The 57671-nt window shown below is 23.0% G+C and carries 47 protein-coding genes, 1 tRNA gene and 1 pseudogene; 12 read left to right on the forward strand and 37 right to left on the reverse strand.

Annotation, left to right across the window (positions count from 1 at the left end):
- The 4 genes and pseudogenes from T403_RS04475 to tsaD form a co-directional block, all read left to right on the forward strand.
- Positions 1 to 702 (forward strand): annotated as a pseudogene (locus tag T403_RS04475) (S8 family serine peptidase); the annotation flags it as partial.
- Entirely contained in the window at positions 689 to 1447 is a 759-nt protein-coding gene (locus T403_RS0101470; RefSeq protein WP_033161054.1) for a hypothetical protein, read from the forward strand. The pseudogene T403_RS04475 and the gene T403_RS0101470, both read left to right, overlap by 14 nt.
- A gap of 63 nt (positions 1448 to 1510) precedes the next feature.
- Positions 1511 to 2287 (forward strand): hypothetical protein, encoded by a 777-nt coding sequence (locus tag T403_RS0101475; protein ID WP_033161055.1) that lies wholly within the window; start codon positions 1511 to 1513, stop codon positions 2285 to 2287.
- 86 nt (positions 2288 to 2373) lie between these two features.
- Entirely contained in the window at positions 2374 to 3312 is a 939-nt protein-coding gene (gene tsaD, locus T403_RS0101480) for a tRNA (adenosine(37)-N6)-threonylcarbamoyltransferase complex transferase subunit TsaD (protein WP_033161056.1), read from the forward strand.
- Positions 3313 to 3349: 37 nt separating this feature from the next.
- Here tsaD and tsaB read toward each other — a convergent pair whose 3' ends face one another.
- From tsaB to proS, 3 genes are read right to left on the reverse strand one after another with little or no spacing between them, the layout of a single operon-like run.
- Positions 3350 to 3907 (reverse strand): tRNA (adenosine(37)-N6)-threonylcarbamoyltransferase complex dimerization subunit type 1 TsaB, encoded by a 558-nt coding sequence (gene tsaB, locus T403_RS0101485; protein ID WP_033161057.1) that lies wholly within the window; start codon positions 3905 to 3907, stop codon positions 3350 to 3352.
- A 3-nt stretch (positions 3908 to 3910) separates the two neighbouring features.
- On the reverse strand, positions 3911 to 4309 hold the full coding sequence (tsaE, locus tag T403_RS0101490; RefSeq protein ID WP_033161058.1) for a tRNA (adenosine(37)-N6)-threonylcarbamoyltransferase complex ATPase subunit type 1 TsaE: 399 nt from the start codon (positions 4307 to 4309) through the stop codon (positions 3911 to 3913).
- Positions 4310 to 4317: 8 nt separating this feature from the next.
- Positions 4318 to 5748, reverse strand: coding sequence for a proline--tRNA ligase (gene proS, locus T403_RS0101495; RefSeq protein WP_033161059.1), 1431 nt, complete (start codon positions 5746 to 5748; stop codon positions 4318 to 4320).
- Between the two features lie 215 nt (positions 5749 to 5963).
- On the opposite strand from proS, the gene gyrA reads away from it, so the two are divergent.
- The gene (gene gyrA, locus T403_RS0101500) at positions 5964 to 8585 is read left to right on the forward strand and encodes a DNA gyrase subunit A (RefSeq protein ID WP_033161060.1); all 2622 of its coding nucleotides are present in this window, start codon (positions 5964 to 5966) and stop codon (positions 8583 to 8585) included.
- 65 nt (positions 8586 to 8650) lie between these two features.
- On the opposite strand, the gene T403_RS0101505 is transcribed toward gyrA, so the two are convergent.
- On the reverse strand, positions 8651 to 9637 hold the full coding sequence (locus tag T403_RS0101505) for an MsnO8 family LLM class oxidoreductase (RefSeq protein WP_033161061.1): 987 nt from the start codon (positions 9635 to 9637) through the stop codon (positions 8651 to 8653).
- 369 nt (positions 9638 to 10006) lie between these two features.
- On the opposite strand from T403_RS0101505, the gene T403_RS0101510 reads away from it, so the two are divergent.
- The 4 genes from T403_RS0101510 to T403_RS0101525 all read left to right on the forward strand — a co-directional run bounded on the left by T403_RS0101510 (position 10007) and on the right by T403_RS0101525 (position 14269).
- Positions 10007 to 12217 carry a bifunctional metallophosphatase/5'-nucleotidase gene (locus tag T403_RS0101510; protein ID WP_033161062.1) on the forward strand — a complete coding sequence of 737 codons (2211 nt, stop codon included), beginning with the start codon at positions 10007 to 10009 and terminating at the stop codon, positions 12215 to 12217.
- 109 nt (positions 12218 to 12326) lie between these two features.
- Positions 12327 to 12524: a hypothetical protein gene (locus T403_RS0101515; RefSeq protein WP_033161063.1), complete on the forward strand. Its 198-nt coding sequence runs from the start codon at positions 12327 to 12329 to the stop codon at positions 12522 to 12524.
- A gap of 341 nt (positions 12525 to 12865) precedes the next feature.
- Positions 12866 to 13102, forward strand: coding sequence for a hypothetical protein (locus T403_RS0101520; protein WP_156933536.1), 237 nt, complete (start codon positions 12866 to 12868; stop codon positions 13100 to 13102).
- A 249-nt stretch (positions 13103 to 13351) separates the two neighbouring features.
- Positions 13352 to 14269 carry a hypothetical protein gene (locus T403_RS0101525; protein WP_033161065.1) on the forward strand — a complete coding sequence of 306 codons (918 nt, stop codon included), beginning with the start codon at positions 13352 to 13354 and terminating at the stop codon, positions 14267 to 14269.
- Positions 14270 to 14719: 450 nt separating this feature from the next.
- On the opposite strand, the gene T403_RS0101530 is transcribed toward T403_RS0101525, so the two are convergent.
- The 18 genes from T403_RS0101530 to T403_RS0101620 form a co-directional block, all read right to left on the reverse strand.
- Positions 14720 to 15475, reverse strand: a complete 756-nt coding sequence (locus T403_RS0101530; RefSeq protein ID WP_033161066.1) for a hypothetical protein — start codon at positions 15473 to 15475, stop codon at positions 14720 to 14722.
- The gene (locus T403_RS0101535) at positions 15462 to 15761 is read right to left on the reverse strand and encodes a hypothetical protein (RefSeq protein ID WP_051619046.1); all 300 of its coding nucleotides are present in this window, start codon (positions 15759 to 15761) and stop codon (positions 15462 to 15464) included. Before T403_RS0101535 ends, T403_RS0101530 begins: the two co-directional genes overlap by 14 nt.
- A gap of 55 nt (positions 15762 to 15816) precedes the next feature.
- A complete protein-coding gene (locus T403_RS0101540; protein WP_033161067.1) occupies positions 15817 to 16170 on the reverse strand; it encodes a hypothetical protein in 354 nt (117 codons plus the stop codon).
- A gap of 289 nt (positions 16171 to 16459) precedes the next feature.
- Positions 16460 to 18355: a dihydrolipoyl dehydrogenase gene (gene lpdA, locus T403_RS0101550; protein ID WP_033161069.1), complete on the reverse strand. Its 1896-nt coding sequence runs from the start codon at positions 18353 to 18355 to the stop codon at positions 16460 to 16462.
- Between the two features lie 4 nt (positions 18356 to 18359).
- Positions 18360 to 19313, reverse strand: a complete 954-nt coding sequence (locus T403_RS0101555) for a 2-oxo acid dehydrogenase subunit E2 (protein ID WP_033161070.1) — start codon at positions 19311 to 19313, stop codon at positions 18360 to 18362.
- 91 nt (positions 19314 to 19404) lie between these two features.
- Entirely contained in the window at positions 19405 to 20403 is a 999-nt protein-coding gene (locus T403_RS0101560) for an alpha-ketoacid dehydrogenase subunit beta (RefSeq protein ID WP_084273833.1), read from the reverse strand.
- The gene (pdhA, locus tag T403_RS0101565; protein ID WP_033161072.1) at positions 20403 to 21515 is read right to left on the reverse strand and encodes a pyruvate dehydrogenase (acetyl-transferring) E1 component subunit alpha; all 1113 of its coding nucleotides are present in this window, start codon (positions 21513 to 21515) and stop codon (positions 20403 to 20405) included. Before pdhA ends, T403_RS0101560 begins: the two co-directional genes overlap by 1 nt.
- A gap of 142 nt (positions 21516 to 21657) precedes the next feature.
- Positions 21658 to 22086: a hypothetical protein gene (locus tag T403_RS0101570; RefSeq protein ID WP_033161073.1), complete on the reverse strand. Its 429-nt coding sequence runs from the start codon at positions 22084 to 22086 to the stop codon at positions 21658 to 21660.
- The gene (locus T403_RS0101575) at positions 22070 to 24445 is read right to left on the reverse strand and encodes an ATP-binding cassette domain-containing protein (protein ID WP_033161074.1); all 2376 of its coding nucleotides are present in this window, start codon (positions 24443 to 24445) and stop codon (positions 22070 to 22072) included. The genes T403_RS0101570 and T403_RS0101575 overlap by 17 nt, the downstream gene beginning before the upstream one ends.
- Positions 24438 to 25481, reverse strand: coding sequence for an ABC transporter ATP-binding protein (locus T403_RS0101580; RefSeq protein ID WP_156933537.1), 1044 nt, complete (start codon positions 25479 to 25481; stop codon positions 24438 to 24440). The genes T403_RS0101575 and T403_RS0101580 overlap by 8 nt, the downstream gene beginning before the upstream one ends.
- A 1-nt stretch (position 25482) precedes the next feature.
- Complete coding sequence (locus tag T403_RS0101585; RefSeq protein ID WP_033161076.1) at positions 25483 to 26643, reverse strand: ABC transporter permease; 1161 nt, start codon at positions 26641 to 26643, stop codon at positions 25483 to 25485.
- Entirely contained in the window at positions 26636 to 27805 is a 1170-nt protein-coding gene (locus tag T403_RS0101590; protein WP_051619048.1) for an ABC transporter permease, read from the reverse strand. Before T403_RS0101590 ends, T403_RS0101585 begins: the two co-directional genes overlap by 8 nt.
- A 194-nt stretch (positions 27806 to 27999) precedes the next feature.
- Positions 28000 to 30774, reverse strand: a complete 2775-nt coding sequence (locus T403_RS0101595) for an OppA family ABC transporter substrate-binding lipoprotein (RefSeq protein WP_033161077.1) — start codon at positions 30772 to 30774, stop codon at positions 28000 to 28002.
- Positions 30775 to 30805: 31 nt separating this feature from the next.
- A complete protein-coding gene (gene parC, locus T403_RS0101600) occupies positions 30806 to 33391 on the reverse strand; it encodes a DNA topoisomerase IV subunit A (protein ID WP_084273839.1) in 2586 nt (861 codons plus the stop codon).
- Complete coding sequence (gene parE, locus T403_RS0101605) at positions 33381 to 35339, reverse strand: DNA topoisomerase IV subunit B (RefSeq protein ID WP_033161079.1); 1959 nt, start codon at positions 35337 to 35339, stop codon at positions 33381 to 33383. The genes parC and parE overlap by 11 nt, the downstream gene beginning before the upstream one ends.
- A 241-nt stretch (positions 35340 to 35580) precedes the next feature.
- Positions 35581 to 36852: an ABC transporter permease subunit gene (locus T403_RS0101610; protein ID WP_051619050.1), complete on the reverse strand. Its 1272-nt coding sequence runs from the start codon at positions 36850 to 36852 to the stop codon at positions 35581 to 35583.
- Complete coding sequence (locus T403_RS0101615; RefSeq protein WP_033161080.1) at positions 36845 to 38392, reverse strand: sugar ABC transporter ATP-binding protein; 1548 nt, start codon at positions 38390 to 38392, stop codon at positions 36845 to 36847. The genes T403_RS0101610 and T403_RS0101615 overlap by 8 nt, the downstream gene beginning before the upstream one ends.
- Positions 38393 to 38456: 64 nt before the next feature.
- A complete protein-coding gene (locus T403_RS0101620; RefSeq protein WP_033161081.1) occupies positions 38457 to 39665 on the reverse strand; it encodes a substrate-binding domain-containing protein in 1209 nt (402 codons plus the stop codon).
- A 752-nt stretch (positions 39666 to 40417) separates the two neighbouring features.
- Here T403_RS0101620 and T403_RS0101625 point away from each other — a divergent pair.
- The gene (locus T403_RS0101625) at positions 40418 to 41989 is read left to right on the forward strand and encodes a hypothetical protein (protein WP_033161082.1); all 1572 of its coding nucleotides are present in this window, start codon (positions 40418 to 40420) and stop codon (positions 41987 to 41989) included.
- 506 nt (positions 41990 to 42495) lie between these two features.
- Positions 42496 to 44049: a hypothetical protein gene (locus tag T403_RS0101630; RefSeq protein WP_033161083.1), complete on the forward strand. Its 1554-nt coding sequence runs from the start codon at positions 42496 to 42498 to the stop codon at positions 44047 to 44049.
- A gap of 121 nt (positions 44050 to 44170) precedes the next feature.
- On the opposite strand, the gene nusG is transcribed toward T403_RS0101630, so the two are convergent.
- From nusG to T403_RS04355, 9 genes are read right to left on the reverse strand one after another with little or no spacing between them, the layout of a single operon-like run.
- The gene (nusG, locus tag T403_RS0101635) at positions 44171 to 44752 is read right to left on the reverse strand and encodes a transcription termination/antitermination protein NusG (RefSeq protein ID WP_033161084.1); all 582 of its coding nucleotides are present in this window, start codon (positions 44750 to 44752) and stop codon (positions 44171 to 44173) included.
- Between the two features lie 3 nt (positions 44753 to 44755).
- Entirely contained in the window at positions 44756 to 44947 is a 192-nt protein-coding gene (gene secE, locus T403_RS0101640) for a preprotein translocase subunit SecE (protein WP_033161085.1), read from the reverse strand.
- The gene (gene rpmG, locus T403_RS04350; RefSeq protein WP_084273836.1) at positions 44947 to 45090 is read right to left on the reverse strand and encodes a 50S ribosomal protein L33; all 144 of its coding nucleotides are present in this window, start codon (positions 45088 to 45090) and stop codon (positions 44947 to 44949) included. Before rpmG ends, secE begins: the two co-directional genes overlap by 1 nt.
- Positions 45091 to 45122: 32 nt before the next feature.
- Positions 45123 to 45650, reverse strand: a complete 528-nt coding sequence (locus tag T403_RS0101645) for a hypothetical protein (protein WP_033161086.1) — start codon at positions 45648 to 45650, stop codon at positions 45123 to 45125.
- A gap of 21 nt (positions 45651 to 45671) precedes the next feature.
- Positions 45672 to 46349 (reverse strand): 23S rRNA (guanosine(2251)-2'-O)-methyltransferase RlmB, encoded by a 678-nt coding sequence (gene rlmB / locus T403_RS0101650; RefSeq protein WP_033161087.1) that lies wholly within the window; start codon positions 46347 to 46349, stop codon positions 45672 to 45674.
- Between the two features lie 48 nt (positions 46350 to 46397).
- Complete coding sequence (locus T403_RS0101655; protein WP_033161088.1) at positions 46398 to 47603, reverse strand: class I tRNA ligase family protein; 1206 nt, start codon at positions 47601 to 47603, stop codon at positions 46398 to 46400.
- Between the two features lie 9 nt (positions 47604 to 47612).
- On the reverse strand, positions 47613 to 48314 hold the full coding sequence (locus T403_RS04230; protein WP_051619052.1) for a YgjP-like metallopeptidase domain-containing protein: 702 nt from the start codon (positions 48312 to 48314) through the stop codon (positions 47613 to 47615).
- Positions 48295 to 48987 (reverse strand): nuclease-related domain-containing protein, encoded by a 693-nt coding sequence (locus T403_RS0101665; protein WP_033161089.1) that lies wholly within the window; start codon positions 48985 to 48987, stop codon positions 48295 to 48297. Before T403_RS0101665 ends, T403_RS04230 begins: the two co-directional genes overlap by 20 nt.
- Positions 48988 to 49040: 53 nt before the next feature.
- Positions 49041 to 51671, reverse strand: a complete 2631-nt coding sequence (locus T403_RS04355) for a DUF31 family putative serine protease (RefSeq protein ID WP_169734596.1) — start codon at positions 51669 to 51671, stop codon at positions 49041 to 49043.
- A 41-nt stretch (positions 51672 to 51712) separates the two neighbouring features.
- Here T403_RS04355 and T403_RS0101675 point away from each other — a divergent pair.
- Positions 51713 to 51796: transfer RNA gene (locus T403_RS0101675), tRNA-Leu, on the forward strand.
- 44 nt (positions 51797 to 51840) lie between these two features.
- On the opposite strand, the gene greA is transcribed toward T403_RS0101675, so the two are convergent.
- The 6 genes from greA to mnmA are packed head-to-tail and all read right to left on the reverse strand — an operon-like array spanning position 51841 to position 57582.
- Entirely contained in the window at positions 51841 to 52332 is a 492-nt protein-coding gene (gene greA / locus T403_RS0101680; RefSeq protein WP_033161091.1) for a transcription elongation factor GreA, read from the reverse strand.
- Positions 52333 to 52378: 46 nt separating this feature from the next.
- Positions 52379 to 53035, reverse strand: coding sequence for a BC85_0335 family putative methyltransferase (locus tag T403_RS0101685; protein ID WP_033161092.1), 657 nt, complete (start codon positions 53033 to 53035; stop codon positions 52379 to 52381).
- 1 nt (position 53036) lies between these two features.
- Positions 53037 to 53432: a hypothetical protein gene (locus T403_RS0101690; RefSeq protein WP_033161093.1), complete on the reverse strand. Its 396-nt coding sequence runs from the start codon at positions 53430 to 53432 to the stop codon at positions 53037 to 53039.
- Entirely contained in the window at positions 53410 to 53847 is a 438-nt protein-coding gene (gene ruvX, locus T403_RS0101695; RefSeq protein WP_033161103.1) for a Holliday junction resolvase RuvX, read from the reverse strand. The genes T403_RS0101690 and ruvX overlap by 23 nt, the downstream gene beginning before the upstream one ends.
- 2 nt (positions 53848 to 53849) lie before the next feature.
- Positions 53850 to 56480, reverse strand: a complete 2631-nt coding sequence (gene alaS / locus T403_RS0101700; RefSeq protein ID WP_033161094.1) for an alanine--tRNA ligase — start codon at positions 56478 to 56480, stop codon at positions 53850 to 53852.
- Complete coding sequence (gene mnmA / locus T403_RS0101705; RefSeq protein WP_033161095.1) at positions 56473 to 57582, reverse strand: tRNA 2-thiouridine(34) synthase MnmA; 1110 nt, start codon at positions 57580 to 57582, stop codon at positions 56473 to 56475. The genes alaS and mnmA overlap by 8 nt, the downstream gene beginning before the upstream one ends.
- Positions 57583 to 57671: the final 89 nt, after the last annotated feature.

The raw sequence follows: 57671 nt of genomic DNA on the forward strand, positions 1-57671 counted from the left end.
GCTATAAACGCATTATTAAAAGAAAAACCATGAATAAATGTAAAAGAATCCAGAGTTTCTGCTATTAAAGCTATATTAGCTGCCTCTGCTAAAACAAAAAAAGATGATAGCAATTATAAACCTAATGGATTAAACTCAGTTTATGGTTCGGGTTTGATTGATTATAAAAAAATGAAAATTGCTGCAGATAATTTAAAAATTATTAGTGCAGGAAGAGAAAAACAAGGTGAATATGTTTTCGAAAGTAATAATTTATATTTAACTAGAGGTGAAAATATAAAAATTGCTTCTGCTTGAATGAATAATGGTGGAATTTTAAAAAACAAAGAAAATAGACCTATTCTTAGTTATAATTGATGAGATTTTTTAAATCCAATTGGACTTCTTCCTAAAACAATAGGAAAAATTCCTGGAGAAATAAAATGAAATCTTGAACACAATAATGAAGAATGATTAAAAAAAGATGAAGCTGAAAAAAGACAAAATAATAAATTTTTTATAGATTTTGATTTATATTTAGAAAAATGAAATGGCTATTTATGAGAAACAGTTAAATCAGTAACAGTTGTAAATAGTAATATTGAAGTGATAGATTATGATATTAATGAATCTGGAAAATATAGAATAAGAGTTAAAAAATATTCAAACATTTTTGAAAATTCAATAAATGATGTTTTAGCGGTGACATATGTTAAAAATTAAACTTAAAAAATTATTTTGCTATATTGGAGCGGTTTTAAGCTTAGGAAACTTTTGAACTTTAACTAGTTGTTCATATTTAATCGGAATTAAAGATAATAATACAGATGAAAGTACTCAAAATATTAGAGATTTATTGAAAAAATATAAAAAAGAAAATAATAAAAACTTTTTTTTAAATGAAAAACAAATTGATAAATTAAATGATGAAGCTGAAAAAATAATTTCAAAACATTATAATAAATGAAATATAACTAACAAAGGTTTTTATGGACCTTTATATATAGAAAATGGAAATGAAAAAAGAATAGAACTAATAAATAAACAAAATAAAATTTTTATTTCTTTAAAAGATGTTGAAACTATAATTGAAAAAAAACAAATAATTATAAAAAATGAAAAAGAATATAAAAAATATTTTCCAAATTATAAATTTAATAATAATTTAACTGAATTTTTTAAAACACATAACGTAATTGCGTTTTATTTATTAAGAGCTGATGTTTTATTTAATAGTATTAATCATATTTATCCAAAAAAAACAGGTGATAAAATCGAAATTTTTCGTTTTAACTTAAAGGATATTAATCTTCACACTCCCATAACCGCTAATATAGGTCAAGATTATATTTATTTTTTTCCTTATGAAAAAAAATATGAAATTGATTTTAAAAATAATGAACTTAAAACTTTAGAATCAATAGAATATTTGTATAAAATTAATGAAGAAAATGAACAACAAAATTAAATAATATATAATATTTAAATTTAAATTTTGGTAATAAAAACAAATAGAATCTAGGAGTTACTTATGTTAAAAATTAAACTTAAAAAAATGTTTTGCTATGCTGGAGCTATTTTAAGTTTAGGCGCACTTTGATCTTTAACTAGTTGTTCTTATATAGTAAAAAAAATATCAAATTTTCCTTCTGAAAATAAAATTTTGTATCCAAGTGATCGCAATTTAAATGAACTTTTAGAAAAATATAAAAAAGAAAATAATAAAAACTTTTTTTTAAATGAAAAACAAATTAAAGAATTAAATCGTAAAGCACGAAAAATAATTTCTAAACATTATGAAATATGAGATATAACTAATGAAAAATTATACGGGCCTAAATATTATTTATTAACTAATGAAATAAAAAACGAGCTAATCAACAAAAAGCAAGAATTCATTTCTCATGAAACAGTTGAAGATATTATTGACCAAAAACAAATAATTATTAAGAATTATAAAGAATATAAAAAATATTTTCCTAATTATAAATTAAATGATTATTTAATTAATTTTTTTAAAACACATAATTTAATTGCATTTCATTTATCTGAAGCGAATACTTTTTTTAATCATATTAATCACATTTATCCTAAAATGACAAATAATAAAATAGAAATCTGACGTTTTAATCTAATAGATGTTAATCGTTTTACTCCAATACGTGCAGATATAGATAATGATTATATTTTTTTCTTCCCTTATGAAAAAAAATATGAAATTGAATTTAAAAATAACCAGCTTAAAACTTTGGAATCAATGGAATTTTTATTTAAAATTAATGAAGAAAATGAAGAATTTTTAAAATAAATAACAATAAAAAAGAAAATCACTAGAAATAAATTAAAATTTTATTTTTGTTATAATTTATTAAAAATTTATTTTCAAAGGAGAATATGGTAATTTTAGGAATTGAATCGAGCCACGATGATACATCTATAGCTATATTAAAAGATAATAAAATTATAAAAAATATAATTTTAAGTCAAATTGAAATTCATAAAAAATATGGGGGAACAGTTCCTGAAATCGCTTCTCGTGAACATGTTCATAATATTGCTTTTATTTTTGAACAAATAAAAGCATATATTGAACTATCTGAAATTGATTATATTGCTTATACTAATAAACCTGGATTAATAGGAGCATTGCAAATTGGTTATTTATTTGCTAAAGCTATTGCTATAACTTTGGAAAAACCTTTATTACCTATAAATCACCTTATGGGACATTTTTTTTCCGTTGCTATAGATAATGAAATAATTTATCCTGCATTAGGTTTACTTGTCTCTGGAGGACATTCACAAATAATATTGGCGAAAAATAGTCAAAATATTGAAATAATAGGTGAAACTCAAGATGATGCCATTGGTGAAGTTTATGATAAATTAGCTAGAAAATTAAATTTAGGATTTCCTGGCGGACCAATAATTGATCAAATTTATCATTCACTAGATGATAAATTTGAAAGTAACATTAAATTGACAACTCCTAAAATTATTAATGAATTTGATTTTAGTTTTAGCGGTATTAAAACACAAGTTATTAATTTAATTAACAATTATCAAAATAAAAAAATAGAATTACCTATTAACGATATTGTTTTTAGTTTTCAGAAAACAATTGTTAATTATTTACTTAATATTTTTAAAAAAGCTCTTTTAAAATATAATGTAAAATCGATAACACTCTCTGGCGGTGTTTCTGCTAATAAATATTTAAGAAAAAAATTTCTATCTCTTCATACTAATGCTTTAGTTCCTAATTTTGAATATTGTACAGATAATGGAGCTATGATAGCTAAAGCAGCTCAAATAATTTATAAATTAAAATAAAAAAAACTAAATAACTAATTTAATTATTTAGTTTTTTTTATTTTAACTGTTGTCCAATATTTGTTTTTTTAATATACAAAGGTTTAATATTTAAAACGTTTTTTTCCAATTTAAAAACATTATTTTCAACTAAATTTTGAAAATTATTTAATAAATTTTGAAAATTAAAATTATTTTCAGTTTTTTTATTTATTATTTTAATTTCTGAATGAAGTTTACCATTTTTAGCAAATGCTTGGTAGCTTGTGTTACCTTTTGCATCAATTAAATATTCTTTTTTTTCTTGATTATCAAAAGATAATAAATTAAATGTGTTGGTGGAATAAATTTTAGCATTTGTTATTTGAACAATAGTTCTGATAAAAACTAGTCCAATTCTCACACCTGTAAAACTACCCGGGCCTAAATTTAGATAAAAATTTTTGATGTTAAATGCTTTTAATTTATTTGAATTTAATAATTCTAAAAATAAATCAGCTAAAATTTCCGCTTTTTGTTTAAGATTTTTTTTGATAATAAAGTCTATTAATTTAAATTCCTCATCAAATAATGCAATTATTAAATCTTCATTACAGCTATCGAAAAAAATATTCATAAATTAATTTAAATTTGTTATTTTATAAATTCTTTCATCAAAATTATCGCTAAAAAATATTTCTATTTTTAATTTTTTAGCATAATTATTAAATGAAATATTTTCCGCTCATTCTACGATAACTTTTTTATTATCAAAATAATCTTCAAATTCTTCAAGTGTTCCTTTTAACTTATAAGCATCAATATGAACTAAATTACTATAAATTTTCATTAAATTAAAAGTTGGTGAATTAACAGTTTCATTAATATTTAATCTTTCTGCTATTTTTTTAACTAACGTTGTTTTACCAGCGCCAAGTTCACCTGATAATAATAAAAATTGTCAATCTATTTCCATTATTTGATCAACAATTTTTGATATTTGATTTATATTACATTTAAACTCTAATGTTTTAAACATTTTGAATTTTAATATGATTTTGCAAAAATAACAAATCTTTTAGTTGGTTTTTTAGTAATAATACAAATACCTTCTTCAGCTTTATCAGAAAATTTAGATGTAACACATCTGCTAGTAGCCCCTGTTTCTTCTTGAATTCTTATTTCTTCTGCTTCATCACCATTAAATGGGGCTAATACAAAACGATTTTCTTTTATTTTTTCTTTAAATTCCTCATAGTTATCAACTTTTACTATGTTTTGTTCTAATCTTTTTTTAGCATTTAAATATAAATCATTTTGAATAACATCCAAAAGATAAATTACCATTTTTTTAACTTCATTGATATTAACTTTAATTTTTTCGTGTGTATCACGTCTTACTAATGTAACTTCATTGTTTTCAATATCTTTAGGTCCTATGTCAATTCTTAAAGGAACTCCTCTTATTTCAGAACGCGCTGATTTAAAACCAGGTTGGTTATCACTTTTATCTATTCTTACTCTAAAATTTTTAGATAATTTTTTATAAATTTCCGAACTTGCTTTTTTAATTTTAGGTGATTTATCACTGAAAAATTCTAAAATATCAATTTGAACTGGGGCTATTTTAGGCGGAATAATAATACCATAATCATCTCCGTGTGTCATAATTAAAGCCCCTATAACTCTAGTTGATAAACCAAAAGATGTTTGATATGCATATTCATCTTTATTTTCATTATTTTTAAAACTTATTTTAAAACTTTTGGAAAAGTTTTGACCTAAATAATGAGAAGTTGCTGATTGTAAAGCTTTACCATCTTTCATCATAGCTTCTAATGTATAAGTTGAAAAAGCACCAGCAAATTTTTCCTTATTAGTTTTTTTACCTAATATTGTTGGAATAGCTAAATATTTTTTAAAAAACTTTTGATAAATTCAAATCATGTTATTAGCGAATTTTCTAGCTTCAAGCGCATTATCATGAATAGTATGCCCTTCATGTCATAAAAATTCTGTATTTCTTAAAAAAGGATTTGTTGTTTTTTCTCATCTCATTACAGAAGTTCATTGATTATATAAAATTGGTAAATCCTTATAAGAATTTATACTTCTTTTAAATAAATCAGCAAATAAAACTTCGCTAGTAGGTCTTATATATAATTTATTTTGTAATTTTTTTTCACCTACTTGGGTTACAGTAACAAGTTCAGGAGCAAAACCTTTAATGTGATCTTTTTCAATTTGAATAAAAAAATCAGGAATTAAAGTTGGTAAATAAACATTTTGAATCCCCTTTTTTTTGAATTGTCCATTTAAAATAGTTTGAATATTTTCTCAAATTTCATAAGCAGAGGGTTTATAAATTATTGTTCCTTTAACTGGGCCATATTCAATTAGTTCACCATTTTTAATTACATCAACATACCATTTAGCAAAATTTTCATTAATTGGCGTTATTTTATCTAATTTTTTCATATTATTAATTTTAACATTATTTTTTAATTTTCTTAAATTTCTTGTTTTTTCTAAAATAAAAAATTATTTTTTTAAAAAAACAAGAAAAATTTATTTTTTACAATTTTTTTTACCGAAAATAGCCATTTATCAAAGAATTTTTGTAGTTTTTTAGTATAATTTTTAATATTATATTTTACTATGTAATTTATTATATAGTTTAGATTGAGGTTTTTATGATTTTTGATGATGATAAAGTTGAAAAAAAAGAAAATGAAATAAAAGAAGATGAGCTTTTTTATAATGATGAAGATGAAATAAAAACTGTTTTTAGTTCAAAAAATAAAGATGAAATTGAACAAGAAGCTGAAGAAGAAGCTCCACAAGAAAAAGAAGAATATAAAGTAAGATCACAAATATTAGAAAACGAGACTCAAGGAATAATTCCAAAAGATATTTCTAATGAAATGAGAAATTCATTTTTAGAATATGCAATGTCAGTTATTGTCTCAAGAGCACTTCCTGATGCTAGAGATGGACTTAAACCTGTTCACAGAAGAATTTTATATGGAATGAGCGAATTAGGGATAACAAGCTCAGTAGCTCATAAAAAATCAGCCAGAATTGTTGGAGATGTTTTAGGTAAATATCATCCACATGGTGATGCTTCAGTTTATGATGCTATGGTTAGAATGGCGCAAGATTTTTCATTAAGATATCCTTTGATTGATGGTCATGGTAATTTTGGTTCTATCGATGGTGATGAAGCCGCTGCAATGCGTTATACAGAAGCTAGAATGTCTAAAATAGCAATGTTAATGATTGAAGGTATTAAGAAAAATACTGTTGATTTTGTTGAAAATTATGATGCTTCTGAAATTGAGCCTACCATTTTACCAGCTAAATTTCCTAATTTATTAGTTTCAGGAGTTTCAGGGATAGCTGTTGGTATGGCTACTACTATAGCGCCACATAATTTAAGTGAAGTTATTAACGCTGTTATTGCTTTAGCTAAAAATAGCGAAATAACTACGCATGAGTTAATGAAACACATTAAAGGGCCAGATTTCCCTACAGGAGCAACAATTTTAGGAAAAAGCGGAATTATTAAAGCTTATGAAACAGGAAAAGGAAGTTTTTATTTAAGAGCTAAAACTAGAATTGAACAATTAAAAAGTGGAAAAAGCAAAATTATTGTTTATGAAATTCCTTATGAAGTTAAAAAGCCAATTTTAATTGAAAAAATCGCGCAATTAATTAAAGAAAAGAAACTTGAAGGAATAAGCGACATAAGAGATGAAACATCAAGAGAAGGAATAAGGGTTATAATTGAAATTAAAAAAGGCTTTATTCCTGAAGTTGTTTTAAATAATTTATACAAATTAACTTCTTTACAAATAAGTTATTCATTAAATATGATTGCTCTTGTTAAAAATGTTCCTAAATTATTAAATTTAAAACAAATTTTAGAAGTATATTTAGAACACCAAATCGATGTATTTACTAGAAGATTACAATTTGATTTAAATAAAGCACAAGAAAGAATTCATGTCTTAGAAGGACTTAAAATTGCAATCGAAAATATTGATGAAGTTATTAGAATTATTAGAAGTTCACATTCTGATGCTCAAGCACAAGAAAGATTAGCTCAAAAATTTAATTTAAGTCAAATTCAAACAAAAGCTATTATCGATATGAGATTAAGCAGACTTACAAATCTTGCTATTGAAAAATTAATTAGCGAAATGCAAGAGCTATATACAAAAATCAAAGAGCTTACTGAAATATTAGAATCTAAAGAAAAATTAATTAATTTAATTATTGAAGAATTAGAAGAAATAAAAACTAATTTTGGTGATGAAAGAAGAACTGAAATTAACGATTATGAAATGGGTGAAATCCAAGATGAAGATTTAATCCCTTCAGAACAAGTAGTTTTAACTTTAACTAATAATGGCTATGTAAAAAGAATTAATTTGGAAGAATATAGAATTCAAAATCGTGGTGGAGTTGGTTCAAATACTGCAACTACATATCAAGATGATAACCTTCATTCATTATTAATAACTAATACTCATACTGATTTATTAATATTTAGTTCCAAAGCTAAAGTTTATAAAATAAGAACATATAAAATCCCTGAACAATCTAAACAATCAAAAGGTATTCCTTTTATTAATTTAATTAATATTGAAAAAGATGAAAAAGTTGTTTCAATGTTTTCGATTAATGAATATAACGCGAATCAATCACTAATTACTGTAACTAAAAAAGGAATTATTAAAAAAACATTATTAGAACATTACGCTTCAATTAATTCGAAAGGAAAAATTGCTCTTAAATTAATAGAAGATGATGAATTAATTAAAGTTTTTGTCGCTAATGAAAATGATGAAATTTTAATAGCGGCTTCCAATAATAGAGTTGTAAGATTTGAAAATAATTCACTAAGAAATCTTTCAAGAAACTCAGCTGGAGTTAAAACAATAAAAATTAGTGATAATGAACAAGTAATTGGAGCTAATTCTTCTTCAGAAGGTAAATATATTTTAGCACTGGGTTCATTAGGATTTGGTAAACTTACTTCAATTGAAGATTATAGAAAAACTTCAAGAAATGCTAAAGGTGTTATTACTATTAATGGCAAAAAAGCTGGCGAACTTGTTTACTTTGCAGCTGTTAATGGAGATGAAGATATTTTAATTTTAACTAAAAAAGGAATTGCTTTAAGACTTAACTTATCACAAATTTCAGAAAGCTCTAGAAACACTAAAGGTGTTAAAATGATAACTTTAAAAAATGGTGATAAAATTAAATCAATAGCTGTAATTCCAGTTAAAGAAGAACCTGAAAAATAATATTAAAAAAATGAAATAGATTTATTTTCTCTATTTCATTTTTTTAATAATTTCATTTATTAAATTTATAGTTCAAAAACTTTATTTATTGATTTTAAATTTTTTACTCTTTCATTATAACCAGAAATAAGTTGACAAGCTACAAAATGATTGATATTATATTTTTGAGCAATTTTCAATATTTTTTCTTTTACTTGTGTTTCTGTTCCGTAAATAGTTTTATTTAAATTATCAATAACTCTTGTTTTTTCTTCATCATTTTCATAGTGATAATTTTTAATTTCGTTTAAAGTTGGAAAATGTAAAAATTCATTAAATTCATTTTTCCCTAAAATAAAATGACTAAATACATTAGCTAAGTTTTTTGCTTGATTTTCACTTTTTTTAATAATTATATTTATAGCGAATAATATATTTGCTTTTTCGTTATATTTTGCTTTTCAAATTTCATTATATTTTTTTAATGCATTTTCAAAAATTTCTCAATTATGATTTAGAAAAAATCCATATATAATTTTTAGTTTATTTTCTGCTGCAAAAATCGCTCCTTCTACAGAACTTACAAGCATATACATATCAGGGCTTTTGTTAGAAAATGGGATAGTTTTAACTTCATTTATAAATTTATTTTCTTTATCTCTAACATACAGCAATAATTGCTTAAATTTATTATGATAATCTACGATTGTATTCATTGATTTTTGAACCTTTTCAGTTCCTGGATTTGAACCCATAGCAAATTTAAATCTATTTTCATGTAATGAATTTAAAGTAAAAATATCTTCCGCGATTTTATATGATGAATGATGACAAAGTAAAAATCCTGCACTACCTATTTTAATTTTTTTTGTTTTATTAGCTACTTCCAACATAGCAAATGCTGGATTACTAAGCGCAAAAGCATTAACACTATGATGTTCGGAAAATCAAATACTTTCAAAATTGTATTTTTCGGCTATTTTAGCTATTTTTGAAATATTTTGAAGAGCAAATTCAGAATTTGAATTTTTATCAATAATTCCATATTCCATTAAACTAAATTTTAGTTTCATATTTTTTTCTCCTTTTTATTTACTAAAAAAATTTTAAATAAAAAGTTTAAATTTTAATATTAAAAAGTTTTTTTATTTTATTAAACTAAAATTTTTAATTTAAAAAAAATGAAAATTAATCTTTGTATAAGTAGAAAAGTTTTTTATATTTTGCTATATTTTACTCTCTTAAAACTCGCTAATTTTTTTCTAATTTTAGCATAAAATTATTTTTAAGAAAGTAAAAAAAATATTTTATTATTTTTAATATGCAAAAAATGTTTTTTTTTTTTTTTTTACAAGAAAAAAGAATATTTTTTTAATTGTTAAATTAAAATAACGAAAATAAACTTAATAATTATTTTATTAGTGAAAGGATGTACTGAATAAATGAAAAAATTAAAAAAACTTTCTTTTTTACTTTTAGGTTCTGCAGTTACCGCTTCTGCATTAACCGTAGTCGCTTGTTCTTCAAATAAAGTATTTTCTTATAATGAATTATCTGAAAAATTATTTAATGATAAAGCTGAAACATTAAGAAATGAATATTTTGATATTTTGAAAAAATACAACGAAAGTATTGAAACATTTGGAAAAGAATTTGATAAAAATCTTGAAGAATTAGAAAAATATCAAGATGAATTAAAAAAACTTGTGGATACGCAAGAGAAAACTAAAAAGGCTAAATCTAAAAATACAGAAGCTGATCAAAAAATCAAAGAATTTGAAACAAAATATAATACTATAGAAACAAATCTTTTAGAAGAATTAAGAAAACTAAATTATATTGTTAAACCTTATGAAAAAAGATTGAATAATTTATTATCTCAATTAAGAGTTGTAGAAGAAAATAATAGATATAAAACTATAAGACTTTTTCATACTAATGATGAACATGGTAGATTATTAACAGATTTTGGGAGATTTAATAAATATAGCGGAATGGAAGGTATTAATAACTTTTTATCAAATAAAGAGTTTGATTTACTATTATCTAGCGGTGATTTAATTCAAGGTCTACCTTTAAATGATTCAGATAAAGGTGAAACTATTTCTAAAGTTGCAAAAGCAATTTATTATGATTCTGTTGCTGTTGGAAATCATGAATTTGATTTTGATTTACCTCAAATTTTAAAATTAAATGGTGCAAATAGTAAAAAAGAATTTGATAATTCATTAGAAAATGAAGGTGGAACTCCATTTATTTCAGCTAATATTTATTATAATGAAAATGCTGGAGCAGATAAAAACGGTAAAAGAGTATTTAAACCTTATAAAATAAAAACATTAGAAAATGGACTTAGAGTTGCTATTATTGGAATTACAACTCCAGATACTGTTTATACTTCACACCCAGATCATTCAAAAAATGTTGAATTTAAAGATCCTAAAGAATCAGTTGAAAATGCAATTAAAGAATTAGAAGAAAAAGAAAAAGATGTTACTTTCTACATTGCAAGCGTTCATTTAGGAACACAAAGAAATAAAGCTGAATGATCTTCCGAAGCATTACTTGGAGTTAAAAAACTTGCTTTAATTCTTGATGGTCACTCTCACACTTACGTTCCTTTAGGGATAGGAGATGATTTAAAATTACAAGAAAAGAAAAATTTAACTCAAACTGAATCATATACTAAATTTTTAGGTGATATATCATTAGTATGAGATAATCAAGAGAAAAAAATTGTAAAAATTCATCAATCTTTAAGAGATATTAATCAAGTAGTTCATAGCCAAAATAAATATGTAGATTTATTAATTAAAAAACTAAAAGATAAATTTGATAAAGAAAATGATGTTGTTGTTATCCAAAATTTAGAAAAAGATTTTGCGCATATTGGTAAAACCAAAATTCCTGGAAGTGAAATAGAATTTAATACAGGTAGAGTTATGGCAACTGAATTAGGGGTGTTAGCTTCTGATGCTTTAGGTTATGCCTTTAATAAAGTTTATGAATCAAATAAAATGAGTGAAAATTTTAAAGATATGGCGCCTTCATTAGATAACACAATAGTTTTATCTAATGCTGGAGGACTAAGAGCTAACTTATCAAAAGGAAAAGTAACTAAAGCAGATTTATTAGCTATAAGCCCATATGGAAATAGAATTAAAGCTGCTAAAGTTAAAGGTTCTGTAATAATTAAAGCATTTGAAAATTCAGCTTCTAAAGGAACTGAAGGGGCATTCGCTCAATGATCATCTAATGTTTCATATAAAATGACAGTTACAAAAGTAACTGAGCCAAATGCAAATAGCGGGTTACCATTTAAATATACATTAGATGAAGCAAGTATAAAAATAAATGATAAAGCAATTGATAAAGAAAAATATTATTACTTAGTATCTAATGATTTTGTATTTGTTGGTGGTGATAATTATAAAATGTTAGATCTTCAAAAAGCTGATGTAAATAATGTAAAAGAAGTTTATGAAGGTGGATTATTAATTGAAGAAATAATAAAATTCATTAATGATATGTCTTCTGATCAAAAAGAAACAAATAAAGCTAAATTATTTGGTAAATTAATTAGTGAATATAAATTAGATGAAATTAAGAAAAAACAAATTGTTGAATTACCAACTGAAACAAATCAAAAATAATTTTTAAAAAAATAAGTACAAATACAAAGTTTGTACTTTTATTTTATATTTTTTTAATATAATTATTTTTTATTAGTAAGATAATTTATATAAATTAAAAGAGGAAAAAATGAAAAAAATAAAAATATTACATTTATTAAATGTCACACTTGCATCAAGTTTTATTTTTTATTCTTGTAATCAAAAAACAAATAATAATGATAATAATGGTAATGGGAATCCAAATAAAAATAACGATAATGCTAATTTTAAAAAAATTAATTTAAATATAAAAAATTTTTCAGATTTAAAAGGATTATTAATATAGAAATTAAACATAGATTAAAAGATAGAATTAATGCTCCCCAAAGCGAAATTGATCAATATATTCAAGCTGTTAATGGTTTTATAGGAGAAAATTTAAATAAATTTAAATATTTTGTTGATTTTTTAACTTTTTTAAGTAAATATAAATCAACTGGTGGAGTTCATGGAGGGGTTGAAAAAATCGAAATACAATTAATCTATTGAATATTAGGTAATTCTAAAGAAAATCCAAAAATCAAAGGTTGAGTTAAAGATATTGAAAATGAAGTTATAGACTTTTCTAATATATTAGAAAATGATAATTTTAAAACATTGTACAAAAATTTAAAAAATCATTTATTTATGGAACCTGAAAATGGATCAACAACTTCTAGTTATTCAGCAAGAGCTCTTGATAGTATTTATAATTTTTTTAATTTTATTAATACATTAACACTAACAAGTAATGTTGAAAAATTAAATATTTTAAAAACTAAAATCAGTTCATATTTTAATAACTTTATTGAAATAACTGAAAAAATAGATCCAGATCCAAGCCCTGTAGGAGCGCTAACTTTTGAATTTAATGATTATTTTTAAAAAACACCGTAATTTATGGTGTTTTTTAAAAATTTGAATAATAAAATTTTAAAATATAGATATAAAATACATTATCTTTTTTAATAAATTACAATTATTAATTATATTTTATTTTTTAATTTATAAAAAATAATTAATAGAAATAATTGGTAAATAATTAATTTTTTAATCAAATTTAATCATTTTAATTTTTTTCTTACAAAAAAAAAAAAAAAACATATTATGTAGAAAAAAAATTAAAGAGGTAAAATGAAAAAAAATAAATTATTATTCCCAATATTAGCATTAAGTTCTGTCGCTTTAGCGACAACAGTTGTAGCTTGTTCGAAAAATAATGATGATAGTAAAGATAATGATAATAAAGATGATGATAATAAAGACCAAAGTAAAACAATCGATATAAGCAAATTTGATAGAATTATTAGATTTTCTAGAAAATCTACTAAAGATAAATCTACACTTTTTTTTAATAATACTTGAAATAAATTTAAGTTGAGGAAAAATTATACAATTGTTTTAAAAGAAAAAAACGATGAGACTAAAACTAAAACATCTATATCAGATTATAAAAAAATTAGCGACACTATTGGTTATGGATTAACATTTGATTTTAAAGATGAAAATGCTCTTGAAGAAAAAGTTTATATTATTAGTTCAATAAAAGAAGAAAATAATGAAATTGAATTAATTGATCAAATTAATTTAACAACTGAAGAAAAAGAATTATCTATTCCTTTTGGCGCTAACAAAAATGCTAATAAAGTTTTAAAAAACTTCAATGTTGGTACCTTTAATAAAAATAACTTTAAAAAAAATAATTTACCAATTTTTGTTAATGGATTAAATGAAAAATATAGCAAAGAAGCAAAAGTTAAATATGAATTAATTATATCTAAAGGAAATGATTCACACACTAAACAAGCAAGTTTTTATGAAAATAAAAATAAAAATAAAATATTAAGATTTGATTTTGAAGCTTCAATTATTGAAGATGATGATGCTACATGGGAAATTAAATCATTTAAAAAATTAAAAGACGCAGAAGTCGCCAATGATCAAGAAATTGATATTTTAGCTGAAATAACTGACGAAAAATTAAAAAAAATTGTGATAAAAGGTAAAAATTCTTCTTCCAAAAAACCAAGTACTAAAAAAACTAATTCTTAGAAAAAAATAGTAATAAAAGCAAGATAGTTAAATAAAATTCTATCTTGTTTTTGTTTATTTTTTATAAAATTCAAAATTGTGAGGTATATAAATTATTTACTTTATTTAAATAGTGTTTTAAACAATATACTTTAATACTTATAAATTTATTAATTAGTAAAATGTTTCAGATAAAAACTATTAAAACACAATATTTTATTTTTAATTTCAGAATTAAATTATTAAAAAATGGAAAAATTACTACATTTAAAAAATTTATTTTAAAAACAAGATAATATTCAAAGCTATTATCTTGTTTTTAAAAATTTAATTTTGGTATTTTTATTTTTATGAAAGGTTTTAACAAAATAAAACTAGTAATAAAAAATATTAATAATGCTTTAAATTTTTAATAATGTTCTTTAATAATTATATAAAAGAATTTTTAATAATTATTAAAATTAAATTTTATTAATTCCCATAGTCTTTTTCAATTTTTTCTAAAAATTCAATTTTTTGTTCAAGAGTTAAATTACTTAGATTACTTGCATCAACATTGATTTTATATTTTTTATCGTATGCAAAAAATATTATATCTGATGTTGGTACTTGAGCTGGTTCAATCCCTGAAATGAAACTAAAATGAAATAATTTAACATTAATTTCATTATTTTTTTCATTTATCGTTCTATAAAATCGATTTTTTAGTAATCTATAATTATATTTTTTTCCTCATTTATCATAAAAAACCAAAATATTAAATTTTTGAAAAAATTTATTAATATCTAAATTTTTGAAATTTTCTTTGAAATAAAAATTTTTATCAAAATATTTTAAAAATTCATTTTTATTTTCAACGGTGAAAAATTTATTTTCTTGAATTTTATCTAAAAATTCTTGTTTGAATTTTAAATTTTTATTATCCAGAATTTGATTTTTATAAAGTTCAGCGCTATCTCAAATAAATAAATCTATTTGTTCTTTTTTATAATATTTTTCAAATAAAGAATCTAAGTTTTCTTTTACTTTTTCATATCTTTCAATGTTTTTATAATATCATTTTTTATCTTCTTTTAATTCATTAAAATGTAAAAGTTCTCCACTTTTGAATTTACGATATTTTTTATTTTCATCTATTTTTTGATGACTACATGAAATAAATGAAAATAATGGTATTAAGGTTAAAATTAAACATAAAGCTTTAAAAAATTTTTTAATTTTTAACATAAGTTACCGCCAAAATATCATCAATTAAATTTGTTATATTATTACCATATTTTTTAACACTTATTCTATATTCCCCAGATTTGTTAACATTAAAATCTATAACTTCAACATTGCTATTAACTACAGTTATATTTTTAACAACTTTTCACTCACTTCCATTTCATTTTTCTAATGCTAAATCATAATCAGTGAAAAATTTATTATTTTGTCTTTCTTTATTTCCTTTAATATTTAATCTTTCTTCATTTAAATGAGTTGCTTCTCATTTTTCAATTTCTTCTTTCAAATCTTTATCATTTTCTTTTGAAAATCAGTTGGATGGATTTATTCATCATCATCAATTATTTTGTTTTTTTTTCTTCTTTCGGTTTTGCTTCTATATTTTTTAAAATTCCTGCACTAGATGTTCACGCTGAAGCGATTTTAATTTTTTCATTTTTATTTAAATAAATGACATCACTTATAAATGCATAAGTATTTGTGTTTTCACTGCTAATTTTAATAGGTGTTATATAATTCGATTCACCAACTAAAATTTCTTTTTTTCTAATAATTATTTTAGATAAATTTTTATCTTTTTTTGTATCATTGCTTATGTAGTTTGTATTATTTAGGCTAAATGATAGTGTTGTAACACTCAAACCCATTAATAAAATAAAAAGATTAATTAATTTATTTTTAAATTTTCTTTTCATTTTTAAATTTTACTATATTAAAAAATAATTAATATTAATTAATAATAAAAACTTAAAAAGTTGTAAAAAAGTATTATTAATATTTTGATTTTTAAAATTCTTTTATGTGACAAAATCTTTTTATTTATACTCATAAAAATTTAACATTAATTTTAAATATTTATTTAAAAATGATTAACAATGGTAAAAATACATTAAAAAAATTGATTTTTTTTATAGAATTTTTAGTAATTAAAAAAGATATAAAAAAAAGCAAGTTACTAACTTGCTTTTTTATAAATAAATAATTTTATTTTTTAAGTTTTTCTAATTGATGAACAGCACTTCTAGCAGCTTCTCATAATACTTCACTAAATGTTGGATGAGGATGAACTGCTGATGCTATTTCGTAAATTGAAATTTCATTTTCCATAGCAAGAACTACTTCAGAAATTAAATCAGTTGCTGTTCCACCAATAATGTGGCAACCAATAATTTCTCCATATTCTTTATCAATAATGAATTTAGCAAATCCTTTAGATTCATTAGCTGCTAGTGCTTTACCAATAAATGCAAATTGGTGCTTTACACTAATAAAATCTAATTTAGCATCTTTTGCTTGTTGTTCAGTAAGTCCTAATGTGGCAATCTCAGGACTTGTATAAATACAAGCTGGTACAGTTTTAGGATTATATTTAACTTGTTTTTTAAGAATGTTGGAAACTGCTATAATAGCATGACGATAGGCAACATGTGCTAGCATTGCTTGCCCTACAACATCACCAATTCCATATACTCCTTCAACGTTGGATTCACAAAATTCATCAACAACTAATTCTTTTCTAGAACCTAGTTTAATTCCAACTTCTTCTAAATTTAAAGAATTAGGTACTCTTCCAACAGAAACTAAAGTAACATCAGATTTAATTCCGTGCTCTTTACCATCTTTTTCATAGAAAAGAATATCATTTTCAAATTTAGTTGTATTAGCATTAGTTATAACTTCAACATTTAATTCTTTTAAATCGTTAGAAACTTGTTTAATAACATCACTATCCAACATTGCTAAAACAGAAGGTAAATTTTGAATAATTGTTACTTTAGTTCCAGCACTTGCAAAAATTTGAGCAAATTCAACTCCAATAACCCCTCCACCAACAATAGTTAATGAATTAGGTCTATAGTTAAGATTAATTGCTTGTTTTGAACTAATTAATTTACCAGAAGCATAACCTTGTTCAAATCCTGGGAGATTTAAAAGACGATCACTTGATCCTGTAGCAATAATAATATTTTTAGCTCTATAAACTTTTGAATCAACCTCGATTTCGTGAGCTCCTACAAATTTAGCGTTTCCAAAAATAGTTTTAACTTTATTCATTCGCATTAAAGCTTGAATTCCACTTGTAAGTTGATTTACAACTTTATTTTTACGCTCATGCATTTTAGTTCAATCAATTTTAAAATCAGCTTTTCCAATTATTCCAAAGCTTTCTGCGCTTTGTACATAGTGCATAACTTCAGCAGTTTTTAGTAATGCTTTAGTTGGAATACATCCAACATTTAAACAAACTCCACCTCAAAATTCTTTTTCAACAATTAAAGTTTTAAGCCCTGCTTTTCCAGCTTCTTCAGCAGCTAGATAACCACCAGGACCTGATCCTACTACAATTACATCGAATTCTTCACTTACTGGTTTATTATAAATTTTCCCTGTTTCTTTTCCTGGTTTTGTAGCACTAGCACTTGGACTTTGTTCAGTTTGTTGCATTTTAGCTGCTCTACGAGCTGCTAAACGATTTGGCGCTTTTTTCTCAGTATTTGCTTGTGGCTTGCTTACAAATGCTGAAAGATCGAAAAGTTCATTAGATACTTTAACCTCACCAACAACAGAAGCTCCTGCTTCTTCTGCTGGTTCTTCTTTGGCCTCTTCTTTAACTTGTGTTGAACTTGGCTCTTCAACATCACCACTTCCATCATCAATATGATAGATTTCTTGACCAACATGAATAGTATCTCCGACCGCCATTAATACTTTAACAATTTTTCCAGTTGCTGGAGAAGGGATATCAGAAGTTACTTTATCAGTTTCAACTGAAAAAAGTGAATCTCCTTCTTTTACTTCATCACCTTCTTTTTTATATATTTCAGCTACTACACCTTCGTGTAGTCCTTCACCTATATCGGCAAATTTAAACTTATGCATAAAATTATAATACTCCTAAAACTTCAGGTTTTTCTAATAATTCTTTAATTCTGTAAATGAATCTTCCAGCATCAGCTCCATCAATTCATCTATGATCAGCTGATATTGTAATGTTCATAACTTTTCCAGGTTTAATTTCACCTGTTTTAGTAACAATTGCTTTATCAACAATTGCACCAACACCAGCAATCGCTAATTCTGGATAGTTAATAACAGGAGTTCCAAAAAGCGCTCCTACTGAACCATAGTTTGTAATTGTAAATGAACCTTGTTGCATTTCGGCAGGTTTAATTGTTTTGTTTCTTGCAGCTAAAGCAAGGCGATTAATTTCAAGTGCTAAAGAAGTCATAGATAATGTGTGTGCATCTTTTACAACAGGCACCATCAATCCAGCTTCAGTATCAACAGCAATTCCTAAATTAATAGTTGAAGGATAAACTAATTCATTAGCTGCTTCATCATATTTTGCAGCCATAATTGGAAATTCTTTTAATGCTAATAAAATTGCTTTGGCAATAAAAGGTAAAAAGGTTAATTTTACCCCAGCAGATTTTTGCACATCTTCTAAAATTTCTTTTCTTAAATTTCATAATCTTGTTACATCAATTTCATTAACTAAACTAAAGTAAGCAACATTATCTCTTGAATTAATCATAGCTTTAGCAATTGCTTTTCTAATTGGTGCAATTTTAACTCTTTTAGCTTCAAATGCTGAACTTGAAACAGTTGCTTGAGAACAAGATGATTGGTTTGGACAACTAGAAACTTCAGTGGCTTGTGATGATGTTTGTTGTGTTGATTCACTAACTTGATTACTTACAGGGTTTTGACTAAATGCTAGAACATCTTCTTTTGTTATTCTATTATTTGGTCCAGAACCCTTAGTAATTAAACTAATATCAATTCCAAGTTTTTTAGCCATTGCTTTAGCAATGGGTGTAATCAATGGTTTTGTCATTTTTTCCCTTTCTGTTTATTTTAAATATTAATTAAAAACATTAAAAATTTTATATTATTTATTTATTTTTTTATTAAAAAAATTATTAAAATTATTCTCAATCAACAACTTCGATAATTTTTGCTACAACTTTATCAGCTGTAATAGCATGGTAATTTTCACCACGAGCTAATGGAACTGTAATGTCATATCCAGTTAATCTAGCTAAAGGAGCTAAAGCTGAATCGAATGCTTTTTCATTAACTCTTGTAATAATTTCTGATGAAACAGAGAATGATTTAACAGCTTCATGAACTACTAATAATCTTCCTGTTTTCTTAAATGATTCAACAATTGTTTCTGTATCAATTGGTTTAATTGTTCTTAAGTCAATTAATTCAACACTAATATCTGGACGTTTTTCTTTTAATTCTTTAAGAGCAGCTAAACATTCGTGAACTTGTGCACCATAAGTTACAACAGTAATTGATTCTCCTGGAACTAAAATATTAGCTTTTCCAATTGGCACTTCATAAATTCCTTCTGGAATTTCTTGCTTAAATGAACGATAGATTTTTTTAGGTTCTAAGAAAACAACCGGATCTGGATCGTTAATAGCAGCAATTAATAATCCTTTTGTATCATAAGGAGTAGAAGGCATAACCACTTTTAATCCTGGAACATGAGCAAACATAGCTTCGATTGCTTCGGAGTGGTGTTCTAAAGCTCTAACACCTCCAGCCATAGGCATTCTTAATACTAAAGGAATAGTAACTCTTGATCTAGTTCTATTTCTATATCTAGCAGCGTGTGTCATTAATTGTTGGAACGCTGGATAAGCAAATCCTTGGAATTGCATTTCAACAACTGGTTTTAGTCCATTAATAGCAGCACCAATTGCAACCCCCATAATACCTGCTTCAGCAATAGGAGAGTCAAATACTCTTTCTACACCATGTTTTTTTTGTAAACCTTCAGTAGATCTAAAAACTCCCCCTTCAAAACCTGCATCTTCTCCTCAAAGAACAACAGTTTTGTCTTTTTCCATCATTAAATCAAGAGCATTTGTAACTGCACCGATATTATTTAAAGCAATTTTTTTATCTGACATTATTTAGCCTCCTTTGATTTAAAGTATGCAACAGCTTCTTGCTTTTGTTCTTCTAATTCTTCTGGAAGTGTTTCATATGTATGATCAAATATTTCTTCAATTGAAACATTTAATTCTTTTAATGATTCATTATATTGTTCTTTAACATATTCAAGAGCTTCTTCTCACATTTTTGTTTTTTCTTCTTCGGTTAAGTATTTGTGATCAAAGAGATATTTTTCAAATCTGTGGAATGGTTCTCATTTTTCATTTTCTTTTTCCACTTCTTCAGTTCTATAAATTCTTGGATTATCTGAAGTTGTATGTGGACCTTGTCTTCAAGTTATAAATTCTACTAAAACAGGACCATTACCAGCTCTAGCGAATTCAACTGCTTCTTTCATTACTACATATGAAGCAAAAAAGTCGTTTCCATCAACTCTAATCCCTGGAATACCTGCTGCATGTGCTTTTGCAGCAATAGTTTCAGAACCTGTTTCTAAGTGATCAGGTGTTGAAATTGATCATTGGTTATTGTTTACGCAAAATACTGTTGGTCATTTTCAAATTGAAGCAAAGTTCATAGCTTCATAAAATTCACCTTCAGCTGTCCCACCATTACCAATAAATGAAACAGAAACAGCTTTATCTCCTCTTAATTTTGAAGCATAAGCAATACCTGCTGCATGTGAAGTTTGTGTTCCTATTGGAATATTAATTGGTAATAAATTAATTCCTTCAGGAACTACATTACCTCTTTCATTACCATTTCAGTATAATAATTGATTTTTCATAGGCATTCCCATGTATAACATAGTTGCATTTGATCTAAATGCAGGAACAAATCAATCTTGTTTTTGTAATACCATAGCAGATGCTACTTGTAGAGCTTCTTCTCCAAAGTTAGGTGCAAATGTTAACATTCTTCCTTGTCTTTGAAGTTGTGTCATATAAGTATCTTGTTGTCTTGATAAAACCATTGTTTTATAAGCTTTGATTAATTCATCTTTTGATAATTTTGGATCAAATGATTTATCAACTGATTTAATTCAGTTTCCATCAATATCAACAAAACGAATTAAATCTTTTTTTGTCAACATTACATGATTTGGTTTAACAAATTTAAATTCCATAAATTCTCCTTTTTTTTAAAAAAATATAAACATTATTTACATAATATTCAAAATAAGAAATATAAAAAAGTATAATAAGGTGTAAATAATGCTTACATTCTTATTATACAAAATTATTCATTTAAAAACTTAAAAAAACTAACTAAAATTCGAAAGGAGCGGAAATTATAAATAAAATTAAAAATATAAGCAAATCAATTAAAATATTTAAGTTTGTTTTTTGCTTTTTATTTTGATAATAATTTTCAAATTGATCATTTAAATTTAAGTTATTTACTTGCTTATTTCTAGTTTCTTTATTTAATTTATTTATTTGATTTTTTAATCCAAAGGTTTCGAATAAACCCCCTCTTAAAACCAAAGTAAATGCTAATTTTACTATGCTCAAACCTGAAATAATTATTGCTGAACGATGTCATTTTAATGTATTAAATGAAAATGTTAATAAAAAAAATAATATTAAAAAAATAACTAATCAAAAAATTATAAAAATATAATCATATTTCGTTATCTTTTTAATAATATATTTTTTTCAAAATTTCTTTAGATTAAAACTATTCTGTTTTTTCATTTAATCAATTACTTAATTGTTCAGTTGTCCCAAGTACATAATGTGATTCTGAATTTTTTACTTTTTGATAAATAACTGGACTTTTACTTTGAGCTTGTTCAATTAAATATTGGTTTTCAAAATTAAATGCCTTAAATGGGATATTAGCATTAGAAATCTTTGGTATAGAATTAAATAAATTAATAGTATAAGGATGTAAAGGGTTAGAATAAATTTCTTCAGTTTTCCCTTGCTCTACAACTTTACCTAAGTGCATAATTAAAATTTTATCAGCTACATATTCGATCATTGATAAATCATGAGCAATAAAAATCATTGATATTTTCTTTTTAGCCACTATTTCTTTTAATAAATTAACAATTTGTGCTTGAATTGAAATATCAAGTGAAGCAATTGGTTCATCAGCGATAATAATTTTTGGCTCACTAATAAGTGCTCTTGCTATAACAATTCTTTGTCTTTGTCCTCCTGAGAATTCATGTGGATAACGATAGACAAATTGTCTTAAAAGTCCCACTTCTTCTAAAATGTTAAAAATACTTTCACTATATAAGATTTTTTTAATATAGTATTTAGTTTTAAAACTTTTTTTACTATTATTGTGAATTCTTAATAAGTATAAAATTCTATAATATAGTGAATTAATTTCTTTCATTTCTTGGTTGAATCTAGCAAAGTTTTCTTTTTGTTCATCAATTTTTTGTTGATAATGTTTAATTGTTATTGAAATAGTATTTTTATCTTTGTTTTCACTAATTAATTTATTTTTTAATCAATTTAAAAATGAATTATACGTTTTATAAAAGTGAAAATCTAATTCTTTTTGTTTTTCTTTAATTTTTAATGAATATGCTTCTTTTTTAGCGATTAATTCTTTAATTTCTTTTAATCAAGAGTTAAATTGTAATAAATATTTATCTAGTTCTTGATTAAAAACGCATTGAGCTTTTTGATATTTTTTCTCTGCCAATTGATAATAAAGTAAATTTATTTTTTCATTAAATATAGGTTTTTGAATTACTTTTGATAAATTATCAATTTTGTTTTTTAAATTTTCTTTATCATTTTTTAAATTTTCTTTATTTTCTAAAGCTTTTTCAAAAAATTCACTTAAATCTAAATTATTATATTCATCATAAATTTTTAATTTCACATCTTTTGATGATAAAGAGATTAAATTATCATCATTTTCAATTCTAACAAGCTTGCTAGAATATTTTTGTAAAACATCATCATTAAATTTAAAAATATAATTTATCAATTGATCAATTTCAGTAATTGATAAATATTCTAAATTTTTAAAAGCATAATTTTTGTTTTTATTAAAATATTTTTGTTTTAAAATATTTTGACTTTTTTTATTAACTAAATGTTTTTTATAAAAAATTGTGTAATTTAAAAAATCATGTTGTAAATCAGCTTGATATTTATTTAAATCAGCTTCATTTTTAAATTGATTTATAAAGTTTTTTAAATATTTTTTTGCATTATATTTATTTTCTTTTTCTTGTTTAATTAGCTCATTATAATCATTTTTTAATTCAATTAAAACTTGATTTTTATTGTAATTTTCTAAAGTATTATGTAATAAATCTTTACGATATTTTAATTCTTTTTTTGTTTCTAATAAATCTTTTTCATCAAATGAAAATTTCTTTTCACGATAAGCTTTTTGCTTTTCAAAATAAAAATTCATTAATAAAGATGAGTTTTTATATAAAGCATTAATTGTATTTGATTCATAAAAACTTCTTTGAGTTGCATAAAGATAAAAGGAATTAAAAACTTCTTCGTATGAATTTGTTTCATAATAAATTTTATCGAAATTAATTTTTCTAAATTTAAATCTTCAGTCAGAAAAATAATTATTAGCTTGAGTGTGAATAATATTTAAATTATCTAATTTAATTTTATGATATTTTTTGATAAATTCATATTTAAAATTATTAGTTACATCTTCTCAATCAGTAAATATATCTGCTAATTTTGAATCGATAATTTTATTAACTTTTAAAGGCTCTTTTAAAATTGAATAAATATTTTTTTGTGGATTTAATGATGCATGAGGATCTTGAAAAATCATTTGAACATTTTGTCTTAAAAAACGATTTTTTTTCTTTGAAATTGTTTTACCTGTAATAATTTCATCATTTACAATAATTTGTCCATTATTATCTTCAATTAATCTAATTAATGTTCTACCTACAGTTGTTTTACCTGAACCAGATTCTCCAATTAATCCTATAATTTCTTGTTCGTGAAGATCGAAAGATAAATCATCAATCGCTTTAGTGATTGAATTTTTATTATGGAAATATTTTTTTAAGTTTTTAACACTTAAAACAACTTTTTTATTCATTTTTTAAAAATACCTCCTTAAAAATTTTTAATCTTTTTTGAACTTCATAAGGAATTTCAACTTTTGGAGCATCTGGGTGTAATAATCATGTTGCTGCTCAATGATTATTTTCAATATGAATTAAAGGTGGCTCTTTAATTAAATCAATTTCAAGAACAAAATCATTACGCGGTGCAAAAGGATCGCCAACTGGTAAATTAGTTAAATCTGGAGGAGTTCCTTTAATATTTAATAATTTTTCTTCTTTATTTTCTGGAATAGCAGCTATTAAGGCTCAAGTATAAGGATGTTTGGGATTTGTAAAAATATCTTCTCTAGTTCCTTTTTCAATAACTTTTCCAGCATATAAAACATAAATATAATCACAAAATTTAGCGATAACAGAAATATTATGACTAATAAAAATAATAGAAATATTAGTTTTTTTTCTAATTTCATCAAATAAGGATAAAACAGAAGCTTGAACAGTAGGATCAAGCGCAGTAGTAGGCTCATCAGCAATGATTATGTTTGGATTTTGTGCTATAACCATCGCTATAACAATTCTTTGTTTCATCCCTCCACTTAATGTATGGGGATACTGTTTTAAAACATTAGATGCATTTTGAATACCAAAACCTTCTAATAAATTAATTAAATAATTAATTTTTTCACTTTTTGATTTAAATCTTGAATCTTTAACTAAAACATCTAATAATTGTTTACCAATTGTTCTAGTTGGATTTAAAGATGTTAAAGGATCTTGAGGAATATAACCAATTTTTTTTCCTCTAATTTCTCTTCATTGTTTATCCTTTTTAAAATCTTTAGCTTCAATATCAATTATTTTCATTGAATCAGCACTAGTATAAGCATAGCTATTTAACCCCATTAGTGCTTTTGAACTTATAGTTTTTCCAGAACCAGATTCGCCTACTAGTCCAACAATTTGTCCTTGCTTTAATTCTAGGTCTATTCCTCTAATAATTTGAATTATTTTCTTTTTTTCTTTAATACTTACTTTTAAATTTTTAACTTCTAAAATTAATTCTTGCATCTTAAGCTGCTCCTTTTTTGTGAGAAATAGTTGCATCAAGTGCATCATGGAAGCCTAAAGCTATAAATCTTAATGATAAAGCTATTGTTAGAAGAATTAAAGCTGGAAAAGCTAATGCTCAAGGATTAGAATTTAATAATGTTGTTGAAGAAGTAATTATCAATCCTAAATTTGGAGCAGATTCAACACCTTCGTTAATAAATCCTAAAAAGGCTACAGCTGAAACAATTAAAATTCCTTGGGTAATTCTTAAAACAAATGAATTAGCAAGTTTACCAGCGATAGCAGGTAAAATATGGCTAAAAATTAATCTAAAATTAGAAGCCCCTATTGCTTTTGATGCTGTTACATATTCTTCATCTTTAACTGAAATTGTAAAGCTTCTTGTTGTATCAGCAGCTGATGTTCATCCTGTTAGTGAAATAATTAAAATTAATGATAAAGGAGTTGTTCCTAAAATATTAATTAAAATAATAAATAAAATAATTCATGGGATTGAGGAGAAAATTTCTAATAAACGATAACCATAAGTATCAATTTTTTTACCAGCATTAAACCCTAAATAAGCTCCTATTACAACTCCGATAATTGTTTCAATAATTGCTATTGCAAAAGCTATACCTAAAGCATTTAATGTTCCAACTCATGTTCTAAGTCAAATATCTCTTCCGTATGCATCAGTTCCAAAATAAGCAGAAACAGTTTCTTTTTCTTCGCTTAAAACATCAATCAATTTATAAGGATTAGTTTTAATAATTCACTCATTAGGGGCTATATATTTAGGTTCAATTCCATTTAATAATTCAGGATGTTTGCTAGAAATAATATTAAGTTTATCAGTATCAATACTAAAATCAATAACCCCTTCAAAACTTGGTCTTAAATTAGTTATTAGTGAAGAAGATACTTTGCTAATTGGTTTATTTGTTGAAAAAGGAGAAACCGCTCATGATATTATAGCTGTTAAGATAAGAGCTAAAAAGATGAAAAAAGCAATCATAGCTACTTTATTTTGAATAAAACGCTTGACAATATCAATAAAAACTTTTCGTGGTTTTCCAACAGTTAATGAATTCAATAAAAGATCTTTATTAATTCCAGAAAGTTTTAATAATTCTTTGTCTACTGAAGAGAAAATTAAATCATTTTTATTTTTATTCATTATCTTTCTCCTTTTTTTCATTAATATCCATTTCTAAATTATCACTATATCCTTCATCTAAATCTTCATCTGCTTCAATAGTTTTATCTTGTGATAAATTATTAGCAAAATTTACTTGATTCATTTTTAAAGTATTTACTCTTATCAAGTGATTTTTTAATCTTGTAAAAATTGAATTAGAATTAGCTGCTAGACCAAATTTAATTCTTGGGTCCATTCAAACGAATGACATATCAGCTATAATCATTGTAAAAAGTGTTAAACCTGTATAGAATACAAGTGAAAACATAATAACATTAATTTCACCTGATGATGTATATTCAATTATTAAGTTTGATGATCCTGGTATTCTAAAAAAACGTTCGAGTAATATAGAACCACTTAAAAGTCCAATATACGAAAGAATTAGTCCACCTACTAAAATAATAGAAGCGTTTCTTAAAACGTGTTTTCTAAAAATTGTAAAATTAGATAAACCTTTCGCTTTTGCTATTAATACTTGGTTAGAATTTAAAATTCCAACTATTTGATTTCTAATGAATAGTGTATAACCAGCTAATGAACCTAGTGTATATACAACTATTGGAGTAATTAGTGATAAAAATGTTGTATAACCAAAGTTATCACGTGGATCTTTAAATTCAAAAGGTAATCCGAGTTTTGAAAAGATTAAAATTAAAACTGGTGCTATTATAAATGAAGGAAGTGCAATAAAAATACTTACAAAAGTAGCAATTACTGAATCAGGTCATTTATTACGATTATAAGCTGCTACTGTTCCTAAAATTGTTCCTAATAATATGCTTAAAAAATAACTAGGTAAAGAGACAATAATTGTTCATTTTAAAGGTTCAAAAAATAATTTTGGAATATTTTTGCTAAATTCATTTTCTTTTCCATAAATTATTCCAACATCTCCTTCGAAAAAGAATTTTTTAAATCAAATAAAAAATCTTGAAAAGGGATTTAAATCAAATCCATGACTGCTAGCTAATTTTAGCGCAGCTTCTTCAGCTTCTTTTGAATTTCTAGAACCTTCACTTATATCAGCTGTAACAAAAGGATTTTTACCAAAACCTGCTTGAATTAAATAAACCATAAAAATAATGATTAAAAAAGTAATAATTGCTAAAAATAAACGTTTAATAAAATATTTAATCATTATTTTTTATTCTCCTTTTTAATTGTAATATGTCCAAGTGGTAAATATCCAAATTCTTCATTTAATGGAATATTTAGTCTTTCTTTTGCATGGAAAGTAATAGGAACTTTAGAAGTTGTAGAAAGTCCATAGTGATTTTTCCCGATTAATAATGTTAATTCATTAAATAATTTAATAATTTCATCATTTGTTAATTATTTTTGATATTTTAAGTTAAAAATTGACACTAATCCAGAAATATCCACTTCTTCTTTAGGATCAACTCATTTATTTCTTTTATGACTGTAAACTTTTTTAACTGATTTTCCATTAATTTGAAAAGTTTTTTCATATGTTTCATCAAAATAAAGTTTTCCATTAATTTCAAATGTTGGCTTTGTTATAAAATCTTTTGGCTCATTAGTTCCATGTGGCTTATAATCAATAAATGTTTTTTTATTAGTTTCTTTACTAATTTCAAATTCTTTAGAAAAGAACAATTGTTTATTTTCTAATTTATCAACTAGTTTACCATTTTGATCTAAAAGTTTAATTGAACCAAAAGTTTCATTATCATCTTTTTTTTCAGCTTCGTAATAAGATAAGCTTCTTATTTCATAATCACTTAAATTTCTTGCATTTTTTCAATTATCAAAATCAGTGAATAAATAAGCTTTATTAGCGCTTTTAGCTTTTAGTTCATCAAAATGCGCTTTTAATTTTTTAGAATATTTATAAAATTCAGGGAAATTTTTAGCTAATTGACTATCTTCTTTTTGTTGAGCTAAGTTTGAAGATATTGTTAATAATGATCCATAATATTGCAATCCATCTAAAAATGTTCCAGCTCCATCATAATCAGCGTTTCAACCTGAAAATTTAACAGTACCATAATTTTTAACTAAGATATTGAAAAAATCTTGACCAGTAAACTGGCTTATTAAATTTATTTTAATTCTTGAATCTAACTTTTCATATACTTTTGCAATTTGTTCAATTGCATTGATAGATGCAGCATTTTCATTTCTAAATCTATTATTTATATAAAATTCAATTTTTTCAGTGTTAGCTAAATTATTTTTAGCATAAAAATCATCTAATAACTCTTTCATTGCTTTTTGAAGCTCATTAAATCTTGGAGCTAAATACTGATTTTCTGAATTGTTAATATTTTTTAAATAATGTTCTTTTTCTTGTTCTAAAGTTTTAGTATAAAAAATTTCACCTTTATGATTTATAGCAACTGTTTTATTTAATTCATCATTATAATCTCTAAATGTTTTTTTATCGTTAGTAACTTCATCTTTACCACCTATTTTATTATCAGGTGGAGCAAAAGAAATTCATGGTTCTAATGAAGGATTTTTATTTTTTGCATGCGCATAACTATTAAATGCAGCATCTAAAATTGTTCTAAATCCTAAACTATGATTATTTAAAGCGTTGCTAGAAACTATTAATTTTCCTTCTTGTAAATCTTTTAGTGAGCTATTGTAAATTAATTTTGCATAGTTTTCATTAAAGTATCATTTTTTAGCGACGGTTCCACCATCAAAATTTTTCGCATCAGTTAAATAATTCATAGGCCCTGGTGAATATAAGAAAGTATAAGTTCTTTTGAGTTGATTTTTATCTTTTGTTGAAATATAACGAATTTCATTTGCATTATTATTAATAATACCTTTATCAGTTAAAGATAAGGTATTATATTCCGAAGAGCTTAAAATACTTTTTGAGTCCTCTAGATAGTTATTAAACATTGCATTTGAAAATTGTGTTGCATCAGGGTATGAATTATATTTTTCAATTATTTTTTTTATGGATTTACTTTCTCTTTCAGGATCGCCTCAGCCATTTTCACTATAATATTTATTTCTAGTAAATTCACGACGATTAAAAGAAGTATAACTAGGTAAGTATCTTGAACTATATAATAGATTTTTTTCAAAATCATTTGCATATCAATAAATTCCATATTTTTTAGCTAAACCTGTTGAATTAATTTCTTTGTTTTCTTGTTCATTTTTTTCTTCAATAAAAGCGCTAGGAGCTGGAGCAAAAAAAGTACTATCAATCACTAATTTATCAATAAAATCATTGAAAATTGCTTTACCATCTGCATAAAAAGTAACAGCTTTATCATCACTATCATCATATGATGTTAAATATTTATCTTGTTTTCTAATAGATTCTTTATCAATTCCAAATATATCTAAAAGATAAATATTATGCAATGCTGAATCATCATTAAATATATTCTGGGTACCTAAATTTCCACTAGCGATAATTTTATCATCTATTTCCTTAGTTCCTCCATTTGCCCTTCTATATTTACTTTCTGACAATAAAGTTCTCATTCATCCATAATAAAAATCTAATGGTTTAATATTATATTTTGATTTTTTTCCATCATAATGCATTCATGGTATATCTTTTTTAATTACAAATTGCAATTTTTTGGCATTTGCTAATTTTTCAATAAAAAAATCACTATTGATAGATTTTTTATTATTTGATTTTAATGTTAATGTTGGTAAATTATTAACATTTTCAGGAATGATTTCATGATCATCATTATCAAAAATGTATTTAGTATCATCATTTGCTGTTACAATAATTTTTTCACTTGCAGCAAAACGATAAAATGTATGTGTAGCAGATTTAACGGTATATTCAGGTTCTGTATATTCATTATTATTTGTTTTTTGAACATTACCAGTTTGATAAACTGTTTCATTTTCAAAAGCTTTAACTAAAAATGAAGTAGGAGATAACAGATAACTATCTTGTGAAGTGTTAGTTGCTAGTCTTATTCCATAATCTAATGAAAATTTATTTATATTTGTAGTTGCTGCATTTATATAAAATGATAATTCATTTCTATTTAATTCAGGTTCGATTAATCGAGAACAAGAAACAATGCTAAGTGGAGTTAATGTTGCTATTGTTGTTAAAAATAAAAATAAATTTTTTTTATTTTTCTTTTTCATATTTTTCCTTTCGTTTTTTATATTAAGATTTTTATTTATTAAATTTTTTTAAAATGCTATCTAAATCTAATTCATCGACTTTTTTAAGTTTTTCTTCTAAATTTTCCATTCTGGTTTTTTCTTTAATTGTATTATTTTTTGTTTTAAATTCAAATGGTTTACTTTTTAAGGGATCGTTTTGCGAATCCTCAATTGATGAAGTTATAATGTTATTTTCTAGATGGTTTGTGTAGAAAATTTCTTCTTTTAAATATTTAAAATCAAAATTTTTACTATTAAAATTTGAATTTATATCAATTGAATTTAAAAATAATATTTTATTATCTTTATTAAAAAGATAAAATTTAAAATCTTTTTCAATAGTTGAAAATATATTAATGTTAGGTAAATCAATATTTTTATTTAAATTAAAAATTTGTTTTCCTTGATTATTTTTATTTGTATAACTAATTAGTGAGGATTTAAGTTTTTTAAAATATGCATTATTAGAATAAAAATAAATAGTTTCGTTATCTTCAGTTAATTCAAAGGATAAAACTTTTTCATTTTTTGGTAAGTTAATTAAACTAACTCCAGAAGCTGAAGTATTGTACACAGGAATTTCTAATTCACTATATTTAACTACTTTAAATTCCGAGCTTAAAATTATAATATTTTTATAATTGTCACTAACTTTAACATCAACTAAATAATCAAGCGAATTTTTCAATTTGATAGCTTGCATTGGTTTGTTAAATCTTGAGACTTCAAAATTTTTAAGTAAGACTTTTTTTCCAATTCCATTAGCAGTAACGAAAACTAAATATTTTTTTAAATCAAAATCATCAACAACTATTGCTTTTATAATTTTTTCATTAGATTTTAATAAAACAAAATCATTAATATGATGACCAAAATCTTTCCATTTGTTTTCTTCTATTTTATATAAAGGTAAATAAATATATTTCCCTTCTTGAGTAAAAAGTAATAATTTATTAAGTGAATTTACTTTTGCTAAAAAAATAAGTGCATCATTTTCTTTTAATAAATAACTTTCAACTTTATTGGAATTAAAGCTTTTTAAACTAATTTTTTTAATATAACCATCTTTTGATATCCCTAAATAAAAATCCTCTTTTTTAATTAGTTCATCAACTTTCATTTCAATTTTAAATTCTTGATTAATAATTTGTGTTTTTCTTGGAGTTGCAAATTTATTTTTAATTTCTAATAATTTTTGAATTAAAAAATTATTAAAGTCTTGTTCGTTATTTAAAAGTTTTTCACTTTCTTTAATTTTTATATCTAAATCATTTTTTTCTTTAATGTACAATTGTTGATCAATTTTGGACAAACGATATAGTTGCATTTCAGCAATTGCTAGCGCTTGGTTTTCACTAAAATTAAAATGTTTTATTAAAGCTTCTGTAACACCTTTTTTTGAATTATCAGAATTTCTAATAATTTTAATAACTTCATCAGTTATATCCGCTACTTTTATAAGCGCATTTACTATTTCATATCTTTTTTGATCAAGTTTTAATTGATATTTCAATTCTTTAGTTTTAAAATCTTTGATATGCTTAATGTATGAATTTAGCATATCATTTAAACTCATTAATTTTGGGCTATTATTTTCAATAGCAACTGAATTATATGAATAGTAAATTTGCATCTCAGTTTTCTTTAGTAAATAATTTAAAATTGAATTTATTTTAGCATCTTTTTCTAATTCAATTAAAATAGAAACTCCATTTCGATCTGATTGATCTATAACTTCTTTTATTCCATCAATCATTTTGTCAATGCAAATCTCATCAATTTCTTTTACTAATTTTGATTTAATTACTCCATAGGGGATTTCTGTTATTTCAATCGCTTTGCGATCATTTTTATCAATAATATTATATTTACTTACTAATGTTACTCTACCTTGTCCAGTTTCAAAAGCATCATAAATACCATTTGTATCATAAATAATCGCTCCTGTAGGAAAATCAGGACCTTTAATAATTTTAAATAATTTCCTTATTTCAATAAAAGGATTTTTGATTTTTTCAATAGCAGCATCTATTATTTCGCCTAAATTGTGAGGAGGGATTTCTGTTGCAAATCCTGAAGCTATTCCTTTTGAGCCATTTAAAAGTAAATTAGGTATTAATGAAGGTAAAATAACTGGTTCTGTTTCAGTATCATCAAAATTAGGAATAAAATCAACAGTATTTTTATTCAGCGATTCTAATAATAAACTACTTATAGGAGATAATCTTGCTTCTGTATAACGCATAGCAGCGGCAGGATCATCATCAATTGAACCTTTATTTCCATGAATTTCGATTAAAGGGCTATTCATTTTTCACTCTTGGCCCATTCTAATCATCGCTTCATAAATAGATGAATCACCATGAGGGTGATATTTACCTATTACATCCCCAACAACTCTTGCTGATTTTTTAAACGGTTTATCATGCTTTAAATTTAATTCTCACATTGAATATAAAATTCTTCTTTGAACAGGTTTAAGACCATCTCTAGCATCGGGAAGTGCTCTTTGTTGAATTACATATTTAGAATATCTAGCGAATCTTGAAGAGATTACATCATTAAGAGATTTATTTAGAAAATCTTTATATTTCATTATTATTTTCATCCTCTTTTAATTGAACTTTAAAATTATCATTCATATTGAAATCAACATTTTTATTAATTCATTTTTTTCTCATTTCAATTTTATCACCCATTAAAATTGAAACTTTTCTCTCTGTTAAAATTGCATCATCAATCGACACTTTAATTAAAGTTCTAGTATTGGGATTCATAGTTGTTTCTCATAATTGTTCCGAATTCATCTCTCCTAAACCTTTATATCTTTGTAATTCAAAATTTTTATATTTTAAAGAAATTTCTTTTAATTCTTGTTCATTTCAAGCATATAAAACTTCTTTTTTATTTTTTAAAGTGATTTTATATAATGGCGGTTGTGCAATATAAACCATTTCATTTTCAATTAACTCTTTCATATAACGATATAAAAAAGTTAAAAGCAAAATTTGGATATGAGCGCCATCTGTATCAGCATCAGTCATGATAATAATTTTATTATATTGGCAATTTTTTAAATTAAAATCTTTACCAGCTCCAGCGCCAATCGCATTAATAATTGTGGTTATTTCATCATTTTTGATAATATCAATAAATTTAGATTTTTCAGCATTAATAACTTTCCCTTTTAGAGGTAAAATAGCCTGAATTTTTTTATCTCTTCCAAGTTTAGCGCTTCCACCAGCAGAATCACCTTCAACTAAAAATAATTCTTTTTCTTTTGGGTTTTTACTTTGAGCTGGAGTTAATTTACCAGATAAATTTTTTTTGTCTTTTAAAACACTTTTAGTTTTTTTATTTTCAAATTTAGCTTGTCTAGCTGCTAATCTTATTTCGTAAGAACGTTTGATTTTATCAATAATTTTTAAAGTTTGATCTTTATTTTCATTAAGTCAAAATTTTAATTCACGATAAACAATTTCTTCAACAATAGATTTAGCTTCTTGAGTAGCTAATTTACTTTTAGTTTGACCAACAAATTCTAAAATAGATTCTGGAATTTTTAATGATAAAATTAGTGTCAAGCCTTCTCGGATGTCCGAACCGTCAAAAACATTTTTATTTTTTAAAATGTTTTTTTCTTGTGCATATTCATTAAAAACTTTTGTAAATGCACTTTTTGCAGCTATTTCATGTGTTCCGCCATCATTAGTTTTAACATTATTAACAAATGAAATAATATTTTCACTATAACTATCAGTGTATTGAAAACCAAATTCAACATAAATTAAAGTTTTATTATCTTTAAAAGTCGCTATTTGATCCTGGATTATAGTTTTAGAATCATTAACAAATTCTATAAAAGCTTTAAGACCATTTTCATAACTATAAAGTTCATGCTGATTTGTTTTTTCGTCAATCAAAGAAATTTTGACATTTTTTAATAAAAAAGAAGTTTCTCTTAATCTTTCACTAATAATTTCAAAAGAAAATTGGCTATTTTTAAAAATTTCATAATCAGGTAAAAAATGAACTAATGTTCCTTTTTTATTTGTTTTTTTAACAAAAGTAGTTTTTTGTTTAATATAGCCACCATTTTCAAAACATGTAAAATACTCTTTTTCATTTTGTCAAATTGTAACATTTATGAATTTAGATAAAGCATTTACAACTGATGATCCAACTCCATGAAGACCACCTGAAGTTTTATAAGCTCCTTCATTAAATTTAGCTCCTGCATGTAATTCTGTAAAAACAAGCTCTACGCCAGATAAATTAGTTTCTTTGTTTATATCAACAGGAATTCCCCGTCCATTATCTTCTACAATAATTGAACCATCTTTTTTAATAATTACTGTTATATAATTAGCAAAACCAGCTAATGATTCATCAACAGCATTATCCACTATTTCTCATAATAAATGATGCAATCCTTTTTCATCTGTTGAACCAATGTACATTCCTGGTCTTTTTTTAACCCCTTCAAGTCCTCGAAGAACTTTAATACTATCGGCGTTGTAATTATTGTTTTTTTTATCTAGCATAATTAAAATCTCATCCTAAATTTTTTGAATATTTAATTTAAAATTATAATATTTATTTAATAAAATGTGTTTAAAAAAATTATTTTATTATTGATTTTTTGATAAAATTTTTTTTCATTTGTGTTTTTAATTAAAAAATACTAAATACAGTTTAAATTTGTTTGAACAAATTTTTATTAATGTACTTAGTATTTAAATAAAAAAATATGAAAAATAAAATGTAAAAAGAAAAATTTATTTTTTAACGTGTTTTTCGATTAGAAAATACATCTCAACCAACAGCGGCAATTAAAATAATTCCTTTGATAATATTTTGAATTGCAACTGAAGAATTAGCTATCCTCATAGCTTGATCGATTGTTTGCAATAATCCAGCTCCAATAATAGTTCCAAGCACAGTTCCTATACCTCCTGAAACTGAAGCTCCTCCAATATAAACAGCACTAATTACATTAAGAGCAAAATCTTCCCCAATTCCAGAAGCTGCTGAATTTACATTTGCTGTAAAAATTATTGATCCAAAACCAATTAAAGCTCCCATAATTACAAAGATAATTGTTGTATTTCTTTTGATGTTAATACCACTTAATGCTGCTGCTTTTTTATTTCCTCCCATTGCATAAATAGATCTACCAAATGTTGTATTTTGTGTTAAAAATACAAATAAAATAATTAATATTATTGAATAAAGGATAAATCATTGCATTCCTGAAGTACTTAATGCAATGATCAGACCCATCGCTAAAAATATAATTACTGTTACTATTTGGCTAATAATAAACAAAATAAAGTTTTGTATTTTTAGTCCAAATTTCTTTTTGTTTAATCTACCAAAAATTCTTAATAAAACAACTATTACTGTTACAACCACAAAGAATAAAAATGAAAATATCGAAAAAGAGTTATTTATTCTAATATCAGGTACTGAACCAATAACAAATTGTACATAATAAGAATCAAAACCATTAGTTATATTAAAAGTTGCTCCATTTGTTACAACTAACTGTAAACCTCTAAATAATAAAAGTCCTCCCAGAGTTACAACAAATGCTGGTATTTTTCCATAACCAATTAATAAACCTTGAGCTAGTCCAAATAAAGCTCCTAACAAAATGGTTATGAATATTACTAAAATAACAGAACCTAATGAATCGCCTATTTTGTTATATAAAGGAACCGATATTACTCCTAAAAAACCTAAAAACGTTCCTACAGATAAATCAATATGGCCAGCTATTATTATTAATAGCATTCCTAAACTTAAAACTCAAATATAAATATTAGATTTAAGTAAATTTATGATTTGATCTGGACGAAAAAGTTCAGGATCACGAATTCCAAATGAGAAAAAAATTATCAGCAAAATATATGCCATTGAAAATTTTTTAATATGATCAAAAACATAATTTAATTTTGTTTTTTGAACAAAATTTTTATATTTATTTAAACTTTCCTTTTTAAAATAAGAAAATTTATTTCTTATTTCTGATAAGCTATTTATTAATTTATTCATCTCTACCTCCTTGCCCAATGCTAATTTGCATTATTTTTTCTGAATTTGCATACTTGGTTTCTATTTCGCCTTTAATTTTGCCATGTGACATAATAAAAATTCGGTCAGTTATACCAAGTAATTCTTCGATTTCCGATGAAATAACAATAATAGTTTTACCTTTATTTGCTAAATCAAATAAAATTGAATATATTTCATATTTAGATCCAATATCAATTCCTTTGGTAGGTTCATCAATAATTAAAATGTCAAAATTAGTAGTTAACGCTTTTGCAATAACAACTTTTTGTTGATTACCTCCTGAAAGTGATGATACCTCTTTTAGAACATCATCAGTTTTAATTTTTATCTTCTCTTTTTTGTCAAAAATGTTGATATTTTCTTTATTTTTGTTCAAAATACCTAATTTTGAATAAAGATGTAAAGAAGCAGAACTAATATTATTTGCTATTGAAAACATTTGAATAAGACCCAATTCTTTTCGATCTTCGCTAGCATACATTAAGCCGTTTTTAATCGCATCTTTGGGATTTTTAAAGTATTTTTCTTTATTATTTATTAAAACTTTTCCACTTGAGATGTTGTTATAATAATTTCCAAAAATAGATAACATTAACTCTGTTCTTCCAGAACCAACCAAACCTGAAAGACCTACTATTTCACCTTTTCGTGCATTTAGTGATGAAGATTTTACAATTTCATAATTCGGCCTAGTTTTATGATTGATAGTAATATTTTCTAGAGCAAATACAACATCACCAATTTTACGATCTGGATTTTTAGGTGGAAATTTAGATTCAAGCGATCTTCCCACTATATCTTTAATTAATTGCTTTTCAGTTATTTTTTGTTCTTTTTTTGAATATTGTGAAATAAATTCACCATCTCTTATAACGATAATATTGTCAGAAACATATTGTACTTCATTTAATTTATGTGAAACAAAAACTGAGGTGATGTTTTCTTTTTTTAGATCTTTCATGATGTTTAAAAGCTTGAAACTATCTTCATCATTTAAAGAACTAGTAGGTTCGTCTAAAATTATTAGATCGCTTTTTTTTGATAAAGCTTTCGCAATTTCTACCATTTGTTGTTTAGCAACACTAAGAGTACCTGCTATTGTAGAAGGATCTTCTTTTAAACCAACCATATCTAAATATTTTTTACATTTTTTATACATTAAATTCCAGTTAATAACACCGAATTTAGAAATATAATCACCAATAAAAATATTCTCACAAATTGACAAATGAGGTGAAATTGATAGCTCTTGATGAATTATGGCAATTCCTGCTTTTTCAGATGTTTTAATAGTTTTAAATTCTCTTTTTTGATCTTTAAAAATTAATTCACCCTGATATTGCCCATAAGGAATTACACCTGATAAAATTTTTAATAATGTACTTTTACCAGCTCCATTTTCTCCAACTAAACAACTAACTTCTGCTTTAGGTATGGTAAAACTAACGTCTTTAAGAGCATGAGTATTACCATATTGTTTTGTAATATTTTTAAGAATTAAAAGATTCTGATTTTTCAAATTAATACCTTTTAAAAAACAGAATAAATATTAATATTTTGATTTATTCTGTTTTTTATTTCTTTTAATTAAAACTGTCAATATTCGCTTTAGTTACTGCTTGTGGAGTTAGTAAAATAGTGAAAACACTTTCTGTGTCAGTCTTTTTATATTGTTCTAAATCTAAAGTCATTGTTTTTCCTGAAAATTTAGTTTCAAATTGTGTTTTTACTTGTTCAAAAATTTGTTCTGTTGTTAATTTAGTTTGTCCATCTGTTTTTTTATTTTCAGCAATTAGAATATTTAATAATGCAATAGAAGCGAATGAAAGTTCATTATCTGGTTTATAAATAGTCATATTTACTTCTCCATTTTTAATTAATGGTTTAATGTAATCATTAAAATCTTGTCCAGTTATATAAACTTTTTTCGCATCAACTCCATTAGCTTTTAATGAAGCAACAGCTGCTTGCGCCATACCATCATTAGGAGCTAAAATTCCTCTAATTTGTAGTTTTTCATCACTAGTTAATGCTGTAATAGAAGCAGATAATCTATTTTGACCTTCAGTATAATCTCAATCATTTTGAAGAACTTGTTCAACACTTTCTCTTCCTTTGATCATAATTTTAAATTGTGAATTTTTAGTTTCATTTATTAGTTTATTAATAACATCCATTGCTCCATTAAAAAATAATTTAGCATTATTATCACTAAGTGCCCCACCCATTAATAAAACAATTTTATTTTCTGTTAATGGATGTTGTTTTAAATAAGCAACCGCTTCACCAGCGGTTTTAAAAATTTCACCTTCTTTTCCTAATAAACTACTTGCAAGTGATAAACCTTGAATTGTTCCTACTTTTGAATTATCATATGTTAAATATCAATCGTAATCAGAAGTTCCTTTAATCAATCTATCATAAGCTACTACTGGAATTTTTTTATTTTTAGCTGCTCTCAATTGATTTCCTAATTGTTCACCATTAATTGAACCAATAATAAGACCTTCAGTCCCAGCTGAAATAGCTGTATCTAATCAAGCATTTTGTTCTGTTTGTGTTTTTGCTAAAAGAGCCGCAGCTCCTTGATTTAAGGAATCAAAATTAGCTAAAAATTTTTCTTGTGCTTGAACTCATCTTGGATTTTCAGGATCAGTTAATGCAATTCTTGGTGATTTTGCAGTTATTGCTGTTTTTGTTGTGTTTGATGAAGTATTATTACTACATGAAACAACAGTCGTAATTGCCGCAATAGGCAATATTGCTACAGATAAAAATTTAATTTTCTTCATTTATTTAAATAATTCCTTTTTTTGTTAAATAATAGTTTTTTTTTTTTTTTTACAAGGAAATTGAAAAAATGAAAAATTTATCTTTGATTTTTGCTTATTTATAAAAAAAAATAAAAAAAATATTTTTAATTTTTAAAAAATAGTGTACAATTAATTTGTTTTAAAATATCTTTTTTCATTTATCTCTAAAATAGATGGAAATATACAAGCAAAAAAGTGAAAAAATAAACATTTTTCGCTTTTTTGCTTGTTTTTTAAAAAAAATATTTCTTTTTTATATTTTTTTTGTTACAATTGTTTTTCCATGTATAAAAAAGAGGGTATACAAAATGGAAAAAGATATTTTAAAGCGTAAACATAAAAAAAGAAAAAATAATAAAAATGAAAATAAAAAAATTAAAAAATTATGTAAAAATATAGTTGATTTTTTTTATTGATTATTTTATTGAACAATAAATATTATTAAAAAAAATAAATAACAAAATATATTTTATTAAGTTAAATAAAACATTTAAAAAATACAAAATTGATTATTGCATTAATATAAAAAAAATAATTTTGTATTTTTTATTTTGTAAATTTTTAATTTATAAACTATTTATTTGTTAAAAATAGAATTTTTAATTTTTTAAATTATTTTCAAATTTGCAACAATATTTTATTTTTTTAAATTTTCGCGATATTTTGATTAATTTGTAAATTATTAAAAACTAAATAAAAAAAAATAAAAATAATTTAACGATTGGATATTAATGATTAATTTAAAAAAAATTTTATTTCCTCTTACACTTATTATTGGTGCAAGTGGTATTTTATCAACAATTATTTCTTGTTCAAGTAAAGCAAATAATAATGAGTTAATAAACAATTTTGAAATAATTTCCCCTAACAAAGAATTAAATAATGATGATTTGATTCCTAAATTAAATGATATACAAGTAACTGAAAAAGGAAAAAATAAATTTTTAGAAATATCTACTATTATTAAAAATTCTTTGAATAATGGAGTAACACTTTATGATATTCTAAAATTTCATCTTATTGGAAATGTTTATTCAAAATATGAATGAATTGAATTAAATAACAAACATTTTTTTGAAAAAAATATTGCAAAAGATAATTTATGAAAAGTGAATTTTGACAAAGAAAACTGAGTTATAAAATTTATAATTCCATTTTTTGAAAATAATAAAATAATTAATAAAAAATTATTATTAAAATTTAATAAACCCAAAAATATTAATCAATCATCTGATGAAAATAAAAACCTTGAATTTTATTTAAATATCAAAGGAATAAAAAGTTATTTAGAATTTAAAAATATTTTTGAAAATGCACTATTTAATTCAGGTTCAGTTGGCGATGCTATTTCAAATCTTTCAGAAAAGAAAATTTCTTGATTAGATAAAAAAATTAAGCCTGGATTTATTGAAGAATTATCAGAATATACTATTACATTTAATGATGAAGATCAAGTTGCTATGATTAAAAGCGTATTAGTTTCTGAAAAAGATTTAGAACTTAACGTTTCTAATCCTAAAAAATATATAAACTATTCTTTTTTAAAATTTGAGAATCAAACAGCTAAAATTCAAAATACACTATCTAAAAATTTGTCAAACGAATATGAAAAATATAAGTATAAAACAAAAGATATAGAAATCGAATTAGGCGAATTAACAAAAAATAATTATTTAGATTTTAAAACTTGAATAAAAGTTTGAGCATCTACGATTCAAATTTCTAATTTATTTAGAGAAAATTTTGTTCAAGGCTTTCCACCACATAATGAAAATCAAATTAGATTTAAATTTAACGATGAAACAATAAAATTAAAAGATAAAAACTGAAATGTTGAATTTGATGATGATAATTTAATTATTAAAGTTACAATTAAATATAGCAAAATTGAAAATGGAAGAAACCAAATAAAAACTGAAGATGTTTATCTAAAATTCGATAATAGAAAAACTTTTAATGAGGAAATTAAGAGTAATAAATTTCAAATAAGTTTAAAAGAAAAAAATAAATCTTATCAGGAGTTTATAGAAGAATTTAGAAATAATTTATACTCAAATAAACATATTAGTGATGCGATAATAAAAATGTCTAAAGGAGAAAATGCTTGATTTAATATCATAAATAAATTTGATACAATTAATGATGAACTATACCTTGAAGGCTGAACAATCGAATATAATGAAGAAGATAAAGCAATTGCTTTAACAACTTCATTTAGATCATTTTATAAAAAAATAAATGATAGTGATGAAGAATATTACGATTATAATTGATACTATACAGTAATTGAGTTTAACAAATAAAACATAAAAATCAAAAACAATATATTATTAAAAAAACAAAATCCAATAAATTTAGTTTATGGGTTTTGTTTTTTAAATTTAATTTTTTAATTAGAAAATATTTAAAATTTCAAAAAAATAATAAACTTTAAAATGTTTTATTTTAAACATCTATAAAAAAAATCAATCATTAAATAATACAAATTTTAAATTTAAACTAAAAAATAGTTTAAATATTATTTACATTTTTTTAATAAAAAACATCAAAAATTTAATAAAGTTTTAAAAAAAATAAAATTAATAAATTTTTTAATTTGAAATTTTCTATTAAAAGTTTTAAAAATATAAAAAAATTCTTTTATTTTTTTAATTTTTTGTTAATATTTTAAATATCATATAAATTAATCAATATATAAATAAAAATTTATGTGAAAAAACAAAAAAAGTAGAAAGAAATTAAAAAATATATATATTTATGATTAAATTTAAAAAATTTTTGTTATCTTTAACTCCTTTTATTAGTATAAGTGCTCTTTCATTATTTACTATTTCATGTTCAAAATAAATATGATAACTCTTCAACGAATAAAACAGAAGATATCATTGACACAACAAACAAAAAAAACAAACAAATAGGTGACACAAAAAAAGAAAAAGTAGATTTAACTTCTGAATTATCAGATATATCAGATATAAAAATAACTGAAAAAGGAAAAAATAAATTTCTTGAAATATCTAGTATTATTAAAAATTTATTAAATAATGGTGTAAATCTTCATGATATTTTAAAATATCACATTATAGGAACTTTTTATTCAAAAGATGAATTAATCGAGCTAAAAACTAAAGATTTTTTTGAAAAAAATGTTAAAGAAGATGGTTTATGACAGGTTCAGTTTGATAAAGATAACTGAATAATAAAGTTTGTTATTCCGTTTTTGGGAGATGATAAAAATATTACCAAAAAATTAATATTAAAATTTGAAAAACCTCAAAATATTTATGAGGTATTTAATAATGATGAGGATGAAATAAAATTTAGTTTAAAAGAAGGTAAGGAAAAAAGTTATTTAGAATTTAAAAAAACTTTTGAAAAAGCATTATTTTCCTCAGGTTCTGCAGGAGATGCTATTTCAACTCTTTCTAAAGGTGATAATTCTTGAATTGAAAAAAAAATTAAACCTGATTTTATTGAGCAATTATGAGATTATCAAGTTATTTTTAATGATGAAGATCAAGTAGTTATGATTGAATCTCAATTAGTTTCAGAAAAAGAACTAAAAGAAAACACATCTAGACCTAAAAAAATATATAATTATTCATTTTTAAAATTTGGTGATCAAGATTCTAAATCTCAATCTTTATTATCTAAAGATTTATCTTCTGAATATAATGAACAAAAAGATAAAGTTAAAGATATAAAAATTCAATTAGGTGAATTAACAAAAAATAATTATTTAGATTTTAAAACTTGATTGAAAGTTTGAGCTCCAACAACTCAAATTTCTAGACTTTTTGCAGAATATTTTCAGGAAGGATTTGGAGAGCATAAAGAAAATCAAATTACATTTTCATATGACGAAAAAATTCAATTAAAAGGTAGAAATTGAAAAGTTGAATTTGATGATACAAATTTAATTATTAAAGTTGTTGTTAAATATAATAAAACCATAGATGGAAAGACTCAGGATAAAGAAGAAAGTATTTATTTGAAATTTGATAATAAAAAAATTTTGAATGAAAAAAGTAAAGATAATAAACTCCAAATAAAATTAAAAAATCATAACAATTCTTATGATGAATTTGTAACTCAATTTAAAAATACTTTATATTCAAAAAAACATATTAGTGATGCACTTTTAGAAATGTCTAAAGGAGAAAATGCTTGATTTGATATTGTTACTAAATTTGAAAAAACAAATGATGAATTCAAATTAGAAGATTGATCTATCAATTTTAATGAAAGCGATAAAACAATAGCATTAGTAACCCCTACTAAATGATTGCATAAAGGTAGTGATAGCGATCATGGACACTATCATTATGATTACTATTACACAGTAATTGCATTCGATAAATAGAATATAGAAATATTTCAAGTATAAATTAAATAAATTTAATGCAAATTTTTATTAAAAAAACCCAATAAAATTAAGATATTGGGTTTTATTTTTTTTATGTTATAAAAAATTTGAAAGTTTATTACTTAAGTTTAAGAATGTTATGTTCTACTTTTGTTGGAGTTTTTTTACCAAAAATTTCAAGTGATACTAAAGCTGTTTGTTCTTTATCATTAACTTCAATAATTTGGCCTTCTTCACCTTTAAAAGCACCTTCTGTTATCTCAACAATAGAACCTGGTTTGAAAGGAGAATCGATAATACCATTATTATATTTTTCTCATTCTTCAGCTTCTTTTTTAAACATTTTATCAATTTGCCTTTGTGAAAGAGGGGTTGGTTTTGCACCTTTTCCTGAAGATCCGACTAATCCTGTTACATATTGGGTATTTCTAATTAAAAATCAAGCCTTATCAGTCATATTTATTTTAATAAAAATATATCCTTTATAAAGGTTTTCATTTTTAACTTTAAATTCTTGTCCTGCTGATCTTTTTTGCAATTCTTTCAATGTTAAATGCGGTCTTACAAACATTTTTATTTCTTCACAAATATCTTCTAACATTTCAGATTTAACAACATTCTTTAAAGATTCAACAACTTTTTCTTCTTTACCTGAAATTGTTGAAATCATATATCATTTAAAAATTTGATTATTTTCCATAGATTAAAAACCGACTCCTGTTTGATTTCATAAATATGTTGCAATTATTGAAATGATAAAAAACAAAATAATAAAAAATATAACAAAAAGAATAGTATAAACAAAACTTTGACCTGATGTTTTAGAATCTGGTCATTTTATTCTTTTTAATTCTTTCACTCAATTTCGAAAAATATATTTTTTGTTTTTTTTCATTATTTTTCCTCTTTATGAATAGATTGTGTTTTGCATTTTTTACAAAATTTTTTTATTATCAATCTTTCATCTTTTGATTTATTTGTAACATAATTTTTAGATTTACATTCTTCACAACATAAAGTAATTTTAGATTTACTCATAATATTAATGAATTATAACACAATAATTATTTTTAAACAGCAATTGACAAGCCATTTATATATTCAAAAGCTCTTTGTTTGTAAAATTTTATTATGTCGTTAATTTTATTTGAACTTATAAAAAATTTTTCTGAAATTTTTTTAACAGGAATTTTATCAATAAAATACATTCATAAAATTTGAAATTTTTCATTTGAAAAATTTTGAAAAAATTCTTTATTTTCTATTTCGAAAAAATCATAATATGAATAATTTTTTACTTTATGTTGATCTTTTGAAAATTTATTTATCTCATCAACATAATTTAATTTAAAATTCATAATTTTATGATTATTTGTTGTAAATTTTTTACAATAATTTAACAATCTAATATATGTACTTTTGTACAATCAAGCATTTGGATCATCATTTGGGATTTTATCTTGATTATTTTTTAAAGTTTCGTTTAAAAAATTCAATCCTGTAACGAATAAATCTTCATATTCCAAAGGAATAGTTTTGTAAATGTTTTTTGCTTTTTTAGCAGCAATATCTGCTATATGAATATATTTTTTAAGCAATAATAAAAATGCAACCTTTCATTATTTTATTTTAAATAGAACTATTCCTACAGCAACAGAAATATTAAGTGATTGAACTGTTCCTTTCATTTTGATATGTATCAATTCATCACAACTATTTTCAACAGATTTAGATAAACCTTTACCTTCATTGCCAAAAACAATAGCCATTGGTTTATTAAATATAACATCATCAATTGATTTAGAATTATTTGATAATGTAGTCCCATAAACTCAAAAATTATTTTTTTTCAATTTTTCAATTGTTGCGCTTATAGAAGAAACTTTGATAAATTTCATTCCTACAAAACCGCCTGATGAAACTTTTAGAACAGTACTTGTTAAATCTACAGATTTATTTTTTGAAAAAATTATATGATTGATTCCGTTTGCATTTGCAGTTCTGATAATAGCTCCAAAATTATGTGGGTCCTGAATATGATCTAAAATTATAATTTTTTCAGGTTTTTCTTTTATCAGAGTATTAAAATCATAAATTTTTATTTCAGAAATTTCTGCAACATAACCTTGATGATTTTCTTTTACTAATTGATTTAAAAAATTATTTTCAACTAATTGAATATTCAATTTAAAAAATTCTGAAATTAATTTTTGATTAGTTGTATAAATTTTTTTAATTGGTAATTGATTTTTAATCGCATCTAATACAGAATTTTTCCCACAAATAAATTTTTTCATATTTTCCTAACTGTTTTGAAATTATTATTTTTTTCTTTTCCTAATTTTTTAAATATATTTTTTGTTTTGTAAAATTTCTCTAAGTTTATCACTTGATTCAAAATTTTTCTTTTTAACTAATGATTTTCATTCTTCATATATTTCTATATCTTTTTTAGAAGGTAAACTTTTGTTAAAATCAAAACCTAATATATCAATAATTTTTACAAATGTGCCAATTTCATTATTTTTTAAAAGTAAATTTAATTCTAAATTAGCTTTTGAAAAATGCAAATTTAAATATAAATCTAATATTTTTTTTACATTTTCATAATTAGTTTCAAAATTATTTTTTTCTAAAAAATATAAATAATATTTTTTTCTAAAAAATAAAATTTTTTTTTCTAAATCCGCAATCATTAACTCAGTTAAATTAATAGGACTATTTATATTTGTTGTTAAAATTAATAACCTTAAGGTATTTGTATTATACTTATTTGCAAAATCTTTAGCATAAATAACATTGCCCAATGATTTTGACATTTTTTTACCTTCGAAATTTAAAAATCCAGAATGAATTCATTTTTTAGTTAAATTTGTTTTATTTAATGAATAATGTTGAATATTTTCATTTTCATGATGAGGAAAAATTAAATCTATTCCACCTCCATGATAATCTAAGGTTTGATTTTTAAAATATTTATTAATCATAACCACACATTCAGTATGTCAACCAGGTCTTCCTAAGCCAAAAATAGAATCAAATTTAATTCCTTCATTTGTTTTTTTTCAAAGTGCAAAATCATGAATATTTTTTTTGTTGTATTCATCTTCAGAATTTAATGTGTCGTTTAAATTTCTATTTGATATTTTTCCATAAATAGAATGTTTAGTTACATCAAAAAAAACATTACCTTCTATCATATATGCATTTTCTGTTTCTATTAATTCTTTTATATAATTTTCAATATCTTTTAAAACATCAGTCACTTTTATTATTTTATTTGGCAATTCTATGTTAAATAAATCAAAAAGTTTTAAATATTCATCTGTATAAAAACTAGAAATTTCTTTTTCTTCTTTCATCTCTTGCTTAGCTTTTTGAATTATTTTGTCATCAATATCAGTTATATTATGTAAATAATTTATTTTATAACCAGCATATTTTTTAATTCTATTTCAAATATCAAAAAACATCACAGAACGCATATTGCCAATGTGCACATAATCATAAACCGTTGGACCACAAACATAAATATTTTCAAATTTATTCATTTTTTCCTTTTATAACAATTCTTTATTTTTTAATTTAATTTTTGCTTCTTTATAGTTTGGATAATACTTTGATACTAATAATCAAAAATCGTTTGAATGATTAGAAAAAAAGTGGTGACATAGTTCATGAATAATTACATAATCAATTATTTGTTTAGAAAATAAAAGTAAATTATTTGAAAAATAAATTTTTCTTTTTGTAATATGATTTGTAGCTCAAGCTCATGATTTTTTTCTTAAAAAAACATCATAAGATATTGAAATATTCATTATTTTTTGATATTCATTTACTCTTTTTTTTAAATAAGTTAATAATTCTTTTTTTAACATTTGTTCAATTTTATTTTTTAAATTATCATCGTTTTTTAAACTAAATTTTAAAAAATGTCCATTTGAAAATAATAAATATTTAGAATTATTTTTTTGAATGTTATATTCAATTTTTTTCCCAAATAAATAATAATATTTTTTTTCAATATCAATATAATTTATAACTTCAGATTTTTTAAGTTGTACTTCTATTAAGTTGAAGTTTTTTTCAATTATATTTAAAATGTTTTGATTGCTTAAATTAACAGGAGAAATTAAATAAATTTTATTATTTTTTACAAAAATTTTATATGTTGAATTTGATTTTATTTTTAAAATAATTTCAATTTTTTTACTTTTATAAAAAATAAAAATTGAATTATTAATTATTTGATGATTCATTAATAAATAAATTTCAAAAAATGTAATCGTTTTTATTTTTAGATATTTTTGATTCTAATAATTGTTTGAAATCCAACATTTCATCTTTATTTATTTTTTTAAAATCAAATTCATCATATATTTTTTCAATTTCTTCTTTGATATTTTCTTCTTTAATGAAAAATAAATTATCATGATTATTTTCGTTTAATTGAACGTTTTTTGTAAGTTTTGAAAATATAGAAATATTTATTATTGGAAAATCATTATCAAAAATTTTTTTTAAATTTAAAATATTTTTTTTAGTCTCAATTAAAGGATTTTTTATTTTATTTTTTCTCGAATTTGTATTATATCAATAATATTTTTTTACATCACCTTCGATTTCTCCGGTGAAATTTAATATTTTAATAATTGCGCAAAATTTATCACTAATAAGTAAATTATTTATATAAAATAAATTATTTTTATCGATTTTAAATAAATTATTTTTTAAATGAATAAAATCATTTAAGTTTGTGAAATTTTGTATTTGTTCCAAAATATTTTTATTAGATTCTAAAAAATTTTTTTCTATTATTTTTTTATGTTTTATATTTTTAATTTTATAGATTAAATAAAATAAAAATAAAGCAAAAAATAATAAAAATGAAATTATTGTAAATATCATTATAAAAATTTCATTTATATTCACTATTTCTCCTATAAAAATAAAAAAAAGAAAATAAATAAAAATTTATTTGCTTTTTAATATTTTATTTTATCTTCATATTCGTCTAAATTAGTTTGAATGTCCTGTGTTTTGTCTAATCATTGACGTAAAATTGTTTTTTTGTTTTTTCTTTTAATAGATAATGTATCCAATGCTCCAGTTCCTTTAATTAAATTCCTTTTGAAATTTATTGCATCATCTTCTTTGAAAAATCCACCTCAAAATATTCCAACAATTTCACCTTGTGAATTAACCACCATAGAACCAGACATCCCATTACCTGCTTTAATATTAGGTAGTAAAAAAGATGTTTTATTTGATTTTAACTGAATATCTTTATTATTTATTTTTATTCTTTGTTCTCTTTTTAAATTATTTTCATTATAAACAAAAGCTAAGCTTTCTTGAGCTAATCATTCATTACCACCTAAATAACCCCCAAAGTATAAATTACCTGGAAAAATTACATTTTTATTTTCTGATGAGTTACTATCTAAATTAATTTTATCACTAATTAAAAATTTAGGTTTATGGGCATCATAATATTTAACTTGATCTGGAATATTTTGATATTTTTTTATTGAATATTTATTATTCCTAAATAAATAATTGTTAAAATCAAAAAAGTCGTCAAATTCAGAAAATATTAATTGAGTAAAAGGATGTCTCACTTTGTATTCATAATCATTTGGGAATTTAATTTTAATAAGTGCAAAATCAGTATAATCTTCATTAGAACCTTCTGGATCAGCAAATGGTAAAACTTCTAAATTATTTCAAAATTCATTTGAAACACTATTTATATATTCAGATTGATTATTTATTTTTCTTGCTCAAGGATATTTAAATGTATCTAATTTTTTATCAAAACGTCTAAAAATTTCATTGTATTTTGTACCATTAGCTTCTTCTAAACTACCTAAAACTGGGATATGTTCATAATCTGATTTTAGTGAATAAGAAAATGAGCTAACACGATCTCTATTATTTAATAATTCACTAACAACGTGTAAATTTGTTGCTAAATAATATGTATTATTTTTCACATCTTTGTCAAAAACTCATGCAGTTCCACTAATAACAGAGCGGCTTTGACCATCTAAATTATTTAAAACATAATTAATTACTAAAGTTCTTTTTTTAAGGTCGTCAAAAATTTCACTTCTTGGTAAATTTTTTATTGGTTTACTAAAATCATTTAAAATAGTTTTTTTATTTTCTTCTTTAGGATTTAAAGGCAATAAAATTTCATATTCATCACCTAATGAATTGTTGTAAATAAATGATATTTCTTTATTTTCATTAATTTTTTTAGTTTTATCATAATAAAAATTTGAAATAGATAAATAACTTTGTTCTTTTAAATCTTTTTCAAAAAAGAAATGTTTTTTAAATTTTTCGCCATTAATGTATTCTTTTAAATATTTTCCGATAACTCTATATCTAAAAGTTTTATCTTTAGAAAAATTTAAATCTTTTAAAATAAAATTTATATTTTCATCATTTAAATTAATATTTTCATTAATTTCATTTTTATTTAAATTAGTTAATTCAAATATTTTTTTTGAAAGAGTGTTGTAACCAAAAACATCAAATTTAAAAATTCTTGAAATATTTGAATATGATGCTTCTACAAGTAGTATTCCGTTTTGATCATAAAAACCACTTTTAGAACTTACTAATTTTAGTGATAGTTTTTCTTTTGAAAAGTTTTTATTCTTAAAATTAATATTAAACTTATCAAATATTTCTAAATTATTTAACGAATGAAAGCTAGAACTGAAAATATTTTTATATTGTGATTTTAAACTAATTTCAAAATTTTCATCAGATAATGGATCATTTTTAAGAGAAGAAGAATCAATATTTTTGAAATTTGAAATAAATGATATATTTTTAAAAATTTCTTTTGTTGTTAAATCTTGAATTTCATAAGAATATCAAATTTCTTTTTTTGAATTATCCAAATGATTAAATTTAAAATTTTTATAAACAAAATGTTCGTCTTGAAATTCATTTTTATTTTCTAATTTTTGCAAATTTAATTTGCTATTTAATTCAAGATAATCTCAAAATTTGTTATTTAATTTATCAATTGTAATTTCTTGAGATTTAACACTTTCTTTTATTTTTAAAATTTGTTTTTCAAAAATTTCATTAATTTCTTTTTTATACGCTAATGTTTTATTATTTTTGTGTTTAAAACCTGATAAAACATATTCTTTTTTAAAAATATCATCTTCAAAATTATTAATAGAAAATTCTAATTCAATTTTTATAGTTCCATCATTATTATTAGCTGAATTTTTTACAGGTTTTAATTGAATATTAAAATTCTTTTTAAATTTATTAAAAATATCAGGATCAACAAAATACACAATACTACTTGCTAATAAATTTGAATTATTAATAAGTTTCTCAAGACCTTCAGAAGCATTAATTTCTTTTAATTCTTTTGCTTCAGGACGAATTCCTAAACCTATTATTGCATCATTTATTTCTTCTTTGGTGATCAATTCTTCATTATTCAAACCAGGATCTGGAATATCTGGTAATAAATTATTAAAGTGAGAAAAACAACCAGCACTTATCATCGAAACCGATGTACTAGTTAAAGCTATTGGTAATAATAATTTTTTAAGTTTAATAAAAAAATTTTTTTTCATTTTAATTTTAATTTTTCTTTGTATAATTTTAATTAAATTAAGGCCCATTGGTGAAATGGCAGACACAGTAGACTCAAAATCTTCCGCATTTATGCGTATCGGTTCAAGTCCGATATGGGCCACCATTTATTTATGAATGCCATTAAAATAAAAGTAATTTATGTTACTTTTATTTTTTTATTTCTAAAATTTGAATTTGATATTTAATTGGCGAATAAACTTCAACTATATCACCAACTTTATGTTTTAATATTGCGGTTGCAAGTGGAGAAAAATTAGAAATTTTATAATTAAAAGGATCGATATCAAGAGAACCTACTATTTTAACTTCTAATTCATCTTTTTCATATAAACCATTATTTTCTAAAATTTTTATTTTTACACTTGAACCAATTGAAACAATATTTTTACTAGAAACTTCTTGAATAACTTTTGAATTAGCAATAATATATTCTAATTCTGAAATTTTACCTTCGATAATACCTTGTTTTTCTCTAGCTGCATCATATTCTGCATTTTCAGATAAATCACCTTGATTTCTGGCTATTTTAATTTCTTCAATAACTTTTTTTCTTTCAACCTTAATTAAAAAATCTAATTCTTTCTTAATTTGTTCTAAACGTTCTTCGGAAATTAAAAATTCATCGTTTTTATTTTGCATATTTCCACCTTACTAATTTATTTGTTATAAATCTTTTTAAATTTTACTAAATTTTAGCAATTACTAAAAGATAATAATTACCATTTTTATAAAATTGATATTTTATTTTTAATTCTGTTAATTTTTTACTAATTTTTAATGATTCTTTTTTTGAAAATTTATCTTTAAAAACAAGCATTCCTTTTTTATTTAATTTTTCATAAAAAGATTGAAATAAATTTTGATTTTCATCATAAAAATCTATATATATAAAATCAAAATTATGTTCTTTCAAATTATCAAATAAAATATTTTGCTTTGTCTCAATTTTTTGATTAGTTTTTAAAGCAATTGAACTAAATTCTTCTTTATCAAAAGATGTTAATTTATTATCGCAATAATAATTTTCTAAATTTGGGTTATGAAAATTATTAACTAAGAAACTATATAATTTTTTGCCTCAAAAAAATGTTTTTTTATAATTATTTATTTTAATTGTATTTAAAATAAATTCAAAATCTTCATTATGTCAATCAGAATCACTGATAAGTTCATTAAAAATATTATCTATTTTTATAGGTTCGGGATTTTCGAACTTTTTCATTTGATCTATATATTCTTTTTTAACTTTATTTGCTTTATATTTTAAAACAAAAAAAATAGTAAAACCTATAATTAGAACAACAAAAATAGAAGTTGTTAATACTATTTGTAATGTGCTCATTTTAATCAATTTCTTTTAAATTATTAATTTCATTTCAATAATTATTAATTTTTTGTTCTAATTTCATTTTTTCTTGTTCATCTTCAATAGGTAGTGAAAATTCATATTTTATTGGTTTATTTTCAAAGTAAAATTCTGTTTCTTTAACCGCTATAAAAAATACTTTTAAAGCTAAATCGATATCTTCATATTTAGTTATAAATTTCATTTCATTATTTTCAAAATGTAACGGTAAAATATTTTCATTTTTTTCAGAATAAAGATAAATAAATTTTGCATCTAATTCATCAATATTGAAAATAACATAAAATTCATTTTTTTCTTTTACATTGTCATTATTTATAGTTTCAATTTCTAAAATATTTTCTGGTTTTTTAATTTCTTTTTTCTTTATCATTTTTACCTCATAATAAATACTCTTCTAATATTAATTGTGCCGCTAGTTTATCTTTATGTTTTTTTCTTTTTTTTCTTGATAAATTAGCTCCAATTAAAATTTGTGTCGCTTGCTTTGTTGTCCTGTTTTCATCGACTAAAAAAACATCAATCTTAAAGTTTTTTTCTAATAATAATTTGAATTCTTCAACAATTAAGCTCATTTGTATTTTTTCACCTGATAATTTTGTTGGATAACCCAAAATAATTGTATCTATAGGATATTCATTTAAAATTTTTTTTATTTTTTCGATTAAAAAATCAAAATCATTTTCTTTATAGGAAAAATTTTCGAGACCAAATGCCATCATATTGAAACTATCTGAAATAGCAAAACCACATCTTTTAGTCCCTAGATCAATAGCTAATTTTCTCATCATTATAAAATAGATTCAATTTTTTCTAATATATTATTTTCATTTAAAATGGAACCTTGCGCTAAAATTGAACTTCCTCCTCCTTTACCAGAAAAATTACTTAAAATTTTTTCTAAAATTAATTTACTATCACTAATTTTAGAGGCAACATAAATAATTATTTTTTCTTTTAAAACAGAACCTAAAACAAAAATAGCATCGTTAAATTTTTCTCTTAAATTAATAGCTAAATTTTTCACTTCATTTACTTTCAAATCAAAATTAAAATAGTATTTTTGATTATTTATTACTTTAAATATTGGTTCAATTTCAATATTTTGTTTTGAATTTTGTTTTAAAAGTGTTTTAAAATCATTTTTTGCATTTTCAATAGATTGTTCTAAATATTCAACATATTTTTCCTTATCATCATAATTTTTATAATTAAAACTATATGATGAATCTAATTTTTGATTTTTAATAATCATTTGATTTAAAAACTGTTTTTTTTCTTCAATTATTTTTTGATAAAAATCATTTATTTTTTCATTTGAAGTAATTGCTCTAATTCTAAAAATTCCAGAACCTTTATTCTCAACATTAATGATTTTAAAATCTTCAATTTTGCTAGTGTTGGAAATGTGAGTTCCACCACATAAATCAACAGTAATATTTTTGAATTCAACTAATCTAACATTTAATGGGTCCATATATTCAGATTCTTCTAACGTCATTATGGCATTCATTTCTTCCGCTTTTTTAGTTGTTGTATTTAAATATTTTCTATCTATTTTATTTTTAATATAACTTTTTACTCTGTTTTCAATGTTTTTAATTTCTTCTTGAGTAGGTTTGCGATCTATTGGAAAATCAAAAGTTAAACGCTCTTCATTGTTATCTGAACCTAATTGTTTTATATAACTTCCATATTCTTCTCTTAAAGATTTAAATAATAAATGAGTAGATGAATGGTTTCTTTCTAAATTTATTCTATTTTTAACATCAACATATATTTTTATTTCTTTATTTTTATCAACAACACCTTTAACTGCATGAATATTATTACCAAATTTATCTTTAAAAACATTTAAAAGCTCAATTCTTCCTCCTTCTTGCTCTAAATAACCTTGATCATGTTTTTGCCCACCAGCTGTTGCATATAAAACTGTTTTATCTGCTATTAAATATGATGTTTCATCTTTATTAGTGATATCTAATTCATCTTTATTATTTGATAAAAATAAAATTTTAGCATTTATAAAATGTTGTTCATATCCAATAAATTCAGAAATTTTATCTTTAATATTGGCCAAAGGATTAATAACAGTATCCATTGCAATTTTAGTTTTTCCTCTAGAAATTTCAGAATGTTTTTTCTTATACTCGTCTAAATCTTTTATATCAAAATGAATATTTTTTTCAGCTAAAATTTCTTGAGTTAATTCCAAGGGGAAACCATAGGTTTCAAACATTTTAAAAACAATTGAAAGATTGAAATTTTCTTTTGAAATTTTTTGTTCTAACAAATTTTGACCTTGTTCAATGGTTTTAGAAAATAAAATTTCTTCTTGTTGAATTATTTGAGCTACTTTTTCTACATTTATATCATATGGCAAAGTATTTTTTATTATTTCTACAAGTTTATATAAAAAACTTTCATTTTTAATTTTTAGTTTTAGCCCAACACGATAAGATCTTCTAAGTAATCTTCTAATAATATAACCTCTAGATACATTAGAAGGCATAACTCCATCATTTATAGCATTAACAACAGCCCTCATATGATCGGCGATTATTTTAAAATATGTATTAATTTGACTTTGGACTTTTTCCTTAGTGAAATAATTATTTATATCATATTTATAATCAGTCATTTTTTCAATTTCATAAATTATAGGTAAAAATAAATCTGTATCAAAATTAGTTGGAGCATCTTGAATAATAGAAACTAATCTTTCAAAACCAGCTCCAGTATCAATGTTTTTTTGTGCTAATTCAGTATAGTTATTCTCTCCATCATTATTAAATTGTGAAAAAACAACGTTTCAAATTTCAATAAAACGATCATTTTCAATATCATTTTCTAAAAGTTCAATTCCTCTTTTATCAAATTTTTCTCCACGATCATAAAAAATTTCAGTACAAGGTCCACAAGGGCCTGAACCTAAATCTCAAAAATTAGTTTTTCTTGTTCCTTTGATAATGTGTGAAGGATCGATTTTTAGATCTAATCATTTTTGTTTAGTTACTTCATCTTCTTCAAAATATGTAAAATACAATTTATTTAAATCAAAGCCTAAAACATTTATTAAAAAATCATAAGCATAATCAATTGCTTCATTTTTAAAATAATCACCAATTGAAAAATTACCAAGCATTTCAAACATTGTATGATGTCTAGTTGTTATTCCAACATTTTCAATATCATTTGTTCTAATCGCCTTTTGTGAATTAGTTAATCTTAAACTTGGAGGTTGTTTTTTACCAGAAAAATAATCTTTAAGTGTAGCAACTCCAGAATTAATTCATAATAATGATGGATCATCTACTGGTACTAAAGATTTACTTTCAATTCTTAGATGATCCTTGGATTCGAAATATTTTAATCATATTTCCCTTATTTCTTTTGAAGATAATTTTTTATTTTTATACATAATCTATTTCCTTATTATTTTTGTATATTTTTTCAATAGTAGCTCCACCTATACATTTATCATTTTCATATAAAACAACATGTTGTCCGGGGGTAACCGCTTCAAATCCTTGTGGATATTCAACAATAATTTCATTATTATTTAAAATTGTAAGTTTAACATCAATACTCTCTTGTCTATATCTAAATTTAGCTTTTAAATTATTTATATTAAAATTATTATGAATTAAATTAAAGTTAGAGGCTAATAATTTATCAGAAATTAATCATTGTTTTTCTTGTGAAGGAGCAACGTAAATTTCTTTTTTTTCAATATTATGACCAACAACAAAATATGGCTCGCTCATCCCACCTAAATTTAAACCTTTTCTTTGCCCAAGTGTATAATACATGGCACCAATATGTCTTCCAAGAATTTTTTTTGTTTTAATGTCGATAATATTTCCTGGTTGTGCTGGGATGTAATTTTGTAAAAAATCAGTAAAATTTCTTTCACCAATAAAGCAAATACCTGTCGAATCTTTTTTTTCAGCTGTAATAAGATCTAATTCTTTAGCTATTTGTCTTACTTTTGATTTTTCTAAATCAGCTAAAGGAAAAATTGTTTTAGATAATTGAAAGTTAGAAAGTTGAGCAAGAAAATAACTTTGATCTTTATTTTGATCTTTTGCCACAAATAATTTGCCATCTTTAGCTTTAGCGTAATGACCCATAGCAATAAAATCAGCATTAAATTCAGTAAGTGCATAATTTAAAAATTGTTCAAATTTTATATATTTATTACATAAAATATCAGGGTTAGGAGTTCTGCCTTTTTTATATTCTGAAATAAAATTTTCAAAAACATAATCTCAATATTCTTTAATAAAATCTTTTCTATATATAGGTATATTAAGTTTTTTTGCCACCAATTGTGCATCTTGCCAGTCTTTTTCTTGTGGACATTGATTTTGATTTATTTTATTACCTAAAACATCATTATTTACTATTGAGTCTCAATTTCTCATGAAAACACCAATAACTTCATGATTTTGTTGTTTTAATAAATAAGCAGCAACTGATGAATCAACACCACCTGAAAGTCCAATTATAATTTTAGCCATAATGTTAAATTATATATTATATATAAAGTTTTTTATTATATTTATAAATGATAAATTATAGAAAATTTTAATCAAAAAAATAAATTAAA

This window comes from Mycoplasma collis ATCC 35278, from assembly GCF_000701825.1.
Lineage (GTDB): Bacteria > Bacillota_I > Bacilli_A > Mycoplasmatales > Metamycoplasmataceae > Mesomycoplasma_A > Mesomycoplasma_A collis.